53 protein-coding genes, 1 pseudogene and 1 riboswitch are annotated in these 57,032 nt (G+C 56.1%); of the genes and pseudogenes, 25 read left to right on the top strand and 29 right to left on the bottom strand.

What is annotated here, in order from left to right; genetic code table 11:
- Positions 1–87 precede the first annotated feature (87 nt).
- Positions 88–1,017, bottom strand: a complete 930-nt coding sequence (locus tag PGR29_RS13920; protein WP_015703484.1) for a LysR substrate-binding domain-containing protein — start codon at positions 1,015–1,017, stop codon at positions 88–90.
- A gap of 630 nt (positions 1,018–1,647) precedes the next feature.
- Between PGR29_RS13920 and PGR29_RS13915 the strand changes: the two genes are divergently transcribed.
- The 4 genes from PGR29_RS13915 to PGR29_RS13900 all read left to right on the top strand — a co-directional run bounded on the left by PGR29_RS13915 (position 1,648) and on the right by PGR29_RS13900 (position 6,065).
- Positions 1,648–3,156 (top strand): aldehyde dehydrogenase, encoded by a 1,509-nt coding sequence (locus PGR29_RS13915; RefSeq protein WP_316424714.1) that lies wholly within the window; start codon positions 1,648–1,650, stop codon positions 3,154–3,156.
- Entirely contained in the window at positions 3,153–4,535 is a 1,383-nt protein-coding gene (locus PGR29_RS13910; RefSeq protein ID WP_047065641.1) for an aspartate aminotransferase family protein, read from the top strand. The genes PGR29_RS13915 and PGR29_RS13910 overlap by 4 nt, the downstream gene beginning before the upstream one ends.
- 375 nt (positions 4,536–4,910) lie before the next feature.
- Positions 4,911–5,711 carry a hypothetical protein gene (locus tag PGR29_RS13905; protein WP_316424713.1) on the top strand — a complete coding sequence of 267 codons (801 nt, stop codon included), beginning with the start codon at positions 4,911–4,913 and terminating at the stop codon, positions 5,709–5,711.
- 165 nt (positions 5,712–5,876) lie between these two features.
- A complete protein-coding gene (locus PGR29_RS13900; protein WP_047078357.1) occupies positions 5,877–6,065 on the top strand; it encodes a hypothetical protein in 189 nt (62 codons plus the stop codon).
- 166 nt (positions 6,066–6,231) lie between these two features.
- Here PGR29_RS13900 and PGR29_RS13895 read toward each other — a convergent pair whose 3' ends face one another.
- From PGR29_RS13895 to PGR29_RS13885, 3 genes are all read right to left on the bottom strand, one after another.
- The gene (locus PGR29_RS13895) at positions 6,232–7,413 is read right to left on the bottom strand and encodes a PLP-dependent aminotransferase family protein (RefSeq protein ID WP_213793595.1); all 1,182 of its coding nucleotides are present in this window, start codon (positions 7,411–7,413) and stop codon (positions 6,232–6,234) included.
- Between the two features lie 96 nt (positions 7,414–7,509).
- A complete protein-coding gene (gss, locus tag PGR29_RS13890) occupies positions 7,510–9,375 on the bottom strand; it encodes a bifunctional glutathionylspermidine amidase/synthase (protein ID WP_271032112.1) in 1,866 nt (621 codons plus the stop codon).
- A 76-nt stretch (positions 9,376–9,451) separates the two neighbouring features.
- A complete protein-coding gene (locus tag PGR29_RS13885; protein ID WP_015369675.1) occupies positions 9,452–9,574 on the bottom strand; it encodes a hypothetical protein in 123 nt (40 codons plus the stop codon).
- Between the two features lie 20 nt (positions 9,575–9,594).
- On the opposite strand from PGR29_RS13885, the gene PGR29_RS13880 reads away from it, so the two are divergent.
- Positions 9,595–10,155, top strand: a complete 561-nt coding sequence (locus PGR29_RS13880) for a DsbA family protein (RefSeq protein ID WP_015369674.1) — start codon at positions 9,595–9,597, stop codon at positions 10,153–10,155.
- Between the two features lie 67 nt (positions 10,156–10,222).
- Positions 10,223–11,089 (top strand): glutathione-dependent disulfide-bond oxidoreductase, encoded by an 867-nt coding sequence (gene yghU, locus PGR29_RS13875; RefSeq protein ID WP_316424712.1) that lies wholly within the window; start codon positions 10,223–10,225, stop codon positions 11,087–11,089.
- A gap of 44 nt (positions 11,090–11,133) precedes the next feature.
- Here yghU and PGR29_RS13870 read toward each other — a convergent pair whose 3' ends face one another.
- The 3 genes from PGR29_RS13870 to exbB all read right to left on the bottom strand — a co-directional run bounded on the left by PGR29_RS13870 (position 11,134) and on the right by exbB (position 12,923).
- Complete coding sequence (locus PGR29_RS13870) at positions 11,134–11,628, bottom strand: TIGR00645 family protein (RefSeq protein ID WP_015369672.1); 495 nt, start codon at positions 11,626–11,628, stop codon at positions 11,134–11,136.
- Between the two features lie 131 nt (positions 11,629–11,759).
- The gene (exbD, locus tag PGR29_RS13865) at positions 11,760–12,185 is read right to left on the bottom strand and encodes a TonB system transport protein ExbD (protein WP_015369671.1); all 426 of its coding nucleotides are present in this window, start codon (positions 12,183–12,185) and stop codon (positions 11,760–11,762) included.
- A gap of 6 nt (positions 12,186–12,191) precedes the next feature.
- Positions 12,192–12,923, bottom strand: a complete 732-nt coding sequence (gene exbB, locus PGR29_RS13860) for a tol-pal system-associated acyl-CoA thioesterase (protein WP_015369670.1) — start codon at positions 12,921–12,923, stop codon at positions 12,192–12,194.
- Positions 12,924–13,174: 251 nt separating this feature from the next.
- Between exbB and metC the strand changes: the two genes are divergently transcribed.
- Complete coding sequence (gene metC, locus PGR29_RS13855) at positions 13,175–14,362, top strand: cystathionine beta-lyase (RefSeq protein WP_087859810.1); 1,188 nt, start codon at positions 13,175–13,177, stop codon at positions 14,360–14,362.
- Between the two features lie 129 nt (positions 14,363–14,491).
- A complete protein-coding gene (yghB, locus tag PGR29_RS13850) occupies positions 14,492–15,151 on the top strand; it encodes a DedA family general envelope maintenance protein YghB (protein WP_308957736.1) in 660 nt (219 codons plus the stop codon).
- Positions 15,152–15,225: 74 nt separating this feature from the next.
- On the opposite strand, the gene PGR29_RS13845 is transcribed toward yghB, so the two are convergent.
- Positions 15,226–16,125, bottom strand: a complete 900-nt coding sequence (locus PGR29_RS13845) for an AraC family transcriptional regulator (protein WP_015703501.1) — start codon at positions 16,123–16,125, stop codon at positions 15,226–15,228.
- 198 nt (positions 16,126–16,323) lie between these two features.
- On the opposite strand from PGR29_RS13845, the gene yqhD reads away from it, so the two are divergent.
- A complete protein-coding gene (yqhD, locus tag PGR29_RS13840; RefSeq protein ID WP_316424711.1) occupies positions 16,324–17,487 on the top strand; it encodes an alcohol dehydrogenase in 1,164 nt (387 codons plus the stop codon).
- 144 nt (positions 17,488–17,631) lie between these two features.
- Positions 17,632–18,459, top strand: coding sequence for a 2,5-didehydrogluconate reductase DkgA (gene dkgA, locus PGR29_RS13835; protein ID WP_015369664.1), 828 nt, complete (start codon positions 17,632–17,634; stop codon positions 18,457–18,459).
- A gap of 34 nt (positions 18,460–18,493) precedes the next feature.
- Here dkgA and PGR29_RS13830 read toward each other — a convergent pair whose 3' ends face one another.
- From PGR29_RS13830 to PGR29_RS13800, 7 genes and pseudogenes are all read right to left on the bottom strand, one after another.
- Entirely contained in the window at positions 18,494–19,021 is a 528-nt protein-coding gene (locus PGR29_RS13830) for a GNAT family N-acetyltransferase (protein WP_316424710.1), read from the bottom strand.
- Between the two features lie 25 nt (positions 19,022–19,046).
- A pseudogene (locus tag PGR29_RS13825) lies at positions 19,047–21,357 on the bottom strand (YgiQ family radical SAM protein); the annotation flags it as partial.
- A gap of 33 nt (positions 21,358–21,390) precedes the next feature.
- Positions 21,391–22,803, bottom strand: coding sequence for a cell division protein FtsP (gene ftsP, locus PGR29_RS13820; protein ID WP_087859816.1), 1,413 nt, complete (start codon positions 22,801–22,803; stop codon positions 21,391–21,393).
- An 83-nt stretch (positions 22,804–22,886) separates the two neighbouring features.
- Positions 22,887–23,624, bottom strand: a complete 738-nt coding sequence (gene plsC / locus PGR29_RS13815; protein ID WP_087859817.1) for a 1-acylglycerol-3-phosphate O-acyltransferase — start codon at positions 23,622–23,624, stop codon at positions 22,887–22,889.
- A 186-nt stretch (positions 23,625–23,810) separates the two neighbouring features.
- Positions 23,811–26,069, bottom strand: a complete 2,259-nt coding sequence (gene parC / locus PGR29_RS13810) for a DNA topoisomerase IV subunit A (protein ID WP_316424709.1) — start codon at positions 26,067–26,069, stop codon at positions 23,811–23,813.
- Positions 26,070–26,190: 121 nt separating this feature from the next.
- Entirely contained in the window at positions 26,191–27,060 is an 870-nt protein-coding gene (locus PGR29_RS13805; RefSeq protein ID WP_316424707.1) for an AraC family transcriptional regulator, read from the bottom strand.
- 77 nt (positions 27,061–27,137) lie between these two features.
- Entirely contained in the window at positions 27,138–27,533 is a 396-nt protein-coding gene (locus tag PGR29_RS13800) for a YgiW/YdeI family stress tolerance OB fold protein (protein WP_015369658.1), read from the bottom strand.
- A 150-nt stretch (positions 27,534–27,683) separates the two neighbouring features.
- Between PGR29_RS13800 and qseB the strand changes: the two genes are divergently transcribed.
- From qseB to PGR29_RS13780, 4 genes are all read left to right on the top strand, one after another.
- Positions 27,684–28,343 (top strand): quorum sensing response regulator transcription factor QseB, encoded by a 660-nt coding sequence (gene qseB, locus PGR29_RS13795; protein WP_113373073.1) that lies wholly within the window; start codon positions 27,684–27,686, stop codon positions 28,341–28,343.
- Entirely contained in the window at positions 28,340–29,689 is a 1,350-nt protein-coding gene (gene qseC / locus PGR29_RS13790) for a quorum sensing histidine kinase QseC (RefSeq protein WP_113373074.1), read from the top strand. Before qseB ends, qseC begins: the two co-directional genes overlap by 4 nt.
- 106 nt (positions 29,690–29,795) lie before the next feature.
- Complete coding sequence (locus PGR29_RS13785; RefSeq protein ID WP_020077910.1) at positions 29,796–30,377, top strand: NAD(P)H-dependent oxidoreductase; 582 nt, start codon at positions 29,796–29,798, stop codon at positions 30,375–30,377.
- An 81-nt stretch (positions 30,378–30,458) separates the two neighbouring features.
- A complete protein-coding gene (locus PGR29_RS13780) occupies positions 30,459–30,773 on the top strand; it encodes a putative quinol monooxygenase (RefSeq protein ID WP_213316620.1) in 315 nt (104 codons plus the stop codon).
- A gap of 64 nt (positions 30,774–30,837) precedes the next feature.
- Here PGR29_RS13780 and parE read toward each other — a convergent pair whose 3' ends face one another.
- The 5 genes from parE to nudF are packed head-to-tail and all read right to left on the bottom strand — an operon-like array spanning position 30,838 to position 35,244.
- On the bottom strand, positions 30,838–32,733 hold the full coding sequence (gene parE / locus PGR29_RS13775) for a DNA topoisomerase IV subunit B (protein WP_015369653.1): 1,896 nt from the start codon (positions 32,731–32,733) through the stop codon (positions 30,838–30,840).
- 30 nt (positions 32,734–32,763) lie between these two features.
- Positions 32,764–33,339, bottom strand: coding sequence for an esterase YqiA (gene yqiA, locus PGR29_RS13770; protein ID WP_087859821.1), 576 nt, complete (start codon positions 33,337–33,339; stop codon positions 32,764–32,766).
- Entirely contained in the window at positions 33,339–34,166 is an 828-nt protein-coding gene (cpdA, locus tag PGR29_RS13765) for a 3',5'-cyclic-AMP phosphodiesterase (protein WP_087859822.1), read from the bottom strand. Before cpdA ends, yqiA begins: the two co-directional genes overlap by 1 nt.
- Positions 34,167–34,190: 24 nt before the next feature.
- On the bottom strand, positions 34,191–34,613 hold the full coding sequence (locus tag PGR29_RS13760; RefSeq protein ID WP_015703512.1) for a DUF1249 family protein: 423 nt from the start codon (positions 34,611–34,613) through the stop codon (positions 34,191–34,193).
- Position 34,614: 1 nt separating this feature from the next.
- The gene (gene nudF, locus PGR29_RS13755) at positions 34,615–35,244 is read right to left on the bottom strand and encodes an ADP-ribose diphosphatase (protein WP_015369649.1); all 630 of its coding nucleotides are present in this window, start codon (positions 35,242–35,244) and stop codon (positions 34,615–34,617) included.
- Between the two features lie 195 nt (positions 35,245–35,439).
- Between nudF and tolC the strand changes: the two genes are divergently transcribed.
- The 3 genes from tolC to PGR29_RS13740 all read left to right on the top strand — a co-directional run bounded on the left by tolC (position 35,440) and on the right by PGR29_RS13740 (position 38,898).
- On the top strand, positions 35,440–36,894 hold the full coding sequence (gene tolC, locus PGR29_RS13750) for an outer membrane channel protein TolC (protein ID WP_087859823.1): 1,455 nt from the start codon (positions 35,440–35,442) through the stop codon (positions 36,892–36,894).
- 166 nt (positions 36,895–37,060) lie between these two features.
- Positions 37,061–37,732 carry a DUF1190 family protein gene (locus PGR29_RS13745; RefSeq protein WP_015369647.1) on the top strand — a complete coding sequence of 224 codons (672 nt, stop codon included), beginning with the start codon at positions 37,061–37,063 and terminating at the stop codon, positions 37,730–37,732.
- A 5-nt stretch (positions 37,733–37,737) separates the two neighbouring features.
- Positions 37,738–38,898: a glutathionylspermidine synthase family protein gene (locus PGR29_RS13740; protein WP_015703515.1), complete on the top strand. Its 1,161-nt coding sequence runs from the start codon at positions 37,738–37,740 to the stop codon at positions 38,896–38,898.
- A gap of 55 nt (positions 38,899–38,953) precedes the next feature.
- On the opposite strand, the gene ygiD is transcribed toward PGR29_RS13740, so the two are convergent.
- Positions 38,954–39,748, bottom strand: coding sequence for a 4,5-DOPA dioxygenase extradiol (gene ygiD, locus PGR29_RS13735; RefSeq protein WP_087859824.1), 795 nt, complete (start codon positions 39,746–39,748; stop codon positions 38,954–38,956).
- Between the two features lie 205 nt (positions 39,749–39,953).
- Positions 39,954–40,607 (bottom strand): 3,4-dihydroxy-2-butanone-4-phosphate synthase, encoded by a 654-nt coding sequence (gene ribB / locus PGR29_RS13730; protein ID WP_015703517.1) that lies wholly within the window; start codon positions 40,605–40,607, stop codon positions 39,954–39,956.
- 105 nt (positions 40,608–40,712) lie between these two features.
- Positions 40,713–40,864: riboswitch (FMN riboswitch) on the bottom strand.
- A 127-nt stretch (positions 40,865–40,991) separates the two neighbouring features.
- On the opposite strand from ribB, the gene ubiK reads away from it, so the two are divergent.
- Positions 40,992–41,261, top strand: coding sequence for a ubiquinone biosynthesis accessory factor UbiK (ubiK, locus tag PGR29_RS13725; RefSeq protein ID WP_015369643.1), 270 nt, complete (start codon positions 40,992–40,994; stop codon positions 41,259–41,261).
- Positions 41,262–41,454: 193 nt separating this feature from the next.
- Here ubiK and glgS read toward each other — a convergent pair whose 3' ends face one another.
- A complete protein-coding gene (gene glgS, locus PGR29_RS13720) occupies positions 41,455–41,652 on the bottom strand; it encodes a cell surface composition regulator GlgS (RefSeq protein ID WP_087859826.1) in 198 nt (65 codons plus the stop codon).
- Between glgS and PGR29_RS13715 the strand changes: the two genes are divergently transcribed.
- Positions 41,644–41,793: a hypothetical protein gene (locus PGR29_RS13715; RefSeq protein ID WP_316424706.1), complete on the top strand. Its 150-nt coding sequence runs from the start codon at positions 41,644–41,646 to the stop codon at positions 41,791–41,793. The genes glgS and PGR29_RS13715 overlap by 9 nt on opposite strands.
- Positions 41,794–41,870: 77 nt before the next feature.
- On the opposite strand, the gene hldE is transcribed toward PGR29_RS13715, so the two are convergent.
- From hldE to PGR29_RS13700, 3 genes are read right to left on the bottom strand one after another with little or no spacing between them, the layout of a single operon-like run.
- Positions 41,871–43,304 (bottom strand): bifunctional D-glycero-beta-D-manno-heptose-7-phosphate kinase/D-glycero-beta-D-manno-heptose 1-phosphate adenylyltransferase HldE, encoded by a 1,434-nt coding sequence (gene hldE, locus PGR29_RS13710; protein WP_015369639.1) that lies wholly within the window; start codon positions 43,302–43,304, stop codon positions 41,871–41,873.
- 58 nt (positions 43,305–43,362) lie between these two features.
- On the bottom strand, positions 43,363–46,200 hold the full coding sequence (glnE, locus tag PGR29_RS13705) for a bifunctional [glutamate--ammonia ligase]-adenylyl-L-tyrosine phosphorylase/[glutamate--ammonia-ligase] adenylyltransferase (protein WP_316424914.1): 2,838 nt from the start codon (positions 46,198–46,200) through the stop codon (positions 43,363–43,365).
- Between the two features lie 21 nt (positions 46,201–46,221).
- Entirely contained in the window at positions 46,222–47,517 is a 1,296-nt protein-coding gene (locus tag PGR29_RS13700) for an inorganic triphosphatase (RefSeq protein WP_316424705.1), read from the bottom strand.
- A 212-nt stretch (positions 47,518–47,729) separates the two neighbouring features.
- Here PGR29_RS13700 and PGR29_RS13695 point away from each other — a divergent pair, with 212 nt between their 5' ends.
- The gene (locus PGR29_RS13695) at positions 47,730–48,350 is read left to right on the top strand and encodes a TIGR04211 family SH3 domain-containing protein (RefSeq protein WP_087859830.1); all 621 of its coding nucleotides are present in this window, start codon (positions 47,730–47,732) and stop codon (positions 48,348–48,350) included.
- A gap of 61 nt (positions 48,351–48,411) precedes the next feature.
- Positions 48,412–49,653, top strand: coding sequence for a multifunctional CCA addition/repair protein (locus PGR29_RS13690; protein ID WP_213316623.1), 1,242 nt, complete (start codon positions 48,412–48,414; stop codon positions 49,651–49,653).
- 11 nt (positions 49,654–49,664) lie between these two features.
- On the opposite strand, the gene bacA is transcribed toward PGR29_RS13690, so the two are convergent.
- Both bacA and folB read right to left on the bottom strand, forming a co-directional pair.
- Entirely contained in the window at positions 49,665–50,486 is an 822-nt protein-coding gene (bacA, locus tag PGR29_RS13685) for an undecaprenyl-diphosphate phosphatase (protein ID WP_087859832.1), read from the bottom strand.
- Positions 50,487–50,555: 69 nt separating this feature from the next.
- Positions 50,556–50,939, bottom strand: coding sequence for a bifunctional dihydroneopterin aldolase/7,8-dihydroneopterin epimerase (gene folB / locus PGR29_RS13680; RefSeq protein WP_020077905.1), 384 nt, complete (start codon positions 50,937–50,939; stop codon positions 50,556–50,558).
- Positions 50,940–51,172: 233 nt separating this feature from the next.
- Between folB and plsY the strand changes: the two genes are divergently transcribed.
- The gene (gene plsY / locus PGR29_RS13675) at positions 51,173–51,793 is read left to right on the top strand and encodes a glycerol-3-phosphate 1-O-acyltransferase PlsY (RefSeq protein ID WP_015703522.1); all 621 of its coding nucleotides are present in this window, start codon (positions 51,173–51,175) and stop codon (positions 51,791–51,793) included.
- Positions 51,794–52,006: 213 nt separating this feature from the next.
- Entirely contained in the window at positions 52,007–53,476 is a 1,470-nt protein-coding gene (locus tag PGR29_RS13670) for an MFS transporter (protein WP_047077666.1), read from the top strand.
- A gap of 86 nt (positions 53,477–53,562) precedes the next feature.
- Here PGR29_RS13670 and tsaD read toward each other — a convergent pair whose 3' ends face one another.
- Positions 53,563–54,576 (bottom strand): tRNA (adenosine(37)-N6)-threonylcarbamoyltransferase complex transferase subunit TsaD, encoded by a 1,014-nt coding sequence (gene tsaD, locus PGR29_RS13665; RefSeq protein WP_015369630.1) that lies wholly within the window; start codon positions 54,574–54,576, stop codon positions 53,563–53,565.
- A 238-nt stretch (positions 54,577–54,814) separates the two neighbouring features.
- On the opposite strand from tsaD, the gene rpsU reads away from it, so the two are divergent.
- Both rpsU and dnaG read left to right on the top strand, forming a co-directional pair.
- A complete protein-coding gene (rpsU, locus tag PGR29_RS13660; protein WP_001144069.1) occupies positions 54,815–55,030 on the top strand; it encodes a 30S ribosomal protein S21 in 216 nt (71 codons plus the stop codon).
- 177 nt (positions 55,031–55,207) lie between these two features.
- Positions 55,208–56,953 (top strand): DNA primase, encoded by a 1,746-nt coding sequence (dnaG, locus tag PGR29_RS13655; RefSeq protein ID WP_087859834.1) that lies wholly within the window; start codon positions 55,208–55,210, stop codon positions 56,951–56,953.
- Positions 56,954–57,032: the final 79 nt, after the last annotated feature.

Genomic DNA, 57,032 nt, shown 5'->3' with positions numbered 1-57,032 from the left:
AGAGCCTCGTTTTTTTATAGGCAATAAAATGCAGAAAATACCGCATGAATATGTTTACCCGCGCTAATCGCGGGTAAATTTACTCATTCAGGCGACTTTCACTTCTTGCTGCGGCGGGCTCAACACCGCATTGCGGCAATATTCCATAAACAGTTTGGTGGGTTTAGTCGGTTCACTACTGCGCAGGTGCGCCATTACCAGCGCCGAATTCGCCATCTCATCCTGAATTTCCACACAGCGAACCTGCTGGCCGTCATAGGTCATGTCATTCACCGGACGCGTTACCAGCACCGAGAAGCCCAGCCCTTGGCCGACCATGCAGCGCACCATCTCAATCGACGGCGAACTGTAGGCCACCTGCGGGTTGTAGCCCTTATCTTTGAAAATGCTGATGAAGTAGTTTTTGCTCGGCACAACATCCAACAGGATCATTGGCAGATTGCTCAGCTCCGACAGCCGCACGGCGTGCCGCTGGGCCAGCGGATGGTCCGCCGGTAACAACGCATAGGGCTTCTGCGGCGCGTTGAGGCTCTCGGTATAAATCGAGGTATCCAGTTCGAGGTCATAGAGAAAAGCCAAATCAAAACGCCCGCGGTGCAGGCCGTGAGCAATCTCGTGCTGCTCGCCGTCGTAAATTTTAATGGTGATTTCCGGATAAATTTTCTTAAACCCGGCCATCAACGATGGCATATACAGCGGCGCGGCGGTCTCGAAACAGCCGATGGAAATAATCCCGGAGACCAGCTCATTATCGGCCTTCGAGTTTTGCTCGAATTGATAAGAGAGCCGCAGCAGTTCTTTGGCTTTTTCATAAAAACGCTGTCCGCTCGGGGTCATTGACACCCCCTGGGCGTGGTGGCGAATAAAAAACTGCTGTTCAAACATATCTTCCAGCGTCTTCACGGCGATGGAAATCGACGGCTGCGCGATATGCAGCTGGCGTGAGGCTTCAGCAATACTTTCCGCCTCGACGACGGCAACAAAGTATTTGAGCTGTTTCAGGGTGAAATGGGGCATGTGATACCTTATTTTTTATCATCAAGGAGGCAGGCTGGTTAGCTTTAAACGATGAACACCCTGGCCTGCAACCCTCTGTCGTGAAAAAGATCAACAATCCGACAGCGATCAGATTTTTACAGAAAATTAACAGACGCCTGGCGAGAAAACTGCGAGCGCCGGAGGATAATACTTCGGCCAGTATAAGCAGGATGAGAAAAAACAAGGCATATAACTACCTTATATTACAACGTATTAATTATGCTTACGCTCACTAAAACGCGCTGGTGAGGTCGAACGTTTCATCGTTATTCATTTTGCCTTAATTAGTATTTATGTTCTCAATATTTTTATTTGAGAATATTTAATATTGTCAAAATCCACCGGGCCCCTTCGTTATAGAAAACGGACCGCAAATAAAAACTCTTTGCATTACAGCTTATTGAAAAATTGCACCTCCCCGATTTTTGAACGCCATCACAACGCACGACCTCCCGTCCTCGATCACAGAAAATCGCCAATCCTGACTAACAACGATTTTTATAGAGGTAGCCTCAATTTTTAGTCCTTTCTCGCCGCATTGGCCTCCTGCATCATGAACTCAAAGAAACAAATAAATAACAATTACGCAACATGCGAAGGAGAAGGTTCATGTCTGATAGAAACTTTTGGCAGCGCAGGCTGCAGGAGCAGCGCTTTATCAGCCACGCCATTATCGATGGTCAACCGTACGTCGCGAAAAGCCGTAAAGTCTGCCCCGCCATTAATCCAGCCAGCAATACGCTGCTGGCGGAAGTCACCTCGCTGCAGGCGGAAGATATCGATATTGCCGTCGCCTCCGCGCGCCGCGCGTTTACTTCCGGCGTCTGGTCGGGGCTGGCGCCGCAGGAGCGTAAACGCGCGCTGCTGCGCCTCTCGGCGCTGATCCTTCAACATCGCGAAGAGCTGGCGCTGCTGGAGAGCGTCAGCATGGGGAAACCGGTCAACGATGCGCTGAACATTGATGTACCCGGCGCCGCGCACATCCTCAGTTGGTATGCAGAAAGCGTAGATAAACTCTACGATGAGGTGGCTCCCGCCAGGCCCGGTGCGCTGGCGACCATTACCCGCCAGCCCATCGGCGTGGTTGCTGCCATCGTGCCGTGGAATTTCCCGCTCGACCTCGCCTCCTGGAAGTTGGGTCCGGCGCTGGCCGCCGGCAATAGCGTAATCCTCAAGCCCTCGGAAAACTCGCCGTTTAGCGCCCTGCGTCTGGGCGAACTGGCGCTGGAGGCCGGTATTCCGCCAGGCGTGCTTAACGTGGTGACCGGGCTGGGAACCGAAACCGGGAGCGCGCTGGGACTGCATCACGATATCGATGTCATCGCCTTCACCGGCTCAACCGCCGTCGGCAAAGCCTTTATGGCCTATTCGGCCCAGTCCAATCTGAAACAAGTATGGCTGGAGTGCGGCGGCAAGAGCGCCAATATCATCTTCGCCGACTGCCAGGATCTCGACCTGGCCGCTGAAAAAGCAGCTTTCGGTATTTGTTTTAATCAGGGCGAAGTCTGCTCTGCCAACTCTCGCCTGCTGGTTGAGCGCCCGATTTACGCGGCCTTCATTGCCAAACTACAGGAAAGAATGCAGGCCTGGGCTCCGGCGCATCCGCTCGAGCCGCAAACCCGCATGGGAGCGATGGTCAGCGCCGCGCATGCCGAAAAAGTGATGGCGGCTATCCGCCGCGCGCAAGACGAGGGCGCAACGCTGCTTACCGGCGGTCGTACGGTGGAAATAGACGGCGTCGCCAACTACGTTCAGCCAACGCTGCTGACCAACGTGAACGAAGAGATGGCGCTGTGGAAAGAGGAGATCTTCGGCCCGGTGCTGGCGGTTTGCGCCTTCGATAGCGAGCAGGAGGCGGTTCATCTGGCGAATAACCATATCTATGCGCTGGCCGCCTCGCTATGGACCGACAATCTGCACCGCGCCCATCGCGTCGCCGCGCAGCTGACCGCCGGAACAATCTCGGTAAATACCGTCGATGCGCTGGACGTCACCGTTCCCTTTGGCGGCAACAAGCAGTCGGGCTTTGGCCGCGATCTGTCTCTACATGCCTTTGATAAATTCACCAGCCTCAAAACCACCTGGTTTCAGTTTCAGCAGACAGGAGAGACGAAATGACTAATCCAAGCAATCAGAACCGTTCGACGTCCGATTACCAACATTCAGATGCGGCTCACCATATTCACGCCTTCCTGGATCAAAAAGCGCTGAACGCCGAAGGGGCGCGCGTCATGGTACGCGGCGAAGGACTTTACCTGTGGGACAACGACGGGAATAAATACCTCGATGGAATGTCCGGCCTGTGGTGTACCCAGCTGGGCTACAGCCGCCAGGATCTGGCGGACGCCGCCGCGGCGCAGTTTGCCAAACTGCCCTATTACAATATGTTCTTCCACACGACCCACCCGGCGGTGATTGAGCTTTCCGAGCTGCTGTTCAGCCTGCTGCCGCCACACTACAGCCACGCTATCTACACCAACTCCGGCTCGGAATCGAATGAAGTGCTGATTCGCACCGTTCGTCGCTACTGGCAGATCCTCGGTAAGCCGGAGAAAAAGGTGATGATTGGCCGCTGGAACGGCTATCACGGCTCCACGCTGGCGGCAAGCGGGCTCGGCGGCATGAAGTTCATGCATGAAATGGGCGGCGTGATCCCGGACGTTGCCCACATCGACGAACCCTACTGGTTTATGCACGGCGGCAACCTGACCCCACAGGAGTTCGGCCTGCGCTGCGCCCGCCAGCTGGAAGAGAAGATCCTTGAGCTGGGCGCGGAAAACGTCGCCGGTTTTATCGCCGAGCCGTTCCAGGGCGCGGGTGGGATGATCTTCCCGCCGGAAAGCTACTGGCCGGAGATCCAACGTATCTGCCGGCAATATGACGTGCTGCTGTGCGCCGATGAGGTGATTGGCGGCTTTGGCCGTACCGGCGAGTGGTTTGCGCATCAGTACTTTGGTTTTGAACCGGATACGCTGTCGATTGCCAAGGGGCTAACCTCCGGTTACGTACCAATGGGCGGGCTGGTACTGAGCAAACGCATGGCCGACGTGCTGGTGGAAAAAGGCGGCGTTTTCCCACACGGCCTGACCTATTCCGGCCACCCGGTGGCGGCCGCGGTGGCGATTGCCAACCTGAAAGCCTTACGCGATGAAAACCACGTTACCCGAGTTCGTACCGATAGCGGCCCCTATCTGCAAAAAACGCTGCGCGAAGTGTTTGAAAATCATCCGCTCATTGGCGAGGTGCAGGGAGCCGGGCTGGTGGCCGCCCTGCAGTTTGCCGAAGATAAAGCCACTCGCAAACGCTTTGCCAACGAGAACGAACTGGCCTGGCGCTGTCGCACCATCGGCTTTGAAGAAGGGGTGATTATTCGCTCGACGCTGGGGCGCATGATCATGGCACCGGCGCTGATTGCCGGACATAGCGAACTCGATGAACTGGTTGAAAAAACCAAGCGCGCCGTTGACCGCACCGCGAAAGAGATTGGGCTGCTATAAGCATTATTTAATATCTTTACATTATTAACCCGCCGCGTGCGGGTTAATTTTTTATATACCCTAAATAATTCGAGTTGCAGGAAGGCGGCGACGCAGGGAATCCCCAGGAGCTTACTCCAGTAAGTGACTGGGGTGAGCGAGGACAAATTCGTCAGGAACGAATTTGAACGCTGTTTACAGCGCCCGTAAGGGCGAGGCCCAAGGATGGGCCGAGTTATTGCCAACGCACATGCAACTTGAAGTATGACGGGTATAGCGTAAATAATTAAAACGCCTTACAGGCAAATGCAAAATTAAATATATCGGTGATATTAGCGATGAATATCGTCGTGTACAGTAGTTTGTTGTATTTGATTTTTTTAATTGTGAATTTTTATGCTTATTAAATATCTCCCGGTATGCGCACTGTGTATCGGTCTGCTGCCAGGCGCGCTCTTTGCCAAGACGGGGGAAGTTAAAGCCAACGCCGAGAAATCGGCGGATGACCCGACTAAAGTGACCACCAAATTCGGCGTGACGTGGTCAGATAACTACGATCTGAACGACAGCAATCTCGCATTTTCCGGCTCGCTGGCCTTCGACGAAGCGCGGAAACTCAATGTGCGTATTAATAGCGACGCCACGGAATGGCGCGTCGGCGGTTCATGGCTATTTCCCATTGGTATTTTTAACTTTAACTTTGGGAAAAATGTTTATCCCGATGACTCCTCACAAACCAACTATTCTATCGGCACGTTCCTGCCGCTCAGTTATTTTGGCTTTGAACCAGCAGGCTTTCAAATATTCCCGATGGCCGGTTATACCTATAATACCGGCGACCACATGGCCTGTAATAAGGATCAACATAGCGCCTGTTCGCAGCCGGGTTTTAACGGCATGCCGTCGCCGGAGAACGGTTTTGAATCGACGAATATCTCCGGCAGCAGCGGCTATCTCGGCGCATTTGTCCTGAAACCACTGAGCGCCGATCTGCGCCTGTTAGGTTTCGCCGGGGGAGCGTATGGCTCGAAAAACGACGATGGCGATAACTATAAAGGTTATTTCGCCGGGGTCGGCGTGGGATATAACCTGACCGAGCACAACTCGGTGAAATTTATGACCTACGTGCAGGATAACAACACCTATCTCAATGAAGCCGAAAAGCGCTTCCTGTTCTCCTGGCAGTATCAGCTTTAAGACGGTGAGCGGTGGCATCTGGCCTCCGCTTCTGCATACGCTCCCACTCTGGTTACGATTGCGCAAAGACAGGCTTTCTGGTGATGTGTAAAGTAGCAAAAAAATGTTGATCTGATACGAACAAGCTTTTATTTTGCTGCTAGTTTTCAAACTGAGATGAAACTGATGCCTACTATTATCGCCAGTAGTATGAAAGAAGCTAAAGAACTTGTTAATGCCAGAAAGTACCGGGAAATAGTACTGAACTTCGATGTTGACGCTGATGATTTTTTCACCCTTGCAACAGCGCAGCATGACACCAAAATCACCATTGCAAACAAAAATAGCCACTCACCGGTTACATTAGAAAAATAATAAAACCCCTGAGGAAATTTTTATGTTGTTGTTTATTGGCACTATTGCTGTCGCTTTTCTCTCTTCTCTGATGCTCATCTGGCTTGACGATCGCATCGCCGAGCAGGAGTAATCCCTCCCCCGATTTAAAGCTCTCCGCACCGGTCATCGGTGCGGAGACAAAAGATTACAGCGATTTAGCCAGACGTTCGACGGCGGTCAGCAGACCGGCTTCAGAAACCGTCGAATAGGAAAGACGCAGCGTGCGGGTATCCGGATTATCGTTGTAGAACGCTTCACCAGGTACGTAAACCACGCCGTTTTCCAGCGTCTTATTCAACCACGCCATGGTATCGAACGGATAGCGGAAGCGGGCCCACAGGAACATTCCCCCTTCCGGGCGGCTAAACTCAAGATGCTCGCCAAGACGGCTTTCCAGTGCCTCGGCCAGCGCCACGCACTTCTTGCGGTAGTCTTCGCGGATCAGGGCGATCTGATTGTTCAGGCGATTCATTCCCAGATACTCAGCGGTGATAACCTGAGAGAGCATATTGGTATGCAGATCCGCCGCCTGCTTCACGATCACCGCCTGGTGCGCCAGCCATTCCGGCATCACGATCCAGCCAATACGCATTCCCGGTGCGAGGATCTTGGAGAACGTGGAGGTGTACACCACCCGATCTTCACAGCCTTGTTCGATCGCATGTTGATACAGCGGACGCCGCACTTTATCGGTGAAGCTGATTTCGCCGTAGGGATCGTCTTCGATAATCACAAAATCATGTTGCTTCGCTAACGCCACCAGCCGCTGGCGACGATCGTCGCTGAGGGTTTTACCGCCAGGGTTGCCAAACGTCGGCACCAGATAGACCGCTTTAACCTTAGTCGTCTCCAGCAGATCGGCCAGTTGTTCAACCAGCATGCCGTTATCGTCGGTATCGACGCTCAGGATATTCGCCTGCGCCAGCTGGAATACCTGCAGCGCGGCAAGGTAGGTCGGACGTTCAACGACGACCGCATCGCCCGGATCGAGCAGCGTGCGGGCAACGATATCCAGCGATTGCTGCGAACCGGAGGTGATATACACCTGGCTTGCCGAGCAGGCCACGCCGCGCGACTGGCAGATTTCGCTCACCGCCTGGCGCAGCGGCGGATATCCTTCGGTAAGGCCGTACTGGAACGCATCATTAAAACGTTCACTCATCACCTTTTGCACCGCGAGGTTGAGACCTTCGGTATCAAACAGTTCCGGAGCCGGAATACCGCCGCCAAGCGAAATAACGCCGGGCAGTTTACTGTGTTTGAGAAGTTCGCGGACGGCGGAGGGCTTAAGTTCACCCGCGCGGGCGGCGAGGCGCCGATCGTGCATATGCTTTTCCTTTTCTGTCTTGTTGTTGTGTTAGTTGTACGTTGAAGCTTTGCAGGTGCCGGGCAGCGATGCTAGCCGCTGCCCGGTTTGCGGCCGTTACTCGTTGTCTTTCAGTACGACTAACGGCTCAATATCGCTCTCTTTCTTCACCACCAGCGAATCATCGCCGCGCAGGCAGGTTCCGCCATAGTTACCGCCCACCGTAAAGGTGCACACCTGGATGTACTTGCCGTCAACCTTCGGCAGACACCACAGCTGCTGGTAAATATTTTTGCGATCGACAAATTGCCCGCTGGTCTGATCCAATACCTCATCGTGCGGGCTTATCAGATCGATGTTATTACCGCAGCGCCCGGAGATCGGTTTGACCGCATAACCGGTTTTCGCCAGCTCGTCATTGACCACAAAATCGGTATCCAGCAGATAACGATGATGCGGGAACAGCGACCACAGCACCGGCAGAATCGCCTTGTTGCCGGGGATAACCGTCCACAGCGGTTCGAATACCAATACTTCAGGGCGCAGCAAGACGTCAATCAGGCGCACCTCATTTTGCGGATGACCGGTACGAATCGGCACCGCCGCATACTCTTCGGCGCTGACTTCACGCACCTGCTCGATGGCGGTTTCCCATGCCCAGGTCTTCCACACGCAGTTAACCAAGCGGCCATCGCCGTCGATAAGCTGTCCGGCAGCATCCCAGCGCAGCTCATCAAGACCGAAGAGAATTTTGCTCTCAAAGCCCGCCTCGGTTAGCGAACGCTGAATAAACTGGGCGTGGTAGTTCTCTTCAAGATCCTTATCCTGCATGATATGCACGAACGGCCGCGCGCGGCTGTGTTTCCACGCCCCCGCCAGCTCCTCGAGCAGATTTTCCGCCGGATTATGGCCGGTACCGCGATAGCCCTGTTTCAGCCACTGTTCGAGGATCAATCCACCTTCCGTATGGCAAGAGGCAGAGTCGGCGTTGTATTCGTACACCTTCAGCCCGCGCTCGTCCATGCAGAAATCCATGCGCCCGGTAATCATATGATGACGGCGGCGTTGCCACGAGAGGCGCAGACGAGGCCAGAGAATTTTCGGAATATCGAACAGCGCCAGCAGGTTGTCATCCTTCATCACCTTATCAGTGGCGTGCAGATACATCAGGTGCAGTTCGTTGGTCGCTTTAATCAGCTCCTGTTCGGCGCTCTCGCTGATGGTGAAGTACTGGTAAGGATCCTGATTGATGAAATGACCGTTGGCTTCAACATAGGCCTTTTGCAGCGCGTCTTTCTCATTGAGCCAGTTACCGCGGAACTGGCCTTTATTCGGCAGCCGCGCACCGCTGATTTTCATCTCCTCGCCGGGCAGCACCGGCTGCGGCAGGCTGTGCTCGGTATCGGCGGTCTGGATCATCCAGCCTAAAATTTCGGTATCGGTAAAGGTATCTTTGATGGTGTAGACGCCGTCTTTCACTTCCAGCGTCAGCTCGCGGGTCCACTGCTGGCCCTGCGGCAGCGGCGCGTGAATGACGTTTTGCTCGGCGATACGGACCTTATTCCCTACCAGTTGCGTAATCACCGCCACGTGGCCGGTATGTTTAAACTCACCGCCCTTCTGCCAGATTAGCAGCGAACCGGCGATTGGCGGACGACGCGAGCCGTTGGCGAAGGCCTGCAGGGGAAGAATGTTGTCATTCACCACTTCGCGCAGAAAGCGCAGCGAGAAGATTTCATAAGCCATACCGACATCGGTAAAGACAAAACCGTAGGTGAGGAATAAAAAGCGCCGCGCGAACTCTACGCATTGCCATTTATGCCCCATATACTCATTGCCGATATAGCTGCGGAAAGCGGCGTCATCCGGGTAATCTTGTGGATTTAAGCTACTGTAATTCGAAGAATAAATTGCCACGCCGCCCGGCGCGTAGCCTAAAAGCGTGCCGAAAGGGGCGTCAATACTGGTCGATCCTTTACTCATTTAGCCTGACCTCAAATTAATGCAGCCCGGGCAGTTGGCGGAACAAAACTCCCTCTTCTTATCCTGCCGCAGGCACTTACCAGACAGAGGTGAAATGATGATACCACTCATTCGATTCGCTAAACGTGCCCTTATAGAAAATAACCCGGCGTCCATTGGCAGAAGTGATATTGTTAGCCAACACATAACAAAAAAACATCACTACATCAGGAGTCGACAATGAGCTCACCTTCGCATCTCAATGCCCAGCCGCTGGTCTGGGGACACGGACCGCGGACTTTTGAAGTATTCCTCGAACCAACCTGTCCGTTTTCCGTTCGCGCCTTCAACAAGCTTGATGAATTGCTGGATGAAGTGGGCGCCGAGAACGTCACGATTAAGATTCGCCTGCAGTCCCAACCATGGCATCTGTTTTCCGGGGTAATAGTGCGCTGCGTGCTGGCCGCCTCCACCCTGCCGCACGGCAGAGAGCAGGCGCACAAAGTCCTGCAGGCGGTCGCCGATCATCGTGAAGAGTTTGAATTCACCGACCACTGCAGCGGGCCGAATATGAATACCACTCCGCAGCAAATTATCGAGCGCCTTGAGCGCTATAGCCACGTGTCGCTGGCGGCGGCATTTGCCCGCCCTGAGCTGCAAAACGAAATCAAATGGCACAGTAAATACGCCCGCCAGAATGGCATCCATGTATCGCCGACGTTTATGGTCAACGGTCTGGTGCAGCCTGACCTCGGCAGCGGCGATGACGTCAGCGTGTGGGCCGCACGGATTATGGCCTGAGATTAGCTGCTAGACTTTTTTGTACACCTCACTATTTTTGTACACCTTACTAAAGAGGCAGGTCAGTATGTCCGACAATCACTACCAACCACCGAAAGTATGGGAATGGAAACAGAATAACGGCGGCGCATTCGCCAATATCAACCGTCCGGTTTCCGGCGCGACGCATAAGAAAGTGCTGCCCGTTGGCAATCACCCGCTGCAGCTCTATTCGCTGGGCACGCCGAACGGGCAGAAAGTGACTATCATGCTGGAAGAGCTGCTGGCGCTGGGCGTGGCTGGCGCTGAATATGACGCCTGGCTGATTCGTATCGGCGAAGGCGATCAGTTTTCCAGCGGCTTTGTCGAAGTGAACCCAAACTCGAAGATCCCGGCGCTGAGCGACCACTCCACCACTCCGCCGACCCGGGTATTTGAATCCGGTAGCATCCTGTTATATCTGGCGGAAAAATTTGGTTTCTTCCTGCCGAAAGACCCGGCCGGGCGCACCGAAACGCTGAACTGGTTGTTCTGGCTACAGGGCGCAGCGCCGTTCCTCGGCGGCGGCTTCGGCCACTTTTATAACTATGCGCCGGTGAAAATCGAGTACGCGATCGACCGCTTTACCATGGAAGCGAAACGTCAGCTCGACGTGCTGGATAAGCAGCTGGCGCGCGGCCGCTTTGTGGCCGGAGAAGAGTACACCATTGCCGATATGGCTATCTGGCCGTGGTACGGCAACGTGGTGCTGGGCAACGTCTATAACGCCGCGGAATTCCTCGATGCCGGCAGTTACGTTAACGTGCTGCGCTGGGCGCAGGACGTGGGCAATCGCCCGGCGGTGAAGCGCGGACGGATGGTTAACCGCACTAATGGCCCGCTCGACGAACAGTTGCACGAGCGCCATGATGCCCGCGATTTCGACACCCAGACCGAAGACAAACGCCAGGCGTAATACCCCTTACCCGGCGGCGCGAGGCTGCCGGGTAAGTTGTCACATCAGTGCTTTACCTTGGTCAGGCGATCGAGATAGCCCATCACAAAGGCTGACAGCACAAAGGTGAGATGGATAATGACGTACCACATCAGCTTGTTATCCGGCACGTTCTTCGCATCCATAAACACCCGCAGCAGGTGAATGGAAGAGATAGCCACAATCGACGCCGCCACCTTGTTTTTCAGCGATGTCGCATCCATTTTGCCAAGCCAGTTGAGCTTCTCTTTGCCTTCGTTAATATCCAGCGTCGAGACGAAGTTCTCATAACCTGAAAACATCACCATCACCAGCAGCCCGCCCACCAGCGTCATATCGACCAGCGAAAGCAGCGTCAGAATCAGATCCGACTCGCTAACGCTGAAGATATGCGGCAGGATGTGGAATATCTCCTGAAAAAATTTTATCGATAGCGCGATAAGCCCCAGCGAGAGGCCGAAATAAACCGGCGCCAGCAGCCAGCGCGAAGCATAAATAGCGTTTTCCAGAAAGCGTTCCATAAGGTCCTGTCAGTTTGTAAAAATGGCCGCCATTATATCGCAGCTGGCCCATATCAAAACGATACGCAGTCGGTAGGGAAATAAAAAAGGCCAACACTGTGTTGGCCTTTCGGGAGAAATCCTGGGGGAAATTACTTCGCTTTGACGGTCTCTTCGCCCACCAGACCAATTTTCAGGTAACCGGCCTGATGCAGCGTATCCATCACTTTCATCATCGTCTCGTAGTCGACGGTTTTGTCGGCGCGGAAGAACACGGTGGTGTCTTTCTTACCCTGAGTCAGCGCGTCCAGCGAGGCAATCACGCTCTCTTCGGTCACCGGATCGTTGCCGAGGAACATCGATTTGTCCGCCTTCACCGACAGGTAAATCGGTTTTTCCGGACGCGGCTGCGGCTGGCTGGATGAGGCCGGCAGGTTGACTTTGACGTCCACGGTGGCCAGCGGCGCCGCCACCATGAAGATAATCAACAGCACCAACATGACGTCGATAAACGGCGTGACGTTAATATCGTGCATTTCGCCGTTGTCATCGAGGTTTTCGTTAAAATGCATCGCCATAGCGGATCAACCTACCCGTAATTTCTGCGCCGGACGCAGCGGCTGAGAACCACTGGCGTTCAGGTCAAGGTCACGGCTTTGCAGCAGCATAATCTGCGCGGCCACATCGCCGAGAGACGCTTTGTAGCTGGCAATCATGCGGGCGAAAACGTTGTAGATAACCACCGCCGGAATCGCGGCAAACAGACCAATGGCCGTTGCCAGCAGCGCTTCCGCGATACCCGGCGCGACAACCGCCAGGTTAGTCGTCTGCGTTTGCGCGATACCGATAAAGCTGTTCATGATGCCCCAGACGGTACCAAACAGACCGACGAACGGGGAAATAGCGCCGATGGTTGCCAGATAACCATTTCCGCGGCCCATGTAGCGGCCAACCTGCGCCACGCGACGCTCAAGGCGGAAACCGGTACGTTCTTTAATGCCTTCGTTGTCATCCACGCCTGCCGACAGTTCCAGCTCATTATTGGCTTCGTTAATCAGCTGAGTGGTCAGGCTTTTAGCATGGAATCCATTCGCGATAGTGTTAGCCTGATCGAGAGAACGCGCTTCGCTGAGCTGCTGCTGCTCACGCTTGAGGCGACGCTTGCTGGACAACATTTCGGCACCCTTGCCGAAGAAGATAGCCCAGGTGACTACTGAAGCCAGAATCAAGCCAATCATCACAACCTTAACGACAATATCGGCGTGATGATACATACCCCAAACGGAGAGATCCGCCTGCATCAAATTATTACCCACACTGTTTCTCCAGGACGTCAATCACAAAAACTGAGCATAATAATATCAAAACGACATCGAATTGATAGTGGTTCTCATTAGTATTTACACTGTGCAGCAAATCACGTTTATTTTCTTTGCGCTTACGCAGTAAAAAAGCGGCTGACGCCGGTTTCGGGAAAATTTTTGCCTGTATCGTTTGCGGCCCGGTACACAAACCGGTATTCATGGTAGTTTAGACGTCCAGACGTATAAAAACAGGTTTCTATAACATGGCTGATAAACATCTTGATACCGCGCTGGTCAACGCCGGGCGCCGCAAAAAATATACTCAGGGTTCGGTGAATAGCGTTATCCAACGCGCCTCATCGCTGGTGTTCGATACCGTCGAGGCTAAAAAACACGCCACCCGTAATCGCGCCAAAGGCGAGCTGTTTTATGGCCGCCGCGGCACGCTGACCCACTTTTCGCTGCAGGAAGCCATGTGTGAACTGGAAGGCGGCGCCGGCTGCGCCCTCTTCCCCTGCGGCGCGGCCGCGGTCGCCAACACGATTCTGGCCTTCGTCGAACAGGGCGACCACGTGTTAATGACCAACACCGCCTATGAGCCCAGCCAGGACTTCTGCACTAAGATCCTCGCGAAGCTCGGGGTGACGACCGGCTGGTTCGATCCGCTCATCGGTGCGGATATCGCCAACCTGATTCAACCCAATACTAAAGTCGTGTTTCTGGAATCCCCCGGCTCGATCACCATGGAAGTGCATGATGTGCCGGCCATCGTCGCCGCCGTGCGCCGCGTCGCGCCGGAAGCCATTATCATGATCGATAACACCTGGGCGGCAGGGGTACTGTTTAAAGCGCTCGATTTTGGTATCGATATCTCTATTCAGGCGGCAACGAAATATTTAATTGGTCACTCCGACGGGATGATCGGCACCGCGGTGGCCAACGCCCGCTGCTGGGAGCAATTGTGTGAAAACGCCTATCTGATGGGCCAGATGGTCGATGCCGACACCGCCTACATGACCAGCCGCGGCTTGCGCACGCTTGGCGTCCGCCTGCGTCAGCATCATGAAAGCAGCCTGCGCGTCGCCGAATGGCTGGCGCAGCACCCGCAGGTGGCGCGAGTCAATCATCCGGCGCTACCGGGCAGCAAGGGCCACGAGTTCTGGAAGCGCGACTTCAGCGGCAGCAGCGGGCTGTTCTCTTTCGTCCTTAATAAACGTCTGACCGACGCCGAGCTGGCAGCCTATCTGGACAACTTCAGCCTGTTCAGCATGGCCTACTCGTGGGGCGGGTTCGAATCGCTGATTCTCGCCAATCAGCCGGAACATATCGCGGCCATCCGCCCCGGGGCGGAAGTGGATTTCAGCGGCACTCTTATTCGACTGCACATAGGTTTAGAAAATGTTGACGATCTGCTGGCGGATTTAGCGGCAGGTTTCGCGCGTATCGTGTAAAGTGACAGGAAGTGGCAACAAAAGCGGACGCTTTCAGAAAAGCGGCCGCTTTTGTTGCGCCCGGGATCAAGGTGCTCGGGCCGCTTCAGGAGTACACTAGTCGAAAAACGGTACCACTTAGGAAAGTCCATGGTTGTCATTCAAGAGATTGTCGCCGCGCTGTGGCAACATGATTTTGCCGCATTGGCAAACCCTCACGTTGTGGGTTTTGTATATCTGGTCATGTTCGCGACCCTGTTTCTGGAAAACGGGCTGCTGCCGGCTTCGTTTTTACCGGGCGATAGCCTGTTGCTGCTCGCCGGCGCGCTAATCGCTAAAGGCGTCATGGATTTTGTCCCCACTCTCGCCATCCTAACCGCTGCCGCCAGCCTCGGCTGCTGGCTGAGCTATTTACAGGGGCGCTGGCTGGGTAATACCAATATGGTGAAAGGCTGGCTGTCGCATCTGCCGCACAAATATCACCAGCGCGCCACCAACATGTTTGATAAACACGGCCTGCTGGCGCTGCTGGCCGGGCGCTTTTTGGCGTTTGTCCGCACCCTGCTGCCAACCATGGCGGGCATTTCCGGCCTGCCGAATCGTCGTTTCCAGTTCTTTAACTGGCTAAGCGGCCTGCTGTGGGTTGGTGTCGTCACCGGTCTTGGCTATGCGCTGAGCATGATCCCGTTCGTGAAAAACCACGAAGACCAGGTCATGACCTGCCTGATGATTTTACCGATCGCCCTGCTGGTGACCGGCCTCGTTGGTACGGTTATCGTCGTTATCAAGAAGAAATACTGCAGCGCCTGATTCACTCGCGCCGGATGGTCTCAAAGTCCCCGGTAGCGCTAACGCTTACCGGGGCTACAGGCGCCGCATCCTTATCAAATCCCCTGCATTGTGCGAATACGCGCAGCATCTTCACCCGGCGTAATACCAAAATAGCGTTTAAACTCACGGCTAAACTGCGAGGCGCTTTCATAGCCGACGCGCATTGCCGCCGCGCTGGCTTTCATACCGTCATGGATCATCAGCATTCTGGCCTTATGCAGGCGATAGGTCTTCAAATACTGCAGCGGCGAGGTGCTGGTAACCGATTTAAAGTTATGGTGAAACGCCGAGACGCTCATATTCGCTTCCGCCGCCAGCTGGTCGACGCTGAGGTTTTCGGTGTACTGGCTTTCAATACGCTTCAAAACGCGGCTAATCAGACTAAAGTGCGTCTGTCGGCTGACCAGCGCCAGCAGCGCGCCGCCGCAGGGGCCAATCAGGACATGATAAAGGATCTCGCGAATAATCTGTTTGCCGAGAATGCGCGCGTCCAGCGGCCGCTCCATCACGTCTAACAGGCGTTCCGCCGCGCAGAGGATCTCTTCCGATAACACCGCCGAGTTGATCCCGCTGGAGGCGACCGACGGCTGAAAAAGCTCATCTTCGCCGATATCCATCAGCAGCTCCTGCAACTGCAAAATATCGACATTCAACCGCATTCCCGCCAGCGGCACTTCCGGGGTCGCGAAGGTTTCGCATTCGAACGGTAGCGGAACGGTTAACAGTAAGTATTCGTTGGTGTCATAACGGAAGGTTCGTTCATTGATATAGCCAATTTTATGGCCGGAAAAGAGAAAAACGATCCCCGGCTGGTACATCACCGGCGTACGGGTGCCCGGCTGCGTCCCGTACAGCAGACGGATATCCGGCAGCAGTTCACTTAGCATTTCTTGCTTATCTTTCAGCTTGTTAACTTTATCTGTTAATAGCTGGCATATCTCGGCACGGTTCATTTTCGCTGCTTCTCCGACGACTTTTCTACAAGCTTATTGTGCGTAGTTTCCTTCTTTTTCTCCAGCCCAATGGAGAAATGGGCAAGACAATGGCAGGAATGTGCATTGAGAGGAAACGGTCGCAGGAACACAATAGCCGCCATCGGGCAGAGAGTCGTCTTTTCTGCCGGGAGTTTCATCTTTATGAGGGCACCAGCCATGAATAACTTCAATTTACATACCCCAACCCGCATTCTGTTCGGCAAAGGCGCCATCGCCGATCTGCGCGAACAAATCCCAGCCGGCGCTCGCGTGCTGGTGACTTACGGCGGCGGTAGCGTGAAGAAAACCGGCGTACTGGATCAGGTACTGAGCGCGCTGGCTGGCTTTGACGTGCTGGAGTTCGGCGGGATTGAGCCAAACCCGTCTTACGAAACGCTGATGAACGCGGTGAAAATCGCTCGCGAAGAGAAAGTGACCTTCCTGCTGGCGGTTGGCGGCGGTTCGGTGCTTGATGGCACCAAGTTTATCGCCGCGGCCGCGCACTATGACGCGAATATCGATCCGTGGGAAATTCTGGAAACCTACGGCAACAAGATTGCCAGCGCCATTCCGATGGGCTCGGTATTGACCCTGCCGGCGACCGGTTCCGAATCAAACAAAGGTGCGGTTATCTCGCGTAAAACCACCGGTGATAAACGCGCGTTTATGTCCGAACACATTCAGCCGGTCTTCGCGATCCTCGATCCGGTTTACACCTACACCCTGCCGCCGCGCCAGGTCGCTAACGGTGTCGTTGACGCTTTCGTCCATACCGTTGAGCAGTACGTGACCTACCCGGTTGACGGCAAAATTCAGGACCGTTTCGCCGAGGGCATTCTGCTAACGCTGGTGGAAGATGGCCCGAAAGCGCTGCAGGAGCCGGAGAATTACAACGTGCGCGCCAACATTATGTGGGCGGCGACGCAGGCATTGAACGGCCTCATTGGCGCAGGCGTGCCTCAGGACTGGGCGACGCATATGCTCGGCCACGAACTGACGGCGATGCACGGCCTGGATCACGCTCAGACGCTGGCTATCGTGCTGCCGGCGCTGTGGAATGAGAAGCGCGATACCAAGCGCGCTAAGCTGCTGCAGTACGCCGAGCGCGTGTGGAATATCACCGAAGGTTCCGAAGAACAGCGTATCGATGCCGCTATCGCCGCAACCCGTAGTTTCTTCGAACAAATGGGCGTGCCGACTCGCCTTTCCGATTATGGTCTCGACGGTAGCTCCATCCCGGCGCTGCTGGCGAAACTGGAAGAGCACGGCATGACTAAGCTTGGCGAAAATCAGGATATCACTCTGGACGTCAGCCGCCGTATCTATGAGGCTGCCCGCTAAGTTATTCCCGCCTGATTCACCTCTCCTTACGTTAAACAAACGTCAAGGAGAGGTGTTTTTACTACCGTTTTTAGCTATTTCGTCCAGACTTAATGCTACCCCTCGGCGGATTTTTGACGCTGAGTTCATTAACAGGAGGAAGGCATGACACATCCAACCGTTATTAAACTACACGACGGCAACCTGATGCCGCAGCTCGGTCTCGGCGTGTGGAAAGCAGGCAACGAGGAAGTCGTCTCCGCCATTCATAAGGCGCTGGAAGTCGGTTATCGTTCTTTTGACACCGCCGCCGCGTACCAAAATGAGGCTGGCGTCGGCAACGCGTTAAGCAGCGCGGGCGTCAATCGCGATGAGCTCTTCATCACCACCAAACTGTGGAATGACGATCAAAAACGGCCGCATGAAGCGCTAAAAGAGAGCCTCAGCAAGCTGAAACTGGACTATGTGGATCTCTATTTAATCCACTGGCCGGTGCCAGCGATAGGCCATTACGTCGAAGCCTGGCAGGCGCTGATCGAACTACAGCAGCAAGGGCTGGCAAAAAGCATCGGGGTGTGTAATTTCCAGGTGCCGCATCTGCAAAAGCTGATCGATGAAACCGGCGTCGCCCCGGTGATCAACCAGATTGAGCTGCACCCGTTAATGCAGCAGCGTCAGCTACATGCATGGAACGCCACGCACAAAATCCAGACCGAATCCTGGAGCCCATTAGCGCAGGGCGGCAAAGGGGTCTTCGATCAGAAAATTATCCACCATCTGGCGGATAAATACGGCAAAACGCCGGCGCAAATCGTCATTCGCTGGCATCTCGACAGCGGACTGGTGGTAATCCCGAAATCCGTCACGCCATCGCGTATCGCGGAAAACTTTGACGTCTGGGACTTCCGTCTCGACAAAGACGAACTCAGTGAAATCGCTAAGCTGGACCAGGGCAAACGTCTCGGCCCCGACCCGGACCAGTTTGGCGGTTAATCCCCTTCACTTTTGCCTTTAGCGCCGCACGGCGCTAAAGGCTTTCGCAAATTAAATGTATATCCTCAGGCTCCAGAGCAAACAGCTCCGGGTCGGGCTCATCAATTAAACGACACCCCTGTGAGAGATAAAAATCAACGGTACTTTTATTGGGAATGGACGAAATATACAGGCCGGACGCGCCCAGATCAGGAAGCTGCTGCAGCGCATAATCAAACAGACGCCGTCCCCATCCCTGGCCACGCTGCGCCGCGCCCACATAAAAGAATAGCAGCTGGCGTAGATCGCCCTTTTCACCCCGTGGCAAGGCATCAATCGCCGCCGCGGCAATGATTTTATCCTGTTCGAAAAAGGCGAAAAAAATACCGCCGCGATCGTAGCAGGCCTCGTGAATAGGCGTATAAACCTGGCGATCGTGAGGATCCCAACCTCGTACATCATAATATTGCGAGTACGCCTGAAGCCGGCCATTATCGAGCTTATAAAGGGTGTCGATAATTTCACTGCGATCTATCTCCCACAACATTTCCAGCTGCTGTCGTGACAGGATTACCGGCGTCATTATCGTTCTCTCTCCTTATATGACAGCTTTCCCCCGGCGAGCGAACCCGCCGGGGAAGCGTCTTAGCGGGACGCCGTCTTCGGCTTAATACGCTTTTTCGCGCCCGGCGCGGCCGGCGTCTGGCGCTGATGCGCAACCGGCGTATGCTTCGTCAGCGCCGGACGGGTATGGCGGTTCTGGCGACGCGCTTCACGCATCTCGTCAAGGGTCGGCGCCGGTACCAGGCAGTCACGGCGTGAACCAATCAGATGCTTTTTACCCATCGCTTCCAGCGCCTGACGGATCAGCGGCCAGTTTGCCGGATCGTGATAGCGCAGCAGCGCTTTATGCAGACGGCGCTGTTTGTCGCCCTTCGGCACCACCACATCTTCGCTCTTATAGCCGATTTTACCCAGCGGGTTCTTGCCGGTGTAATACATGGTGGTTGAGTTCGCCAGCGGCGACGGGTAGAAATTCTGTACCTGGTCGAGACGGAAGCGATGACGCTTCAGCCACAGCGCCAGGTTCACCATATCTTCATCGCGCGTCCCTGGGTGGGCGGAAATAAAGTACGGGATCAGGTACTGTTCTTTACCCGCCTGCTTCGAATAGGTATCAAACAATTCTTTAAAGCGGTCATAGCTGCCCATGCCCGGCTTCATCATCTTCGACAGCGGCCCCTCTTCGGTATGCTCCGGAGCGATCTTCAGATAGCCACCGACGTGGTGGGTCGCCAGCTCTTTGATATAGCGCGGATCCTCTACGGCGATGTCGTAACGCACACCCGATGCGATAAGGATTTTCTTGATGCCTTTCAGGTCGCGGGCGCGACGGTACAGATTAATCGTCGGCTCATGGTTGGTATCCATGTGCGGGCAGATATCCGGGTAGACGCAGGAGAGACGGCGGCAGGTCTGCTCAGCGCGCGGCGATTTACAGCGCAGCATATACATATTGGCGGTTGGGCCGCCAAGATCGGAAATAATGCCGGTAAAGCCGGGGACCGTGTCGCGAATCGCTTCGATTTCATTGATTATCGAATCTTCGGAGCGACTCTGGATGATGCGCCCTTCGTGCTCGGTGATCGAGCAGAAAGAACAACCACCGAAGCAACCGCGCATGATGTTAATGGAGAAGCGAATCATCTCGTAGGCCGGGATACGCGCATCGCCATAAGAAGGATGCGGCACACGCTTGTACGGCAGCGCAAAGACGCTGTCCATCTCTTCAGTCGACAGCGGGATCGCCGGCGGGTTAACCCAGATATAACGCTCGCCGTGCTTTTGCATCAGCGCGCGGGCGCAGCCTGGGTTGGTTTCATGGTGCAGAATGCGCGACGCGTGAGCGTACAGCACTTTGTCGCCTTTGACCTTCTCAAAGGAAGGCAGCAATACGTAGGTTTTTTCCCACGGTTTTGGCCGCGGCGGCTGCACGACAACGGCTTTGGCCTCAGCTTTTTTCGGCGCCACCGGTTTGTTGTCTGCGCACGGCAGGTCTTCACCGTACGGATGCGGAATCGGGTCGATTTTGCCCGGCGTATCCAGACGCGTGGAGTCAACGCCGCTCCAGCCCGGCAGTGCTTCCTTTACCATGATCGCGGTATTACGCACATCGCGAATATCGCCGATGGCCTCGCCCATCGCCAGACGATGCGCCACTTCTACCAGCGGGCGCTCGCCGTTGCCGAACATCAGCATATCGGCTTTTGAATCCACCAGCACCGAGCGGCGCACGGTATCGGACCAATAATCGTAGTGCGCGGTACGGCGCAGGCTGGCCTCAATACCGCCGAGGATCACCGGCACGTCTTTCCATGCTTCTTTACAGCGCTGGGTATAAACCAGCGTCGCGCGGTCCGGGCGCTTACCCGCGACGTTGCCGGCGGTATAAGCGTCGTCATGGCGCAGCTTACGGTCGGCGGTATAGCGGTTGATCATTGAGTCCATATTGCCCGCGGTCACGCCGAAGAACAGATTCGGCTTACCCAGGCGCATGAAGTCTTCTTTGCTGTTCCAGTCCGGCTGAGAGATGATCCCTACGCGGAAGCCCTGTGCTTCCAGCATACGGCCGCAGATAGCCATGCCGAAGCTTGGATGGTCGACGTAGGCGTCGCCGGTCACCAGAATAATGTCGCAGCTATCCCAGCCAAGTTGATCCATCTCTTCACGCGACATTGGTAAAAATGGCGCAGGGCCAAAACAGGCAGCCCAGTATTGCGGCCAGGAAAATAGGTCACGATCCGGCTGGATCAGGGATATTGCGCTCATATTGCTTCCGGGGAAAATGATAAAAAAATAACCAAAAGGGCGTGGATTATAAGCCGGAATGATAGTGGAAATGAAGGAGGATTTTCTCAAACCCTGACCGTGTTGCGGCCAGGGTTACGGATATTACGGCGCCGGATTCACCAGAATCTGGCCAATCGAGCCGCGGTCGGCGAGCTCCAGCGTCTGGCTCAGGTACTGGAACGGGAAGTGCGGCCAGGAAGGCTGGTTATAATACACCAGCAGTTCTACCTGCCCGTCGATCCATACGGTATCTTTCCAGCCTCGGTCTTCCGGGAACGGCATCGTTCCATTAACGTTACGGATCTGGAACATCACGCCTTCAATATGGAACGACTGCGGGCGGTCGGCGCGCACGGTCCAGCGCTCCCACGTACCCTGCTGGGCGGTGATATCAATACGCTGCGGATCCCACAGTTGGCCGTTGATGCCGGGGTCGTCGCCGAGCGTAATATCGCGGCTGCGCAGCGGCGTGCCAGAGAGCAGCTCGGTCGGCAGCAGCCGCACCGGCAGGCTATCGGTAACCAGCGGCAGCAGCCCGGTCGGACGCAGCGTCAACACCAGCGTGGAGATCAAAATGCTCGACGGCTCGAAGAAACCGCGGATACGGTCGACGATGCTCGCCGCTTCGCCGCAGGTAATCGACACTTCATCGCCGTTGGTCATATCCACCAGAATTTCTCGCCGCTCGCCGGGGGCCAGCGACAATTGCTTAAGTGAGACCGGCGCCGGCAGAAAGCCCTGATCGCCTGAGATAACGTGCAGCAGACGACCATCGCTCATCTGCAACTGATAGCGGCGCGAGTTAGACGCGTTCAGCAGACGCAGTCGTACCCAGCCGCGTGAGACTTCGACATAGGGCCCCTGCGCGCCGTTGACCAACAGGGTATCGCCCACGAAACCACCGCTGCCCGGTTCGCTATATTCCGGAGTACCGAAGTTATCCAGCCGCTTATCCTGAATAATCACCGGGAAGTCATCAACGCCATAATGATTAGGAATTGGCAGATTCTTGCTGACTTCATCTTCCACCAGCCACATTCCCGCCAGGCCGTTGTAAACCTGTTTCGCCATCCGGTTCGGGGTATTCGCCTGATACCACAAAGTGGCCGCACTCTGGCGAATCGGCAATACCGGCGCCCAATCCGCATTCGGCGACATCATGCGCGCCGCGCCGCCAATCAGCGGGCCCGGCACCTGCAGGCCGCGAATCGTCATGGCGACATTTTCGGTCAGGCGGTTACTGTAGATAAGTTTGACGTCATCGCCATTCCAGACGCGAATGGTCGGCCCCAGGTAGCGGCCATTGATGCCCCATACCGGCGCGCGCGTGCCCTGGGTAAATGACCAATGAGAACGTTGCAGGGTCAGAAACAGCGGCTGACCGCGACGGGATTCCAGCAGAGGCGGAATGGGGAGCGCCGGCTGCTGGCCGGCGGCATGAGCCTTCAGCGGCGCGGCGCCCGCGCACAGCGCTACACCTGAAGCCTTAATAAACTGACGCCGACTGAGTGACATATTAACTCCATGAAATACTGACAATGCAAAAAGGGAATTCGTTTCCCGCCAGCAATACGCTCGCGTTCGCGGCGTTTCCTGTATTATTTCTTTCCAGCCGCTTCGCGCTCGGCCACTTCTTTATCCAGCTCGGCGATTTTTGCGGACATCAGCTCGCGGCAGTGTGTCGCCAGCGCGCGCACATTATCTTTACCGTACTGGCTGGTATCGACCGGCGGCAGCATCTCGACAATCACCAGACCGTTGTTCCAGCGATTGAGTTTAATTTTGTTCGATGTATTCGACACGCATACTGGAATAATCGGTACGCCAGCGGCAATGGCCGCGTGGAACGCGCCGGTTTTAAAGGGCAGCAGACCGCGGCCGCGGCTGCGGGTCCCTTCCGGGAACATCCAGAACGAAATTTTACGCTTTTTAAACGCATTCACTACTTCGGCGATAGTGCCGTGCGCTTTGGTTCGGTTATTACGGTCAATCAGCAGGTTGCCCGTCAGCCAGTAAAGCTGGCCAAAGAACGGGATCCACAGCAGGCTTTTTTTCCCTACGGTAACCGTCGGCGGCTGCACGATATTTGACGCTGTCACCATATCATAGTTGTTCTGGTGATTAGCGATGTAGATCGCATTGCCGTAGCTTTCCGCATCCGCGGGCTTACGCAGTTCGACTTTCAGGCCGAATACCGGGGACAGACGGCCAAACAGATGACCAAACGTCGCGACGTGCTTAGGGTTGCGCGGGCTGAACAAGCAGTAAAGACTGCCAAATATGCACACCACGATGCAATAAATGACAACAAAAATTAGTCGAAAAATAAATAACATAGCTTCCTCTGAAACCCAAACCGCTTAGCGTTATACCCGTTGAATCACAGGTTCAGGACACCGCTGCCCTCTCAACGCGGGGCGGAAAATTTCCGCCCCTGGAGGACATGTTAATCGCAATGCCTGAATAAACAACGATTTTGCGGCAAATTTTCGCATCCTCCAGCCGGGTGAAGGATGCGGGTCTTACTCTTCGCTGTCGCCAGCCGAGGCGCGGCGCGGGGAGTCGATCTCCACGCGGTCGATTTTCTGCAGGCCGCGCATCAGCGAACCGCGACGGCCGCGCTCGCCGGTGACTTTTTGCAGCTCTTCCGGCCGCAGTTTGATCTTACGCTTGCCGACATGAATGGTCAGCGTGCTCTGCGGCGGCAGGACAAACAGATGCGCCAGCCCATCCTGGCCGGAGGCGGCTTCCGCCGACGGAATGTTGATAATCTTGTTGCCTTTGCCTTTCGACAGCTGCGGCAGATCGCTCACCGGGAACATCAGCATGCGCCCGGCGTTGGTGATCGCCAACAGCATATCGGCATCGTCTTCAATGACCAGCGGCGGCATGACATGCGCGTTCTCCGGCAGCGTAATCAGCGCCTTACCGGCGCGGTTGCGCGCCACCAGGTCGTTGAAGGTACAGACGAAACCGTAGCCGGCATCGGAAGCCATCAGCAGCTTCTGATCGTCTGCCTCCATCAGCATATGTTCTACGCTGGCGCCCGGCGGCAACGTCACTTTACCGGTGACCGGTTCGCCCTGGCCGCGGGCGGAAGGCAGCGTAATCGGGTCGATGGCGTAGCTGCGCCCGGTGGTATCAATGAATACCACCGGCTGGTTGCTCTTGCCTTTCACCGACGCTTTCCAGCTATCGCCGGCTTTGTAACTCAGCCCCTGCGCGTCGATATCGTGACCTTTGGCGCTACGCACCCAGCCCATCTGCGACAGAACGATAGTGACCGGCTCGGACGGCAGCATATCGTGCTCGCTCATCGCCTTCGCTTCTTCGCGTTCGCGCAGCGGCGAACGGCGGTCGTCGCCGAAGGTATCGGCATCGGCCTGCAGCTCTTTCTTCAGCAGGTTATTCATCTTGCGCTCGGAGGCCAGAATCGCCTGCAGCTGATCGCGCTCTTTTTCCAGCTCGCTCTGCTCGCCGCGGATCTTCATCTCTTCCAGTTTGGCGAGATGGCGCAGTTTTAATTCCAAAATCGCTTCCGCCTGGGTTTCGCTGATGCCGAAGCGGGCAATCAGCGCCGGCTTTGGTTCATCTTCGTGGCGGATTATCTCAATCACTTCATCAATGTTGAGGAACGCGACCAGCAAACCTTCGAGGATGTGCAGGCGCTTGAGGACTTTTTCCAGCCGGTAGTTCAGGCGGTTACGCACGGTATCACGACGGAAGGTCAACCACTCCGTCAGGATTTCGAGCAGATTCTTCACCGCCGGACGGTTGTCCAGGCCGATCATGTTGAGGTTGATGCGGTAGCTCTTTTCCAGATCGGTGGTGGCGAACAGGTGGTTCATCACCTGCTCCATATCTACGCGGTTGGAACGCGGCACGATCACCAGACGGGTCGGGTTTTCATGATCCGATTCATCACGCAGATCATCAACCATCGGCAGCTTTTTGTTACGCATCTGCGCGGCGATCTGCTCCAGCACGCGCGCGCCGGACACCTGATGCGGCAGCGCGCTAATCACCACCGCGCCGTCTTCTTTCGTCCACACGGCGCGCATCCGTACCGAACCGCGGCCGTTCTGGTAGATTTTGCGAATTTCCGCGCGCGGGGTAATGATTTCCGCTTCGGTCGGGTAGTCCGGCCCCTGCACGATATCCAGCAGTTCATCGAGGGTGGTTTTCGGTTTTTCCAGCAGCGTAATCGCCGCCTGCGCCACTTCACGCAGGTTGTGCGGCGGAATATCGGTCGCCATACCAACGGCGATGCCGGTGGTGCCGTTCAGCAGGATGTTCGGCAGACGCGCCGGCAGCATTTTCGGCTCCTGCAGCGTACCGTCAAAGTTCGGTACCCAATCGACGGTGCCCTGACCCAGTTCGCTGAGCAGCAATTCGGCGTATTTTGACAGGCGGGATTCGGTGTAACGCATCGCCGCGAAGGATTTCGGATCGTCCGGCGCCCCCCAGTTCCCCTGCCCGTCCACCAGCGGATAGCGGTAAGAGAAAGGTTGCGCCATCAGCACCATCGCTTCATAGCAGGCGCTGTCGCCGTGCGGGTGATATTTACCCAGTACGTCGCCGACGGTGCGGGCGGATTTTTTGAACTTGGCGCTGGCGTTCAGGCCCAGCTCGGACATTGCATAGACAATGCGGCGCTGAACCGGCTTTAAGCCATCGCCAATAAACGGCAATGCCCTGTCCATGATGACGTACATGGAGTAGTTCAGGTAGGCATTTTCCGTGAATTCATGTAGCGCGAGGCGCTCTGCCATATCGCTCATTAATCGTGGATCCTCAATCTGGGACGCGGCCATTGCGGCGGCAAAACTACCCGCGATAATACCCGATCTCACGCCCTGAGTCACAGGAAGTGAGATCGGTTAAAGAGGATGAGGATATCAATCAGGCTAACGGTAAATAAATATCGGTGCGGAGTTCATGCTCGCCAACTTCATGCACAAAATTGAGGTAGCGGAAGTACACCGGAAAATCCCTTAGCGTCTCCCCGGAGGCGGGCAGCCAGTCGCGATAGAGAAACCAGACGCTTTGCGCCAGCGTGTCCAGCGAACCGTGATGGCGGACCACTGCGCAACGGCCTGCCGGGATCTCGCCGTTAATCACGCCAAACGCGTTTTCGCTAATCGGTCGCTCAACGGTGCCGCAGATATCAAAACGAAACGCGTCGCCTGGCGTTGTTTGCGGATCGTCCCAGGCAATGCCCCAGGTTTCGCTGGTGGCGACTGGCGACAGCCCGCTCGTTTTGCGCCATGCGATAAAACGCGCGGCGGTGGCGTTGACCAGGTCCGGGCTCCCGCGATGTTGCAATACGGCGATCCTTGTGGCTGGAAATTGAATAATGTTGACGTCCATCGAAGTTTGCTCCTGTAGCGTATGTTTCGGTACGCGTCGATGCCACTCGGCCCAATCCGGTCGCTGACGGAACTGAGTCGGGCTTTGATCAAACGCGGTACGGAAGGCGCGACTGAACGACTCCGAATTTTGAAATCCGGCATCAAGGGCAATATCGATGATTTTATCCTGCGGGTTGAAAGCCAGGCGCCAACAGGCGCGCCGCAGGCGTAACCACTGAATATACCGGTACAGCGGAACGCCGGTATACGCGCTAAATTGCCGGTGAAAATGGTAAGGCGAGCTATACGCAATCGCGCTCAGCGCCTCCAGCGTTAGCGGCTCATCAAGATGGTTCTCAATGTACAAACAGACTCGCTGAAAACGCCCGACGTACGCCGGGCTGGCCTTAATATCGTTCATCGTCTCCTCCACGCGACACACTCTGCCAGAGCGAGGATAGCGATTCCTGACCGATCTTGCGCACTCTGGCGCGGGCGTTATGGCGTGATTTTACGGATCTGCTTCACGTCGATCTCGACCGAGTTCCAGTCTTTATCGACTTCACCCTGAATTTCTACCGTATCCTGCGGGCCGACGGTGACGCCGTTCCAGCGCTTGTGGTCGATATCGACGTTCACCACGCCGGAGGCATCCTGGAATTTATACAGGTCATCAGAGATGCGCTCGACGATTTTACCGCGCAGGGTCACCCAGGTGTCATCACGCAGCGACTTGGCGTTCGCCACGGTGGTCACCGCGCCGCTCGGCCCGGTGAAGCCGCCGGCCTGCGAGGTGGTGGTAGTCGACGGCCCGGTGAATCCACCCTGCCCGGCGGCCAGTACCGGCATGGAAACCAAAGCAATAATCGCGGTCATCGCAGCAATTTTTTTCATCTTATATTCTCCCTTTTGTGTTGGTATGGCTCCTATTACGCCTGACAAAACTTAACGACTTCTTAAGCGGAAAAAAGAAATTTTAATGCTGTACATCCCCTACTTCAACGCGGTTTACTGCGCAAAGAAACGGGATCGGCGGAGGGAAACATGCGCATATTATTGGTAGAAGATGACAAACTGATCGGCGACGGCATCAAAGCCGGGCTGAGCAAAATGGGCTTCAGTATCGACTGGTTCACCGCAGGCCAGGAGGGCAAAAATGCCTTATATAGCGCCCCTTACGACGCCGCGATACTTGACCTTACCCTCCCCGGCATTGACGGCCTCGATATTCTGCGCGAATGGCGCGATAAAGGCCGTAATGAACCCGTGCTGATCCTCACCGCCCGCGACGCGCTGAGCCAGCGGATCGAAGGGCTACAGCTCGGCGCCGATGACTATCTGTGTAAACCCTTCGCCCTGATAGAGGTGGCGGCGCGTCTCGAAGCGCTGATCCGCCGCGCTCACGGCCAGAGCAGCAGCGAGCTACGCCACGGCAAGGTGAGCCTCGATCCAAACCGCTTAACCGCCAGCCTCGACGGCGAAAGCCTGGCGCTGAAGCCTAAGGAGTTCGCCCTGCTGGAACTGCTTATGCGCAACGCCGGGCGCGTGTTGCCGCGTAAGCTTATCGAGGAAAAACTCTATAACTGGGACGACGAGGTCTCCAGCAACGCCGTGGAAGTACACGTTCATCATCTGCGGCGCAAACTCGGCAGCGGTTTTATCCGCACCGTGCACGGCATCGGCTATACCCTGGGTGACGCATGAAACGACTCGCCCGTTTAAGCCTGCGCCTGCGACTGACGCTGCTGTTTGTCCTGCTGACCAGCGCCGCCTGGGGGATCGCCTGCGTGATCGCCTGGCAGCAGACCAGCGAAAAGCTGGATAAGCTGTTTGATACCCAACAACTGCTCTTCGCCCGCCGCCTGAGCGCGATGAATGTCGAGGAGCTACAGGCGCGACCGACGCAAATCCGCGAAAAGAAAAAAGTTAAACACGGCCATCTTGATGATGACGCGCTGGCCTTCGCTATCTTCACCCGCGACGGGAAAATGGTGCTCAACGATGGTGAAAACGGCGAAGATATTCAATGGGGATCGCAACGCGAAGGCTTCAGTGACGGCTATCTGCGCGGCGATGACGACGAATGGCGCTTCTTGTGGTTGACCACCGCCGATGGCCGACATCGTATCGCCGTCGGTCAGGAGTGGGATTATCGCCGGGAGATGGCGGTGGATATCGTCACCTCGCAGCTCACGCCGTGGCTGGTCGCGCTGCCGCTGATGTTCCTGTTACTCATTGTGCTATTAAGCCGCGAGCTGGCGCCGTTGAAGAAACTGGCTCGAACCCTGCGCCAGCGCGCGCCGGACTCGGCGGAACGTCTGTCGGACGACAAAATCCCTTCGGAAGTTCGCCCGCTGGTCGATGCCCTGAATCAGCTATTCAGCCGTACCCACGAAACCATGCTGCGCGAGCGCCGTTTTACCTCTGATGCCGCCCACGAGTTGCGCAGCCCGCTGGCGGCGCTGAAGGTGCAAACCGAAGTCGCCCAGCTTTCGATGGACGATCCCGAAGGCCGGGATAAAGCGTTGGCGCAATTACATCAGGGCATCGACCGCGCCACTCGGCTGGTCGATCAATTACTTACGCTGTCGCGTCTGGATTCTCTCGCGCAACTGGATGACGTGCAGCCGGTCGCCATCGACGACCTGCTGCAGTCGGCGGTGATGGAGATGTATCACCACGCCCAGCAGTCCGCCATTGAGCTACGCCTGCATCTGAATGCCAGCAATATCGTCCGTACCGGCCAGCCGCTGCTGCTAAGCCTACTGGTACGCAACCTGCTGGATAATGCCGTGCGCTATAGCCCGCGCGGTAGCCGGGTGGATATTACGCTTTCCGCCCGCGAGTTCCGGGTTCGCGACAATGGTCCAGGCATTAGTCCGCAAGCCCTGGCGCGCATTGGCGAGCGTTTTTATCGTCCGCCGGGCCAGGACGCCCCCGGCAGCGGATTAGGCTTATCGATCGTTCGCCGCATCGCCTCGCTGCACGGTATGCGGGTTGATTTTGCTAACGCGCGCGGCGGCGGCTTCGAGGCGCGCGTTTACTGGTAGCCGCATTATTGCCAAAAATGCAAAAGACTTTGCACATTTTGCTCATTTTACTGCCCCGCTTCGCGGGGTAAAATTGCCGACAAATTTAATAGATTGAGGGCAAAAAATGAGCAATATCCTGATTATCAACGGGGCGAAAAAATTCGCTCACTCTAATGGCCAATTAAACGACACCCTGACCGAGGTCGCGGATGGTTATCTGCGCGACGTCGGGCATGATGTTAAAATCGTCCGCGCGGAAAGCGAGTACGATGTAAAAGAAGAAGTGCAGAATTTCCTGTGGGCCGATGTGGTTATCTGGCAGATGCCGGGCTGGTGGATGGGCGCGCCGTGGACCGTGAAAAAGTACATGGATGACGTCTTCACCGAAGGCCATGGTTCTCTGTACGCCAGCGATGGCCGTACCCGCTCCGATGACAGCAAAAAATATGGCTCCGGCGGATTGATTCAAGGCAAACAGTACATGCTGTCGCTGACCTGGAATGCGCCGATGGAAGCCTTCACCGATAAAGATCAATTCTTCCACGGCGTCGGCGTTGATGGCGTTTACCTGCCGTTCCACAAAGCCAATCAGTTCCTTGGCATGAGCGCGATGCCGACCTTTATCGCCAACGACGTGATTAAAATGCCTGACGTTCCCCACGTCATCGCAGAATATCGCAAGCATCTGGCCGAGATTTTTGGTTAACTAGATGTCTACACTCGCTGTTATTCAAGTCACTAACCTTGAAGTATGGCGAGTTTACACACAGAAGGAGTTGAGTTAACCATGTTAACAGTGATTGCCGAAATTCGTACTCGTCCGGGCCAACACCACCGTCAGGCGGTACTGGATCAGTTCGCTAAAATTGTCCCAGTGGTACTGCAGGAAGAAGGCTGCCACGGCTACACGCCGCTGGTTGACCACGCCGCTGGCGTGAGTTTCCAGACTTCCGCCCCGGATTCGATCGTCATGGTCGAGCAGTGGGAAAGCGTCGCGCATCTTGAAGCGCATCTGCAAACGCCGCACATGAAGGCTTACGCTGAAGCGGTCAAAGGCGACGTGCTGGAAACCAGCATCCGCATTCTGCAGGCTGGCGTATAAGCCCGGCAGAAGTAAAAAAGGGAGCCTCAGGCTCCCTTTTTCGCATCTGGCGGCTGACGTCGGCTTAGGCTTCGAGATCCGCCATATCGCCTTTTTCCTGCAGCCAGTTGCGACGGTCTTCAGAACGCTTCTTGGCCAACAGCATATCCATCACCGCGGTCGTTTGCTGCTCGTCTTCATCGGTGATGATGAGCTGCACCAGGCGGCGGGTGTTCGGGTCGAGCGTGGTTTCACGTAGCTGCATCGGGTTCATCTCGCCCAGCCCTTTAAAGCGCTGTACGTTCGGCTTACCCTTCTTACGCTTCAACTGCTCCAGCACGCCGGCTTTTTCTTCTTCCGTCAGCGCGTAGTAAACCTCTTTACCCAGGTCGATACGATACAGCGGCGGCAGCGCGACGTACACGTGCCCCTCTTTCACCAGGGTACGGAAATGCTTCACGAACAGCGCGCACAGCAGGGTAGCGATGTGCAGACCATCCGAGTCGGCATCGGCGAGAATACAGATTTTACCGTAACGCAGCTGGCTTAAATCATCGCTATCCGGGTCGATACCAATCGCCACCGAAATGTCGTGCACCTCTTGCGAAGCGAGCACTTCATCGGAAGAGACTTCCCAGGTATTCAGGATCTTGCCTTTCAGCGGCATGATCGCCTGATATTCACGGTCGCGCGCCTGTTTCGCCGAACCGCCCGCAGAATCCCCTTCGACGAGGAACAGTTCGGTGCGGTTCAGGTCCTGCGCGGTGCAGTCCGCCAGCTTACCCGGCAGCGCCGGGCCGCTGGTGAGCTTTTTGCGCACCACTTTCTTGGCGGCGCGCAGGCGACGCTGAGCGCTGGAAATGGCCATTTCCGCCAGCAGCTCCGCAGCCTGTACGTTCTGATTCAGCCACAGGCTGAAGGCGTCTTTAACCACCCCGGAGACGAATGCCGCGCACTGACGCGACGACAGACGTTCTTTAGTCTGCCCGGCGAACTGCGGATCCTGCATTTTCACCGACAGTACGTACGCGCAGCGATCCCAGATATCTTCCGCCGACAGCTTCACGCCGCGCGGCAGAATATTGCGGTATTCGCAAAACTCGCGCATCGCGTCGAGCAACCCCTGACGCAGACCGTTAACGTGCGTACCGCCCTGCATGGTCGGGATCAGGTTTACGTAGCTTTCAGTCAGCAGTTCGCCGCCTTCCGGCAGCCACAGCAGCGCCCAATCCACCGCTTCCGTTTCGCCGGAGAAGTTACCGACAAACGGTTTTTCCGGCAGCAGCGGCAGGCCATTGACCGCCTCGCACAGATAATCATTAAGGCCGTCCGCATAGCACCAGCGCTGTTCGCTGTTGTTCACCTGGTCGCGGAAAACAATTTCCACGCCCGGGCACAGCACCGCTTTCGCTTTTAACAGGTGAGTTAGCCGCGAGACGGAGAAACGCGGGCTATCGAAGAAGCTTTCATCTGGCCAGAAATGGACGCTGGTCCCGGTGTTGCGTTTACCGCAGGTGCCGGTGACGCGCAGGTCTTCAACTTTTTCCCCGTTCTCAAAGGCGATGCTGTAGACCTGGCCATCGCGGCGCACGTTGACTTCCACGCGTTTAGACAAGGCGTTGACGACAGAAATCCCCACCCCATGCAGGCCGCCGGAGAACTGGTAGTTCTTGTTGGAAAACTTACCGCCCGCGTGCAGCCGACAAAGGATCAGCTCAACCGCCGGAACCCCTTCTTCCGGGTGGATATCAACCGGCATCCCGCGCCCGTCGTCGATAACTTCCAACGATTGATCGGCATGAAGGATGACCTCCACGCGTTTGGCGTGACCAGCCAGTGCTTCATCCACACTGTTATCAATAACTTCCTGACCAAGATGGTTAGGACGGGTTGTGTCGGTGTACATTCCCGGGCGGCGGCGAACCGGCTCAAGCCCGGTGAGTACCTCAATGGCATCAGCGTTATATGAAGATTGCGTCATGGTGTGTATTCGTAGGTCGTTCTGAACCGCTTAGCGCAGGCCCAGAAAATCGATAATCTGGGTGAAATGATCTTCAAAGCCAACAAATGCGTGATTGCCGCCCTCCTCGACCGTTTGACGGCAGGAGGCGAAGTAGTCAACAGCCTGGCGGTAATCAAGCACTTCATCGCCCGTTTGCTGCAATAACCAGATAAGGTCAGGCGCTTCCAGCGGGTCGATATGCATGACTTTAAGATCGTAAATATGGCGAGACTCTAGCACATATTGCTGCCCGGTGTACGGATTCTCATTGGGGCCAAGAAAATTGTTCAGCAGTTCAAATGGCCGCACCGCCGGGTTAATCACCACCGCCGGCAGCATAAAACATTGCGACAGCCAGGTGGCGTAGTAACCGCCCAATGACGACCCCACCACGCCTAACGGCTCGCCGCCGTGCTCCAGCACGATAGCTTCCAGCATCTCTGCCGCCTGCGCCGGGAAAGCAGGCAGTTCCGGCACCACCATGTTAATTTCCGGGTGCTGCTGCGTCAGCCACGTTTTCAGCGCCGTCGCTTTTGCCGAGCGCGGCGAGCTGTTAAATCCGTGCAGATAAAGAAGAGTAGACATCAGTATCCTTCTGAAGCGATATCCGGGTGAAACTCGGCGCCGCTGAGACGACAGACTTCAGTCGTCAACGCGCCATCGGGATGCAGCTCAAGCCAGCGCCAGCCTGGAGAGACGGTATCGAGGGTGAAATTAGCGCAGTGCGGCTTAAACTGTACGCAGGTCGATGGCGTCGCCATCATCCGCCGCCCGTTCCAGTCGAGATCCAGCTCCTGGTGAATATGGCCGCACAGCAGGTGCTTAACCCGCGGATAGTTGCTCAGGATGTGATCTAACGCGCCGGCGTTGCGCAGGCTATGCTGATCGAGCCAGCTACAGCCCGCCGGCAGCGGATGATGATGCAGTAACAGCAGCGTGTAGCGCTCAGGTTCCGCATTCAATTGATGCTCAAGCCACTCCAGTTGGAAATCGCTCAGCTCGCCGTGAGGCACCCCAAAGACCTGGCTGTCCAGCAGCAGGATTTGCCAATGGTCGCCCAACAGGACGCGTTTTGCGGGGGAGATGCCGGCATCGTGCAGCGTGCTGTACATCGCCGGCTGGAAATCATGGTTTCCCGGCAGCCAGACGCAGGGTGCGGCAAAGCTCGCGATGCCTTCAGCGAAATGCTGATAGGCCGCGGCAGAGTGGTCTTGCGCCAGATCGCCTGTTGCTACAATCAGGTCGCATTCACGCTGTGAGGCATGTATCGCATCCAATACAGCCTGATAACTTTCCCAGGTATTGATACCCAACAGCGTTTCATGTTTTTCAGCAAACAGGTGAGTATCAGTAATTTGTAATATCCTGACTCTGGCCTCACCAGCCAGAGGTAGGTTTAACAGGCTTTCCAAATGGTGTCCTTAGGTTTCACGACGCTAACAAACCGGAATCGCCATCGCTCCATGTGCTAAACAGTAACGCAGCCAGTCGGCCAGAAACTGATTAATTTGATGCTTTTCGTCGCGTTGATGCAACTTTTTATTAGGATAATCATATCTCGCTTTGAAGCGAAAAATCTGCTGACTTGAACACACTTCAGCCACCATGGCGTCGTGGTACAGGCGCACCGTCATTGACGGCAGGCTCCAGTAGCTCACCGCAGGCATAGTCTGTTCTATTGTCACTAATGTAGTGTAGCGGGTCGATTCGACCACCGTTAATCGGTATTGCGCCGCACCCACCTGATAGTTCGCCATATCGCCGACCGCCTCAGTGCGAGGCAACAGGCGGCGCAGCTGGGCGAAATTGGTTTCGCACAGGCGCATCATTTCCGGGAAGTCAGGTGTATAACGCTTCATATTATTTCCACTCGTTTCGTAAGCTATGATAATGCAGCTGCAGCCATTGCAGGGCGATGACAGAAGCCGCGTTGTCTATTTTCCCCTCTTCTACCCACTGGTAAGCCTGTTCCCGGCTCACCACATGCACCCGAATATCCTCGTTTTCTTCGGCCAGGCCGTGAATGCCTTTTGCCGTCGATGCATCAACTTCGCCCACCAGGATCGATAACCGTTCGCTGGTGCCGCCAGGGCTTGCCAGATAGCTTAATATTGGTTTGGTACGCCCAACTTCAAGCCCGGCCTCTTCCAGCGCTTCGCGGCGGGCGACATCCTCTACCGTTTCGCCTTCTTCTATCATCCCGGCGACCATTTCCAGCAGCCACGGGCTCTCGCTGGTATCATAGGCGGCAATGCGGATCTGCTCGACCAGCACAACTTCATCACGTACCGGGTCAAAGGGTAGCAAGACCGCGGCGTGCCCGCGCTCAAAAATTTCGCGGGTAACCTCGCCGCTCATCCCGCCGTTAAACAGGCGATGGCGAAAACGATACAAATCGAGCGAAAAAAAACCGCGATAAAGCGTTTCGCGTGCAATAATTTCTACATCGTTTTTAGAGAAGGTAATTCCCTGCTGATTGGGTTTGCTCATTGTCTGTGTCCTGCTCATCCGAAAGTAGGGATTTATAGGCCGTTTGGCTACCGTTTTACAGCCCGTATGTTAGATTGGTGCAAATTACCGCCCTATGGCACGTAACGCCAACTTTTTACGGCGACAGAGTCGATACAATCAGCGATTATTTTTAGAATTTGAGTAGCGCTAAATGCTTCACAACAAGGAATGCAAATGAAGAAACTTTTTCCCATCCTTATCGGCCTGGGCCTGACTGGCTTCAGCGCCATGAGCCAGGCAGAGAACCTGTTGCAGGTTTATCAGCAGGCGCGTATTAGCAACCCTGATCTGCGTAAATCGGCAGCCGATCGCGATGCTGCATTCGAAAAAATCAACGAAGCGCGAAGCCCATTACTGCCGCAACTCGGTCTGGGCGCGGATTATACCTATACCAGCGGGTTCCGTGATTACAAAGACCGGAACTCCAACGTCACCAGCGGTTCACTGCAGTTAACGCAAACCCTGTTCGATATGTCGAAATGGCGCGCGCTGACCCTGCAGGAAAAAACGGCGGGCATTCAGGATGTCACCTATCAGACTGACCAGCAAACGCTGATTCTAAATACCGCGACGGCTTACTTTAAAGTTCTGGCCGCTATCGATACGCTCTCCTATACCGAAGCCCAGAAACAGGCCATCTACCGCCAGTTGGATCAAACCACCCAGCGCTTTAACGTGGGCCTGGTTGCCATCACCGACGTGCAGAACGCCCGCTCGCAATACGACGCCGTGCTGGCAAATGAAGTCACCGCGCGTAACGACCTCGACAACGCCGTTGAAGAGCTGCGTCAGGTCACCGGCAACTACTATCCGGAGCTGGCGTCGCTGAACGTTAACGGCTTCAAAACCAATAAACCGCAGGCGGTGAACGCGCTGCTGAAGGAAGCGGAAAACCGCAACCTGTCGCTGCTGCAGGCGCGTCTGAATCAGGATTTGGCGCGTGAGCAGATTCGCCAGGCGCAGGATGGTCATTTACCTACTCTTGATTTGAACGCTTCCACCAGTGTCTCTAATAACCGTTACAGCGGTTCCAAAAACATCTCCCCGGACGCTGATATCGGGCAAAACACAGTCGGCCTGAACTTCACCCTGCCGCTGTATCAGGGCGGGATGGTTAACTCACAGGTGAAACAGGCGCAATACAACTTTGTCGGCGCCAGCGAGCAGCTGGAAAGCGCGCACCGCAGCGTGGTGCAGACCGTGCGTTCGTCGTTTAACAACGTGAATGCCTCCATCAGCAGCATCAATGCCTACAAACAGGCGGTGGTCTCTGCGCAGAGCTCCCTGGATGCGATGGAAGCGGGTTATTCGGTGGGTACGCGTACCATCGTTGACGTGTTGGATGCGACCACCACGCTGTACAACGCCAAGCAGCAGCTCTCCAACGCCCGTTATAACTACCTGATCAACGAGCTGAACATTAAGTCTGCTCTTGGTACGCTGAACGAACAGGATCTGATTGCGCTGAACAACACGCTGGGTAAAGCGATTCCGACTTCACCAGACAGCGTCGCGCCGGAAAACCCGCAGCAGGACGCCGCTGCTGACGGTTATGCGAACACCGCCTCCGCACAGCCGGCTGCCGCCCGTACGACGAAGACCAGCGGTTCCAATCCGTTTAGTCACTAATCGTTGAACGTGATTACGCCTCGTCTGGCCTTCGGCTCAGGCGGGGCGTAAAACGTAAGACAACGTAAAGACCCCCGCTTTTCCCCTCTTTCGCTTCATTTTCCACCACTCATACTCTATCCTGAGCGTTGACAAACGCACTACCACTGGGTCCTGGAAGACAAATATGAAACGGACAAAAAATATTAATCATGCGTCGTTCCGCAAAAGCTGGAGCGCTCGCCACCTGACGCCGGTCGCCCTTGCCGTCACCGCCGTCTTTATGCTCGCCGGTTGCGAAAAAACTGACGAGACGGTTTCTCTGTATCAGAACGCCGATGACTGCTCCGCGGCTAACCCAAGCAAAGCCGCAGAGTGCACCACCGCCTACAATAACGCGGTGAAAGAAGCCGCGCGCACCGCGCCGAAATACGCCAGCCGTGAAGACTGTGTCGCCGAGTTCGGCGAAGGCCAATGCCAGCAGGCGCCGGCTCAGGCGGGCGTCGCCCCGGAAAACCAGGCGCAGGCGCAAAGCAGCGGCAGCTTCTGGATGCCGCTGATGGCCGGTTACATGATGGGCCGCCTGATGGGCGGTGGCATGGCCGCGCAGCAGCCGCTGTTTAGTTCGAAAAACCCGGCCAGCCCGGCCTACGGCCAGTACACCGATGCCAGCGGTAAGAGTTACGGCGCGGCGCAACCGGGTCGTACCATGAACGTGCCGAAAACCGCGATGGCGCCGAAGCCGGCCACCACGACGACCGTCACCCGCGGCGGTTTTGGCGAATCCGTTGCTAAGCAATCGACGATGCAGCGTAGTGCCGCGGGCTCCAGCTCCTCTTCACGCTCGATGGGCGGTTAAGCGGCATGGAAAGAATCAGCATTACCGAGCGCCCGGACTGGCGCGAGAAAGCGACCGAGTATGGCTTCAATTTTCACACCATGTACGGCGAGCCGTACTGGAGCGAAGAGGCCTACTACAAGCTGACGCTGGCGCAGGTTGAAAAGCTCGAAGCGGTCACCGCCGAGCTGCATCAAATGTGTCTACAGGTCGTTGAGAAAGTGATCGCCAGCGACGAGCTGATGACCAAATTCCGCATCCCTAAACACACCTGGGGCTTTGTGCGTCAGTCGTGGAAAACCAACCAGCCGTCGCTGTACTCGCGTCTGGATCTGGCCTGGGATGGCGTGGGCGAGCCGAAGCTGCTGGAGAACAACGCGGATACGCCAACCTCGCTATATGAAGCAGCGTTCTTTCAATGGATCTGGCTGGAAGATCAGCTTAACGCCGGTAATCTGCCTGCCGACAGCGATCAGTTCAACAGCCTGCAGGAAAAACTGATTGAACGCTTCGGCGAGCTGCGTGAACAGTTTGGCTTCCAGCTGCTGCATATGGCCTGCTGCCGCGATACCGTTGAAGACCGCGGCACCGTGCAGTATCTGCAGGACTGCGCGGCAGAAGCGGGCGTCGCCACCGAGTTCTTGTATATCGAAGATATCGGTCTTGGCGAGAAAGGCCAGTTTACCGATTTACAGGATCAGGTCATCGGCAATCTGTTCAAGCTTTATCCGTGGGAATTTATGCTGCGCGAGATGTTCTCCACCAAGCTGGAAGACGCCGGCGTACGCTGGCTGGAGCCAGCGTGGAAGAGCATTATCTCCAATAAAGCGCTGCTGCCGATGCTGTGGGAAATGTTCCCCAACCACCCTAACCTGTTGGCGGCTTACTTCAGCGAAGATAACCATCCGCAGCTTGAGAAGTACGTCATTAAGCCGATTTTCTCCCGCGAAGGCGCTAACGTGTCGATCGTTGAAAATGGCAAAGTGGTGGAAGCAGTGGAAGGCCCATACGGGGAAGAAGGCACTATCGTGCAGGAGTTTTATCCGCTGCCGAAATTTGGCGATAGCTATACGCTGATTGGCAGCTGGCTTATTAATGACCAGCCTGCCGGGATCGGCATTCGTGAAGATCGGGCGCTGATCACCCAGGATCTTTCGCGTTTCTATCCGCACATTTTCGTCGAATAACGGCAAACCCCGGCAACCTGAGTGGCCGGGGTTTTTTCATGTGCGATAGCTGCCGTTACGCGGCGCCCACCACCACCGACAGCATACTTAGCGACCCCATCTCCATCCCTTCGACCGGGATCGTTATCGGCTCTTCGCCATCCCACGCCCCCAGAATATAGAGCAGCGGCAGGAAGTGCTCAGCCGTTGGGTTAGAGAGCGATCCGCCTTCGTGGCTTAAATAGTTCACCAGCGGATGCGCGTCGACCGGCCCTTTCCAGGTTAAATTCGCTTTCACATAGTCGTTAAACGACTCGGCCCACGGATACGGCGTACTTTCGCCATGCCAGCGTGCGGTGCGCAGGTTATGTACCACGTTGCCGCTCGCCACCAGCATAATGCCTTCATCACGCAGCGACGCCAGCTTACGCCCCATCTCCAGATGCCACGCCGCGGGCTTGGTGCTATCGATACTTAACTGAACCATGGGAATATCGGCATCAGGGTACATTTTGATCAGCACGCCCCACGAACCGTGGTCAAAACCCCACGCCTCTTTATCGAGGGCAACGGGTACCGGCGCCAGCAGATCAACCAGATGCTGCGCCAGCTCCGGCGATCCCGGCGCAGGGTAATGCGTATCGTATAAGGCCTGCGGGAAACCGCCAAAATCATGAATGGTTTTCGGCGCTTCCATCGCCGTCACGCCCGTCCCGCGGGTAAACCAGTGCGCGGAGATAACCACGATAGCCTTTGGACGCGGCAGCGTTTCGCCGAGATGACGCCAGGCGCGGGTATAAATATTATCTTCCAGCACGTTCATCGGGCTACCATGGCCTAAAAACAACGCTGGCATACGGGTACGGGACATGATGGCATCCTTCAGTAGGGAGTATTTGATTCCTTCACATTACGCGCTTTTAGCCGCAGATAAACTCAGATAAGCGTGATGATCATCATCAGAAAATTTGAAGGTGAAAAATCTCTCCCATTTACCCGCAGAGAAAGCATATTAGCTCACCCCAGAAACAACAAAGCCCACCTTAAAGTGGGCTTGTCATCAAAGCAGCGGCTACTTAGCTGGCTTTGCGATCGTGCTCGCGGCGGTAAGCCACCAGGTCTTCAATGGTGACCACGGCCATGTTGTGCTGCTGAGCGAACTTGATGCACTCCGGCGCGCGCGCCATGGTGCCATCGTCGTTAGTCAGTTCACAGAGAACGCCTGCCGGTTTAAAGCCCGCAAGGGTCACCAGGTCGATGGTCGCTTCAGTGTGGCCGCCGCGGGTCATTACGCCGCCTGGCTGCGCGCGCAGCGGGAAGACGTGGCCCGGACGGTTGAGATCGGAAGGTTTCGCGCCATCGGCAATGGCGGCGCGTACTGTCGTGATGCGGTCAGCGGCGGATACGCCGGTGGTTACGCCTTCTGCCGCTTCGATGGTCACGGTAAAGCCGGTGCCGTAGGCGCTGGTGTTGTTCTCCACCATCATCGGCAGGTCAAGCTGTTTGCGGCGGTCTTCGGTCAGGCACAGGCAGACAATGCCGCTGCCGTGACGAATGGTCAGCGCCATTTGCTCAACGGTCATGGTTTCGGCGGCGAAGATCATATCGCCTTCGTTTTCACGGTCTTCATCATCAAGCACCATCACACCGCGGCCTTCGCGCAGTGCGTCTAAAGCGTGTTCCACACGTTCAAAAGCGGTACCAAAAGAAGAAAGGAGCGTCTGATTCATGGTAAAAAAACCTCATTAAAATTATGGTTACCAGAATCAGGGCAGTCTTAGGAGTGCCGGTTTAGCGGCAAAAGTCAACGCAAGCGGATCGTAATCCGACTGAGCCGTTACTCTCTCCCATCCGGACTTTAACCGTCGGCCCCGGAATTACACCGGATCTGCTGACCTTCCCGTTTTCACAGGAAGCGCTCGCGGGCTTTCAACGCATAGGTTGATTTACCGCCGGTGGGGAATTTCGCCCCGCCCTGAGAATAAGCGAGATAACTATAACGCCATTAACTATCTTCATCAATGGCTACTCGCTATACATCTGACATTTGTGGTTTATAGGCGCTCCCGTTCGCACTACAATGAACGGTAACTAGACCAGCGCAGGAATCCGCCATGATTGACCCGAAAAAAATTGAACAAATCGCCCGCCAGGTCCATGAATCGATGCCGAAAGGCCTTCGCGATCTTGGAGATGACGTAGAAAAGAAAATCCGCCAGGTACTGCAATCGCAGTTAACTCGCCTGGATTTGGTCAGCCGCGAAGAGTTCGATGTGCAAACACAGGTTCTGCTGCGCACCCGCGAAAAGCTGGCTTTACTTGAGCAGCGCATTAGCGATCTGGAAAGCCGCTCAGCTGCCCCGAAGAGCGAAGAACAACAATAAAAAACGGGCCTGATGGCCCGTTTGAGATTGATGACAAATCTCATGCAACCTTTGCACTTACAGATTGCAGCAGATGAAAAACATGGAAAATCAATTTATTGATTTTCGGCTGATAACCACAAAGAAGGAAAAACCACGCTTTTTCCTTCTTTGTCAGCAGTCTGACGGGCCTGATGGCCCGTTTTCATTTGGCTTAGTGCTCTAGCTCGGCCGTGCTATTCACCTGGCGACAATAAAGCTCATAGCGCTGGCAAAACCATTCACGATGTTCCTCATCCATATTGCCGACAATAGCCTGAAGATCAACCGAGTGGCCCTGTGCGTGCATCCTGGCGAAACTACGTGCCAGAAAATCGAAGTTCTTCATAGAATACATATCGTTATGGTTCATCCGCATACTCCTTCAGCCGTTGGCGTTCTGATTGGTCATATGCCTTTTACTCACTTCAGTATTTACGCTTACCTTAACGCACTTTGTACGAAAAATGCGCTTAACCGGGTTGTTTATTGCGCTAAATCATTTTCCGCATGATTAAATAAAAACGGCCCGCGAAGGTATCCCCGCAGGCCGTTGTAGACCGCTCCGTTCAGAGCGGTAAAGCGTATTGATTACTTGTCGCTATCTTTCTGAATCTTCTTGATAATATTGGTTGTCGAGCAGCCATCTTCAAAGTTGAGCACCAGCACTTCGCCGCCGTTGGCCCATACCTCTTCGCTGCCGGCAATTTGCTCCGGCTTGTAATCGCCGCCTTTCACCAGCAGATCCGGCAGGATCCCGGCAATCAGCCGCTGCGGAGTATCTTCTTCAAATGACACCACCCAGTCGACAGCTTCCAGCGCTCCCAGCACGATCATCCGCTGTTCCAGCGGGTTAACCGGGCGGGTTTCGCCTTTCAGACGTTTGGTTGAGGCATCGCTGTTGACGGCGACGATCAGTCGATCGCCCAGCTTGCGCGCATTGGCCAGATACGAGACGTGGCCCGCGTGCAGAATGTCAAAGACGCCGTTGGTCATCACCACTTTTTCGCCACGCTTACGCGCCGCGGCAACCGCCTGTTTCAGCTCTTCTTCGCTCATCACGCCAAACCCGGTATCGGCACGCCCGCGCACCGCGTTTTCCAGCTCGATTGGCGAAACGGTGGAAGTCCCCAGCTTGCCAACCACCACACCGGCCGCGGCGTTAGCGAAATAGCAGGCCTCTTCCAGCGTGTTGCCCGCCGCCAGCGTCGCCGCCAGCACGCCGATAACCGTGTCGCCTGCGCCGGTGACGTCATACACTTCCTGCGCCTGGGTCGGCATATGCAGCGGCGGACGACCCGGCTGCAGCAGCGTCATACCCTGCTCGGAGCGCGTTACCAGCAGTGCGGAAAGCTCGAAGTCGGCGATGATTTTCATCCCGCGTTCGACGATTTCTGCTTCATCCTTACACTTTCCGGCGACCGCTTCGAATTCAGACAGGTTCGGCGTCAGCAGCGTCGCCCCGCGGTAGCGTTCAAATTCAGTGCCTTTCGGATCAATCAGCACCGGAACGCCAGCATCACGCGCCAGCTTAATCATGGTCTGCACGCTGGCCAGCGCGCCTTTCGCGTAGTCTGACAGCACCAGCGCGCCGATTGAACCCAGCGCCTGCTGAATACGTTCATGCATCGGCTGTGGATCGACCCCGGAGAAGCCCTCTTCAAAATCGAGGCGGATCAGCTGCTGGTTGCGCGACAGCACGCGCAGTTTGGTGATGGTCGGATGCGTCGGTACCGAAACGAAATCACACTTCACTTTTACGTCAGCCAGCGCTTTGCTAAGCGCGCGTGCGGCATCGTCGATACCGGTCAGGCCGACCAGACGAGAAGTCGCGCCGAGCGAAGCAATGTTCATCGCCACGTTAGCCGCGCCGCCAGGGCGTTCTTCGATATTTTCCACCTTCACCACCGGCACCGGGGCTTCCGGGGAAATACGGCTGGTAGGGCCATACCAGTAGCGGTCCAGCATCACATCGCCTACCACCAACACTCCTGCACGTTCAAACTCTGGCAGCGTTACTTTCATTACTCTCTCCTGCGAGATGCAAACTTTGCGCGCGATAATAGCACACCCGATTTGTTAATTAAGCCATCAACCACTTCTGCCAGCTGGCGCTCACCTGCTGGCGTTCACCGTCAAAGGCATCCGGCGCAACGTGGCCCGGCTGCTCCTGCAGCGCCAGATGGTGCAACGCATCGCGTAGCGTGGTGTAGGCATGGGTAAGCGCCCGCGCTTCTTCCTCATCCATGATGTCGTTCTGCGCCAGCAGTTCCAGAATACGCACATTATCGGACCAGCGCGTCAGCTTCGGCTTTTCATGCGCGTAGCGCAGCACCAGGTACTGGGTGATAAATTCAATATCGGTGATCCCGCCGGCATCGGCTTTGATATCAAAGCGATCGCGCTGCTTATTGCCGAGATGGGTGCGCATCTTTTCCCGCATCTCTCGTACTTCGGTTTGCAGCGTCGCGCCTTCACGCGGAGTGGTCAGGATATCGAGGCGGATCGCATCGAAGCGCGCCTGCAGCGCCGGGTCGCCATACACCACCCGGGCGCGAACCAGCGCCTGATGTTCCCAGGTCCAGGCTTCATTGCGCTGATAATCGGCGAAGGCGTCGGCGGTAGTCACCAGCATGCCCGCCGCACCGGATGGACGTAAGCGAGCGTCCACTTCATACAAGATGCCCGACGAGGTGCGGGTGCTGAAAAGATGCATGATCCGCTGGGCAAGGCGCAGATAGAACTGGCGGCCATCGATTTCTCGCTCGCCGTCGGTCATCACCTCCATCGGACAGTCGTGGAGGAAGACCAGGTCGAGGTCGGAACTATAACCCAGCTCCCAACCGCCGAGTTTACCGTAACCTACTACCGCAAAACCGCGTCCCTGACGGTCGCGCAGATGGGTCGGCTGGCCGTAGCGGGCGACCATCTGTAGCCACGCCTGCTGAACTACCGCATCGATCATCGCCTCGGCAAGCCAGGTTAAGTGATCGCTCACTTTCATCACCGGTAGCGTGCCGGCAATATCGGCGGCGGCGATGTGCAACAATTGCGCCTGTTTAAACTGACGCAGCGCTTCCAGCTGCTGTTCTTCGTCTTCTTCCGGCACGCGCAGCAAATACTGGCGCAGCTCGTCGCGGTACGCATCGGTCGCCGTCGGTTGATAAAGCGAGTTCGGATCCAGCAGTTCGTCCAGCAGCAGCGGGTGGCGCGCCAGCTGGCTGGCAACCATCGGCGAAGCGGCGCACAGGCTAATCAGGTGTTTTAGCGCGCCGGGGAATTCGCTGAGCAGCTCCAGATAGGTGGTACGGGTGACGATTCCGGTCAGCAACGGGGTGATTCGCGCCAGCGGCAGCGGCGCATCCGCCCGCGAGCAGACCTCGCTGAGCAGATGCGGCATCAGCTGGTCGAGTACCTGCCGCCCGCGTGGGCCGATGGTGCGCCGGTCGAGCTCTTTGCGAAAATCAGCGATCAGCGCCAGCACGCTGCGCCGATCGTTGTCGTCAAGATGCGCCAGCGCCGGCGTAGTGTCGTCTTCTTCCAGCGCGTCCTGCCACAGTTCGCGCCAGTACTCTTCCAGCTGTTCATCCGGCGATTGCGCTTCATCGTCGCCAATCAGTTCGTTAAAGACGCGACGCACGCGGCGCATCTGCTCTTCCAGCTGTGCGCTGAGCGTCTGCCAGTCGGCGACGCGCATCCCCCACGCCAGACGCGCGCGGTTAAGCTCATCCTGCGGCAGGGTTTGGGTTTGCTCGTCGTTAATGCTCTGCAGCAGGTTTTCGAGACGGCGCAGGAACAGATAGGCTTCGCGCAGCTGGGCGGCATCGCCTTCCGGCAACAAATGCAGCTCGTCAATCGCCGTCAGCGTCGGCAACAGCGCGCGCTGCTGCAAGGCCGGTTCGCGACCGCCGCGGATCAGCTGGAAAACCTGAACGATAAATTCAATTTCGCGGATGCCGCCCGCGCCAAGCTTGATGTTGTCTGTCAGGCCGCGGCGGCGCACTTCACGGGCAATCATCCCTTTCATGTTACGCAGGGACTGAATGACGCTGAAATCAATGTAGCGGCGGAAGACGAACGGGCGCAGCATGGCGCGCAGTTCGTTGGCGTACTCGCCGTCGTTATCGCCCATGATCCGCGCCTTTACCATCGCGTAACGCTCCCAGTCGCGCCCCTGCTCCTGGTAATAATCCTCCAGCGCCGCAAAGCTCAACACCAGCGGGCCGCTGTCGCCAAATGGTCGCAGACGCATATCCACGCGGTAGACGAAACCATCCTGCGTCGGCTGATCGAGTACTTTGATTAACCGCTGGCCCAGACGGGTAAAGAACTGGCCGTTATCCAGCTCGCGGCGTCCGCCCTGGGTGGCGCCGTGTTCCGGCCAGGCGAAAATGAGATCGATATCGGAAGAGAAGTTAAGCTCGCCGCCGCCCAATTTCCCCATGCCCAGGATCATTAGCGGCTGCGCTTCGCCCTGCGCATTGCACGGCGTCCCCCACTCCCGGCAGCAGGCGGCGTACAGCCAGTCGCGGGCGGCGACGATTAAGGTCTCCGCCAGGGCGCTGAGCTGCTGCAAACTGCTCTCTTCGCTCACCAGCAGCAGCGCCTGCGCCCAGGCGATACGCACCATTATCCGGCGGCGGAACTGGCGTAGCTCGCGCATTAGCGCGGCCTCGTCAGTCACGTTTTGTAGCTGTTCCGCCAGCCAGTCGCCGTAATGGCGCCATTCGTCGGCCTGCGGCGGCGCGCTTTCCAGTTCAGCCAGCCACTGCGGCTGAGCGACCAGACTCTGTTCAACAAACTCGCTGAACGTCATCACCGACTGCGCCTGCGAACTTAACGTTTGCAGGGGAAAATCTGCCGGAAGCCGGTTTACAACCGTCTGCCAGTGCTGCTGTAACTGCGAAGAAAGCGCCATTATAGGGGTCTCCCTGGCCTGAAATTATCGTTTTCCACTATGCAGCCAGAATGGTTCCGCGGCCAGCGCCTGACGACGGAAATATTCGATGACGCTGCGGTCATTGTTCTCGATAGCGCGGCGCACCTCTTGCCAGTTTTCCAGCCAGGCCTCGGCGACCTCGGCATAGGCGCTGGAAAGCAATTGAATACTGTCAATCTCGCGCGCCAGACGCGTGAGCCGATCGCTATAGTCGTCCTGCGTCTGCTGGAAGTTGCTTTTCAGATCCGCCGCGGCTCGCGACAGCTGAATATCGGCAAAGCGTTTGAACGAACCGGCGATTTTCTTTTGCCCCGCGTCGTTGAGGAACGAACGCCAACCGCGGGTAACCAGCCATTCGGTCAGCAGCAGTTTGGCGCCAACCGTAGCGCGGTTGAACAACGCCGCTTCGGCTTTCTCCGCTCCGTCCAGCGCCGCTTCGGCCTCAGTGAGCGATTCACGCAACTGTACGGTGGCTTTTCGCGGCACAATGCCGCCAAACAGCACCAGCGCATGGCGCACGCGGGCCATCGCCCGCTGGATTTCACGTTTAGCGGCCGCGTTGCCCCGGTTCCAGACTTCATCATGATAGAGCCAGTGCGCCAGCGCGCTTTCCAGCGCCGCTTCCAGCCCCTGCTCGACGCTGGCTTTGGCCGCCACGCCTACTACCGTTAACGGTTTAACCGGGCGCGCTTCGTTGCCCTGCGCCAGCTGATAGCCACGCGCCGCTTTACTCAGGCTGCCCTGGCGCAATACGCCGGTTGCCAGTAAACGTCGCGCCAGCGCCAGAATGTCGGCGGTATCGCCGCTCAACAGCTCAAGCTCCAGTTCGCAAATGGCTTCCTGATGCTCACCGGCTTTGACGTCGCCAAGGTCAAGAGCTATCTCAATCTGGCTATCGCCCTCTTTCACCACCCATTTTTCACGGAGGAAATCAGTGCTAAACAGCGGCTGCACATTTTGCGCCAGTTCTGCCGGCAATTGCCCCTGCGGCCAGACTTCAGCCGGCAGCTTATCCAGCGCCAGCTCAGCTTTTTCCAGCGGAATATTGTATTCCGGACGCTGATGCAAACCGCCCACCACCCGCCCGGCAATTTTCAGCGTCATTTCATAGCGCTCCCGATCGCCGCGGATCCGCAATCCCATGTCGTGACGACGCAGCCAGTTATCGGCGGTTTCGTAGTAAATATTCAGCAGTTGACCTGCCGGTGTGTGCTGCGCGTCCAGCGTATTGAGATGCTGGCGCAGCGCCTCAACGCCGTCGTGGGCAACGATAAACTTCAGTTCGATTTCTTGAGCCATGGCTGAATTCTTCCACCTGATAAGCGTCGCCGGGAAAATGCGGCGAACTAATGACGATATTTTTTGTCAGTAAATAGTATTTTGCGGCGAATCGCCATGCAATGCGCATTTGCCAGCTGCATTTGGATGATTCCGATTGTGGCGGAAAACTTTGCGTCGCTCTGGCGATGCCACTACTATCGTTCAACTTTTTATGACCAAACGATGACCTGATGCCAAAATTACGCCTTATTACCTTTACATTGCTAGCGCTTAGCGCCGCTACGGCGGTTCACGCAGAAGAAAAGCGCTACGTTTCCGATGAGCTGAACACCTGGGTTCGCAGCGGTCCTGGCGATAACTATCGTCTGGTCGGCACCATTAACGCCGGCGAAGCCGTCGACGTTCTGCAAACCAATGACAGCACGAATTACGCGCAGGTACGCGACAGCAACGGCCGTACCGCCTGGATCCCGCTGAAAGAGCTGAGCAACGAGCCCAGCCTGCGCATTCGCGTGCCGGATCTGGAAAATCAGGTCAAAACGCTGACCGACAAGCTGAACAATATTGACGCCACCTGGAACCAGCGTACCGCCGACATGCAGAAAAAAGTCGCCGGTAGCGATGGCGCGATCAACGCTCTGAAAGAAGAGAACCAAAAGCTGAAAAACGAGCTGGTTGTCGCTCAGAAGAAGGTGAACGCGGCGAATCTGCAGCTTGATGATAAACAGCGCACCATTATCATGCAGTGGTTTATGTACGGCGGCGGCGTGCTTGGCGTCGGTCTGATCCTTGGCCTGGTGCTGCCGCATCTGGTACCAAGCCGCAAGCGTAAAGACCGGTGGATGAACTAATTCGTCTTCTCTGCCAGACTTACGTATCATCTTGCGAAAAGTCGATGCGGGAGAAACAGGCGTGAAGATTTATTTGGTCGGTGGTGCGGTACGAGATGCGTTATTAGGACTACCGGTCAAAGACAGAGACTGGGTGGTGGTTGGCGCCACGCCCCAGCAGTTGCTCGACGCGGGCTACCAGCAGGTAGGCCGCGATTTTCCCGTGTTTCTTCACCCGCAAAGCCGTGAAGAGTACGCCCTCGCGCGTACCGAACGTAAATCCGGTTCCGGCTATACCGGTTTCACCTGTTATGCCGCCGCTGACGTCACCCTTGAGCAAGATCTACTGCGCCGCGATCTCACCATTAACGCGCTGGCTCAGGACACTGACGGTCAGATTTACGACCCATATGGCGGCCAGGCCGATTTACGCCAGCGCCTGCTGCGCCACGTCTCGCCGGCCTTTAGCGAAGATCCGCTACGCGTACTGCGCGTCGCGCGTTTTGCCGCACGCTATGCCCATCTCGGTTTTCGCATTGCCGATGAAACCATGGCGCTGATGCGCGCGATGGCGGACGCCGGCGAACTGGCGCATTTAACCGCGGAGCGGGTATGGAAAGAGACGGAGAACGCGCTTAGCACGCGTAACCCGCAGGTCTTTTTCCAGACCCTGCGGGACTGCCACGCGCTGAAGGTTCTGTTCCCGGAAATCGACGCCCTGTACGGTGTCCCCGCGCCGGCCAAATGGCATCCGGAAATCGATACCGGCGTACACACTCTGATGACGCTCACCATGGCGGCGATGCTATCGCCGGCCATCGACGTCCGTTTCGCCACCCTGTGCCACGATCTTGGTAAAGGTTTAACGCCCAAAGAGTTCTGGCCGCGCCACCACGGCCACGGCCCGGCGGGGGTAAAGCTGGTGGAACAGATTTGCCAGCGCCTGCGGGTGCCAAACGATATCCGCGATCTGGCCAGATTGGTCGCCGAATTCCACGATCTGATCCACACCCTGCCGATTCTGCAGCCAAAAACCATCGTGAAGCTGTTTGATAGCATCGATGCCTGGCGCAAGCCGCAGCGTGTACAGCAAATCGCCCTCACCAGCGAGGCCGACGTGCGCGGGCGTACCGGTTTTGAGTCCTGTGATTATCCGCAGGGGCGCCTGCTGCTTGAAGCCTGGGAAGTGGCGCAGTCGGTCTCCACTAAAGAAGTGGTAGCGGAAGGTTTCAAAGGGCCGGAGATTCGCGAAGAGCTGACGCGGCGCAGAATTGCGGCCGTGGGGCAGTGGAAAGAACAACGTTGCCCCCAGCCGCAAGGCTGAGGGCCAGGGCCTTAGAAGAAGACCACGTAGACGGCTGCCGCGACGATAAAGCGGTAGATTGCAAACGGAATAAACGAAATACGTTTAATCAGCTGCAGGAAGGTTTTAATCGCAATCAGCGCCACGATGAACGCCATGATAAAACCGACGGCGAACATCGGAATATCCCCGGCGTTAAGGAAGCCGATGCTCTTGTAGACGTCCAGCACGGTGGCGCCCATCATCATCGGCACCGCCAGCAGGAAAGAGAACTCGGATGCCGCATAGCGGCTAACGCCCATCAGCATACCGCCGGAAATGGTCGCCCCGGAGCGAGAGAAGCCAGGCCACAGCGCCAGACACTGGAAGCAGCCGATGGCGAACGCCTGACGATAGGTCATATCGTCAATCCCCACCGCGCGCGGTTGTTTCGGTTTGAACAGTTCCGCCGCGATCAGCAGGAAGCCGCCGACAATCAGCGCGTACATTACGTTAACCGGGTTAAACAGCGATTTAATCAGGTCATGGAACACCAGCCCCAGTACCACAGCCGGGATCATGCCTAACAGGATATGAATCAACGACAGACGCCCGCTGCCTTCGCCTTCATGCACCGGCGGGCGGCCAAAATGAATGCCGATCAGGCCAAACAGTCGACGCCAGAACACCACGACGACCGCGAGAATAGATCCTAATTGAATTACGACTTCAAAAGTATTGGCGGTATCCCCTTCAAAGCCAAGGAGATGACCAACAATAATCATATGTCCCGTACTGGAAACCGGTAAAAACTCCGTCAACCCTTCAACCACACCCAAAATTGCCGCTATCAGCAGCGAGTGTAAATCGCCCATTCAATAAACCCTTAAAAGAAAAAGTAAAATTAAAATCCAGGCACTAAGACCGGTATAAAACAAATTTGTTTAAACATTATGACGAGAAACGTTTTGTTTCAGATTACTGCCACGTTCAATGATTACGCCAACGTTGGCCGCACGAGCCACCGCGCCAGGCTTGCTGACTTTAATCCGCACCCACGGAGAATTAAATTTTTGCAGCAGGAGATCGGCTATCTCTTCCGCCACCCGCTCGACCAGCGCAAAACGCCCGCCCTCAACGTGGTTGATAACCAACTCGCTGATATCAGCATAGCTCAGGCAATCGCTCACATCGTCGCTGGCGGCCGCTTTGCGGTTATCCCACGCCATTTCGATATCGAACACTAACTTCTGTTCGATGGTCTGTTCCCAGTCGTAAACACCGATAGTGGTGATTACCGAAAGTTGCTCTATAAATACAATATCCATCACGACCTGCCTGCTTTTTGGCTAAACCGGATACCACTTCCGGCGAATTATGCGTATTATCCACAGATGCAAAGACATCCCCTAAAGAATTCACGTGTCCTGACAGCGGCGACGCGGCAAGATTTCGGGAACATAGCAGCATCACTATGTAACCTATCGCGCAAAGAAAGCCAACAAACTGTTAACACGAAAATGGGTGGGGTTCTAACGACATTTTCAAAATGGAACAGCTGATGAGTGCAATCGCGCCTGGACTAGTTATCCTCGCCTACCTCTGCGGCTCAATTTCCAGCGCCATTCTGGTATGCCGTCTTGCTGGTTTGCCCGACCCTCGCGATAGCGGTTCCGGCAACCCTGGGGCGACGAACGTACTCCGAATTGGCGGCAAGGGAGCAGCCGTAACGGTATTAATTTTTGATGTCCTGAAAGGGATGCTGCCGGTTTGGGGCGCTTGGGCGCTCGGCTTGACGCCATTCTGGCTCGGGCTGGTGGCGATCGCCGCCTGCGTCGGCCATATCTGGCCGGTGTTCTTTAATTTCCGCGGCGGCAAAGGCGTGGCAACCGCATTTGGCGCTATCGCGCCCATCGGCTGGGATCTCACCGGCGTGATGGCTGGCACCTGGCTGCTGACTATTCTGCTCAGCGGGTATTCCTCGCTGGGCGCTATCGTCAGCGCGCTGGTCGCCCCTTTCTACGTCTGGTGGTTCAAGCCGCAGTACACCTTTCCGGTCTCGATGCTCTCCTGCCTGATCCTGCTACGCCATCACGACAACATCCAGCGCCTGTGGCGCCGTCAGGAAACGAAAATCTGGTCACGCTTTAAGAAGAAGAAAAAAACGCCAGAGCAGAAATAATCTCCACGCCCGGCCGCCTGTGCCGGGCTTCTTTGCCCCCACAAACGCATTCTATTTCCCACTTTTTTAGCCAATCATAGCGGCAAAAGAGAAAACCAAAGATAATCCTTTCACTACAATGACTTAGTTATGAGTTATAACCAAAAGTGATTTTTTCGTCCCCGCGTCGCTGTTTACTCTGAAGATCTTTATAAGAGAAAAAAGCACAACACCATGACTGATGTAATTAACGCGACGCCAGCGGCAACCTCTGCGTCGCCCGGCGGGGAAGTAAAATGGATCGGCAGCGCGGCGGACGTCTCGCGCCTCATCAATGAAGGCAGCAGCGGGCGCAATAACGCGCGTATCGTCATGGGAATCGCCCTCGGCGGTATTTTCCTTGATGCCTACGATCTTGGCTCGCTGGCCTTCGGCCTGAAAGATATTACCCGGGAATTCAACCTGACGCCTGCCGGTACCGGGATGGTCGCCTCGGCCATCACCTTCGGCGCTATCGTTGGCGCGCTGCTCGGCGGTTACTTGACGGACAAAATTGGCCGCTATCGCGTGTTTATGGCGGATATGCTGTTCTTCGTGGTAGCGGCTATCGCCTGCGCGTTGGCGCCGAATGAATACGTCCTTACTGGCGCGCGCTTCGTGATGGGCCTCGGCGTCGGGATCGACCTGCCGGTGGCGATGGCGTTTCTCAGCGAATTCGCGAGGCTCAAAGGGCCCGGCAACAAGGCGGCCAGCGTGGCGATGTGGTGCCCCACATGGTACGCGGCAATCAGCATTTCATATCTGCTGGTACTCTTTTTCTATGCCGTCTTGCCGGAAAGCCATAGCGACTGGCTATGGCGGATTATTCTTGGTTTTGGCGCCATCCCGGCGCTGGTGATTATCGCTATCCGTAGCCGCTACATGAGCGAATCGCCGGTGTGGGCCGCCAACCAGGGCAACCTGCGTGAAGCTGCGTCTATTCTACGCCAGGCGTACAACATCAATGCACACGTTGCCCAGGACGCGCTGGAAAAACCGGCGCCCAAAGTTCGTAGCGCCCAATGGAGTAACTATCTGCGCCTGTTCCGCGGCGTCTACCTGCGCCGCACCACGCTCTCTACCCTGCTGTCGGTGGTTTCCTCGTTTGCCTATAACGCCGTCGCGTTCGGTCTACCGGTAATCATCTCCAGCTTCTTCGTGCAGTCAATGTTGACGACGATTTTGATTTCGCTGGCGCTGAATTTGCTGTTCGCTTTCGTAGGAGGGATGCTGGCGGTACGCCTGGTACCGCGCTTCGGCGCCTGGCGGATGTCGCTGGCGGGTTATGGCTGCCAGCTAACGGCGCTGCTCGGCCTGGCGCTGATTGGTCGCCCTGATGGCGCAGGCGAAGGCGTCGCCGCCGTGGCGATGCTGGCGCTGTTCCTTTTCGGCCAGGGGTTTGGCCCCGGCGCACACACTATGACCTTCGCCTCGTTAAGCTATCCGACATCGCTGCGCGGCGTTGGCGTCGGGCTCAACCAGACGCTTATGCGCGGCAGCTCAACGCTTTCTTTATTCCTCTTCCCGCTGCTGGTCGCCGCGCTGGATACCCGCGTTTTCTGGATCATCGCCGCGGCGCCGCTGATTGGGCTATTGTCGCTGCTGGCGATACGCTGGGAGCCGTCAGGCTACGACATCGACGCCGAGGATTATCAGCAGCCTTAATCCACGCGTAAAAAAGCCGCCTCGATGGGCGGCTTCAGACTGCTGACAAAGAAGGAAAAAGCGTGGTTTTTCCTTCTTTGTGGTTATCAGGCGGCCGGCAGTTCCGCTAACGGCCAGCGCGGCCGCACGGTAACGCCGAGTCCAGCATTGCCGCCGCCCTGCAGGCGGACCATCCCGGCGTAAGCGATCATCGCGCCGTTATCGGTACAGAACTCAGGACGGGCATAAAACACTTCGCCGCCGCGTTTGCTCATCATTTCCGCCAGCTTCGCGCGCAGCGTACGGTTAGCGCTTACGCCCCCCGCCATCACCAGACGCTTAAAGCCGGTTTGCTCCAGCGCGCGGCGGCATTTAATCATCAGCGTATCGACCACCGCGTCTTCAAATGCGCGGGCGATATCGGCACGGGTTTGCTCATCGTCGCCGTTGTTACGAATGGTATTAGCGGCGAAGGTTTTCAGGCCGGAGAAGCTGAAATCAAGCCCCGGACGATCGGTCATTGGCCGCGGGAAAACGAAGCGGCCTTCCGTGCCCTGAGACGCCATTTTCGACAGCATCGGCCCGCCGGGATAATCCAGCCCCAACAGTTTCGCCGTCTTATCAAAGGCTTCGCCAGCGGCATCATCGATTGACTCGCCCAGCAGTTCATACTGACCAATGCCGGTGACGCTAATCAACTGGGTGTGACCGCCTGAAACCAGCAGAGCGACGAACGGGAACGCCGGCGGGTTATCTTCCAGCATCGGCGCCAGCAGGTGTCCTTCCATATGGTGTACCGGAATCGCCGGCACGTTCCAGGCGAACGCCAGCGAGCGGCCAACGGTCGCGCCGACCAGCAGCGCACCCACCAGGCCAGGGCCTGCCGTATAGGCAACGGCATCAATATCTTTCGCCGTCAGACCCGCTTCTTTAAGCGCCGCCTGAATCAGCGGAACGGTCTTACGCACGTGGTCGCGCGACGCCAGTTCAGGCACCACGCCGCCGTAGTCGGCGTGCAATTTCACCTGACTATACAGCTGGTTGGCTAACAGACCTTGTTTATCGTCGTAAATGGCGATGCCGGTTTCATCGCAGGATGTTTCAATTCCCAGTACACGCATGAGTTGTTTTACCTCGTTTCAATACCGCGCAGTGTAGGACCAATGACCGGCGATGTAAAACTTTGCTCACCCCTGGTGTTCTCTTCGTGTATACTCCTCACCCTTATAAAAGTCCCCTTTCAAAAAAGGCGCCGGTGCTTTACAAAGCAGCAGTAGTTGCAGTAAAATTCCGCACCATTTTGAAATAAGCTGGCATTGCGGCCAGCGGCAAACCGAATTAATCAAAGGTGAGAGGCACATGCCGGTAATTAAAGTACGTGAAAACGAGCCGTTCGACGTAGCTCTGCGTCGCTTCAAGCGTTCCTGCGAAAAAGCAGGTGTTCTGGCGGAAGTTCGTCGTCGTGAGTTCTATGAAAAACCGACTACCGAACGTAAGCGCGCTAAAGCTTCTGCAGTGAAACGTCACGCGAAGAAACTGGCTCGCGAAAACGCACGCCGCACTCGTCTGTACTAATCTGTTGAGAGCGAAGCTCTCAATTCAGACCGAGTTGTAGTTGTAAGGCCGTGCTTCCGAAAGGAATGCGCGGCTTATTTTCGTTTATGCATTAGCAGATACACGAGATCGTTCAAACTGTCTTCAGGCGACATATCGAGGCCGTTTGCAGGATGCAGTGTATAGATTACGGGGCATATGGCTGGACGAATCCCACGCGTATTTATCAATGACCTGCTGGCGCGCACCGACATCATCGATCTGATCGATGCTCGGGTGAAGCTGAAAAAGCAGGGCAAGAATTATCACGCGTGTTGTCCATTCCATAACGAAAAAACCCCCTCCTTCACCGTCAACGGTGAAAAGCAGTTTTACCATTGCTTCGGCTGCGGTGCGCACGGCAACGCCATCGACTTCCTGATGAACTACGACAAGCTCGAGTTCGTCGAAACCGTCGAAGAGCTGGCCGCCATGCACAACCTTGAAGTGCCCTATGAAGCAGGTAATGGACCGAGCCAGATAGAACGGCATCAGCGGCAGAATCTTTATCAACTGCTGGACGGTCTGAACACGTTTTACCAACAGTCTCTGAACCAACCCGCCGCCGAACCCGCGCGCCAGTATCTGGCAAAACGCGGCTTAAGCAGCGAGGTGATTACCCGCTTCGCAATAGGCTTCGCTCCCCCTGGTTGGGATAACGTTTTAAAACGTTTTGGCGGCAATCAGGAAAACCGCCAGTCGCTTATTGATGCGGGCATGCTGGTCACCAACGATCAGGGGCGCAGTTACGACCGCTTCCGCGAACGGGTGATGTTCCCGATCCGCGATAAGCGAGGCCGGGTGATTGGTTTTGGCGGACGCGTGCTGGGCGATGCGCTGCCAAAATACCTGAACTCCCCGGAGACCGATATTTTCCATAAAGGCCGCCAGCTGTACGGCCTGTATGAAGCGCAGCAGGATAACGCCGAACCTCAGCGTCTGCTGGTGGTCGAAGGCTATATGGACGTCGTCGCGCTGGCGCAGTACGGCATTAATTATGCCGTGGCCTCGCTGGGCACCTCGACGACCGCCGACCATATTCAGCTGTTGTTCCGGGCGACCAATCAGGTCATCTGCTGTTACGACGGCGACCGGGCTGGCCGCGACGCGGCATGGCGCGCGCTGGAAACGGCGCTACCGTATATGACCGATGGCCGCCAGCTACGCTTTATGTTTTTACCTGACGGCGAAGACCCGGATACGCTGGTGCGTAAAGAGGGCAAAGAGGCGTTTGAAGCGCGGATGGAGCAGGCTCAGCCGCTCTCCACGTTTTTGTTTAATAGCCTGATGCCGCAGGTCGACCTGAGCACTCCGGACGGGCGCGCGCAGCTGAGCACGCTGGCGCTGCCGCTGATAACCCAGGTGCCGGGCGAAACGCTGCGCATCTATTTGCGTCAGGAGCTGGGCAACAAACTGGGCATTCTGGATGACGCCCAGCTTGAACGTTTAATGCCGAAACAGGCGGAAAATAGCGCTCAACGCCCGGCGCCGCAGCTAAAACGCACGACCATGCGTATACTTATAGGGTTACTGGTGCAGAACCCCGATCTGGCGCCGCTGGTTCCGCCCTTAGCCGGTCTGGATCAGCAAAAGATGCCAGGGCTTGGTTTATTCAGCGAACTGGTCAATACGTGTCTGGCGCAGCCAGGTCTGACCACCGGGCAACTTTTAGAGCAGTATCGCGGGACAAATGAAGCGGCAACCCTTGAAAAACTGTCGATGTGGGACGATATAGCAGATAAGGATATCGCTGAACAAACCTTCACCGACTCGCTCAACCATATGTTTGACTCACTGCTGGAACTGCGACAAGAAGAGTTGATAGCTCGCGATCGCACACATGGTTTAAGCAGTGAGGAGCGCCGGGAACTCTGGACTATCAGCCAGGAACTGGCCAAAAAATGAATTTAACGGCTTAAGTGCCGAATATCGCTCGGGAAGCCCCCGACAGCCGCGCTGAGGCGCAGCGGCAATAATATAAGTA

The organism is Klebsiella sp. 141203, assembly GCF_032601985.1.
Classification (GTDB): Bacteria; Pseudomonadota; Gammaproteobacteria; order Enterobacterales; family Enterobacteriaceae; genus Klebsiella; species Klebsiella aerogenes.
Note: the sequence above shows the minus strand (reverse complement) of the source record. Positions and strands in the feature narration are given on the sequence as shown.

Excerpts from the sequence above, each read along its gene's own strand:
- qseB (WP_113373073.1), top strand. The coding sequence starts at position 27,684 with ATGCGCATATTATTGGTAGAAGATGACAAACTGATCGGCGACGGCATC.
- PGR29_RS13900 (WP_047078357.1), top strand. The coding sequence starts at position 5,877 with ATGCCTACTATTATCGCCAGTAGTATGAAAGAAGCTAAAGAACTTGTT.
- yghU (WP_316424712.1), top strand. The coding sequence starts at position 10,223 with ATGTCCGACAATCACTACCAACCACCGAAAGTATGGGAATGGAAACAG.
- PGR29_RS13845 (WP_015703501.1), bottom strand. The coding sequence starts at position 16,125 with ATGAACCGTGCCGAGATATGCCAGCTATTAACAGATAAAGTTAACAAG.
- PGR29_RS13715 (WP_316424706.1), top strand. The coding sequence starts at position 41,644 with ATGGTTCATCCGCATACTCCTTCAGCCGTTGGCGTTCTGATTGGTCAT.
- PGR29_RS13880 (WP_015369674.1), top strand. The coding sequence starts at position 9,595 with ATGAGCTCACCTTCGCATCTCAATGCCCAGCCGCTGGTCTGGGGACAC.
- tolC (WP_087859823.1), top strand. The coding sequence starts at position 35,440 with ATGAAGAAACTTTTTCCCATCCTTATCGGCCTGGGCCTGACTGGCTTC.
- nudF (WP_015369649.1), bottom strand. The coding sequence starts at position 35,244 with ATGAGCAAACCCAATCAGCAGGGAATTACCTTCTCTAAAAACGATGTA.
- parE (WP_015369653.1), bottom strand. The coding sequence starts at position 32,733 with ATGACGCAATCTTCATATAACGCTGATGCCATTGAGGTACTCACCGGG.
- PGR29_RS13740 (WP_015703515.1), top strand. The coding sequence starts at position 37,738 with ATGGAAAGAATCAGCATTACCGAGCGCCCGGACTGGCGCGAGAAAGCG.
- ubiK (WP_015369643.1), top strand. The coding sequence starts at position 40,992 with ATGATTGACCCGAAAAAAATTGAACAAATCGCCCGCCAGGTCCATGAA.
- PGR29_RS13905 (WP_316424713.1), top strand. The coding sequence starts at position 4,911 with ATGCTTATTAAATATCTCCCGGTATGCGCACTGTGTATCGGTCTGCTG.
- dkgA (WP_015369664.1), top strand. The coding sequence starts at position 17,632 with ATGACACATCCAACCGTTATTAAACTACACGACGGCAACCTGATGCCG.
- PGR29_RS13700 (WP_316424705.1), bottom strand. The coding sequence starts at position 47,517 with ATGGCTCAAGAAATCGAACTGAAGTTTATCGTTGCCCACGACGGCGTT.
- qseC (WP_113373074.1), top strand. The coding sequence starts at position 28,340 with ATGAAACGACTCGCCCGTTTAAGCCTGCGCCTGCGACTGACGCTGCTG.
- folB (WP_020077905.1), bottom strand. The coding sequence starts at position 50,939 with ATGGATATTGTATTTATAGAGCAACTTTCGGTAATCACCACTATCGGT.
- yqiA (WP_087859821.1), bottom strand. The coding sequence starts at position 33,339 with ATGTCTACTCTTCTTTATCTGCACGGATTTAACAGCTCGCCGCGCTCG.
- PGR29_RS13695 (WP_087859830.1), top strand. The coding sequence starts at position 47,730 with ATGCCAAAATTACGCCTTATTACCTTTACATTGCTAGCGCTTAGCGCC.
- PGR29_RS13920 (WP_015703484.1), bottom strand. The coding sequence starts at position 1,017 with ATGCCCCATTTCACCCTGAAACAGCTCAAATACTTTGTTGCCGTCGTC.
- PGR29_RS13915 (WP_316424714.1), top strand. The coding sequence starts at position 1,648 with ATGTCTGATAGAAACTTTTGGCAGCGCAGGCTGCAGGAGCAGCGCTTT.
- PGR29_RS13780 (WP_213316620.1), top strand. The coding sequence starts at position 30,459 with ATGTTAACAGTGATTGCCGAAATTCGTACTCGTCCGGGCCAACACCAC.
- PGR29_RS13895 (WP_213793595.1), bottom strand. The coding sequence starts at position 7,413 with ATGCACGATCGGCGCCTCGCCGCCCGCGCGGGTGAACTTAAGCCCTCC.
- plsC (WP_087859817.1), bottom strand. The coding sequence starts at position 23,624 with ATGTTATTTATTTTTCGACTAATTTTTGTTGTCATTTATTGCATCGTG.
- PGR29_RS13830 (WP_316424710.1), bottom strand. The coding sequence starts at position 19,021 with ATGACGCCGGTAATCCTGTCACGACAGCAGCTGGAAATGTTGTGGGAG.
- PGR29_RS13885 (WP_015369675.1), bottom strand. The coding sequence starts at position 9,574 with ATGTTTTTTTGTTATGTGTTGGCTAACAATATCACTTCTGCCAATGGA.
- glgS (WP_087859826.1), bottom strand. The coding sequence starts at position 41,652 with ATGAACCATAACGATATGTATTCTATGAAGAACTTCGATTTTCTGGCA.
- ribB (WP_015703517.1), bottom strand. The coding sequence starts at position 40,607 with ATGAATCAGACGCTCCTTTCTTCTTTTGGTACCGCTTTTGAACGTGTG.
- tsaD (WP_015369630.1), bottom strand. The coding sequence starts at position 54,576 with ATGCGTGTACTGGGAATTGAAACATCCTGCGATGAAACCGGCATCGCC.
- PGR29_RS13745 (WP_015369647.1), top strand. The coding sequence starts at position 37,061 with ATGAAACGGACAAAAAATATTAATCATGCGTCGTTCCGCAAAAGCTGG.
- PGR29_RS13800 (WP_015369658.1), bottom strand. The coding sequence starts at position 27,533 with ATGAAAAAAATTGCTGCGATGACCGCGATTATTGCTTTGGTTTCCATG.
- ygiD (WP_087859824.1), bottom strand. The coding sequence starts at position 39,748 with ATGTCCCGTACCCGTATGCCAGCGTTGTTTTTAGGCCATGGTAGCCCG.
- PGR29_RS13910 (WP_047065641.1), top strand. The coding sequence starts at position 3,153 with ATGACTAATCCAAGCAATCAGAACCGTTCGACGTCCGATTACCAACAT.
- yqhD (WP_316424711.1), top strand. The coding sequence starts at position 16,324 with ATGAATAACTTCAATTTACATACCCCAACCCGCATTCTGTTCGGCAAA.
- metC (WP_087859810.1), top strand. The coding sequence starts at position 13,175 with ATGGCTGATAAACATCTTGATACCGCGCTGGTCAACGCCGGGCGCCGC.
- yghB (WP_308957736.1), top strand. The coding sequence starts at position 14,492 with ATGGTTGTCATTCAAGAGATTGTCGCCGCGCTGTGGCAACATGATTTT.
- exbD (WP_015369671.1), bottom strand. The coding sequence starts at position 12,185 with ATGGCGATGCATTTTAACGAAAACCTCGATGACAACGGCGAAATGCAC.
- gss (WP_271032112.1), bottom strand. The coding sequence starts at position 9,375 with ATGAGTAAAGGATCGACCAGTATTGACGCCCCTTTCGGCACGCTTTTA.
- PGR29_RS13670 (WP_047077666.1), top strand. The coding sequence starts at position 52,007 with ATGACTGATGTAATTAACGCGACGCCAGCGGCAACCTCTGCGTCGCCC.
- rpsU (WP_001144069.1), top strand. The coding sequence starts at position 54,815 with ATGCCGGTAATTAAAGTACGTGAAAACGAGCCGTTCGACGTAGCTCTG.
- hldE (WP_015369639.1), bottom strand. The coding sequence starts at position 43,304 with ATGAAAGTAACGCTGCCAGAGTTTGAACGTGCAGGAGTGTTGGTGGTA.
- plsY (WP_015703522.1), top strand. The coding sequence starts at position 51,173 with ATGAGTGCAATCGCGCCTGGACTAGTTATCCTCGCCTACCTCTGCGGC.
- PGR29_RS13870 (WP_015369672.1), bottom strand. The coding sequence starts at position 11,628 with ATGGAACGCTTTCTGGAAAACGCTATTTATGCTTCGCGCTGGCTGCTG.
- PGR29_RS13785 (WP_020077910.1), top strand. The coding sequence starts at position 29,796 with ATGAGCAATATCCTGATTATCAACGGGGCGAAAAAATTCGCTCACTCT.
- bacA (WP_087859832.1), bottom strand. The coding sequence starts at position 50,486 with ATGGGCGATTTACACTCGCTGCTGATAGCGGCAATTTTGGGTGTGGTT.
- PGR29_RS13805 (WP_316424707.1), bottom strand. The coding sequence starts at position 27,060 with ATGAACGATATTAAGGCCAGCCCGGCGTACGTCGGGCGTTTTCAGCGA.
- ftsP (WP_087859816.1), bottom strand. The coding sequence starts at position 22,803 with ATGTCACTCAGTCGGCGTCAGTTTATTAAGGCTTCAGGTGTAGCGCTG.
- PGR29_RS13760 (WP_015703512.1), bottom strand. The coding sequence starts at position 34,613 with ATGAAGCGTTATACACCTGACTTCCCGGAAATGATGCGCCTGTGCGAA.
- parC (WP_316424709.1), bottom strand. The coding sequence starts at position 26,069 with ATGAGCGATATGGCAGAGCGCCTCGCGCTACATGAATTCACGGAAAAT.
- dnaG (WP_087859834.1), top strand. The coding sequence starts at position 55,208 with ATGGCTGGACGAATCCCACGCGTATTTATCAATGACCTGCTGGCGCGC.